General features: G+C 68.4%; 59 protein-coding genes and 1 pseudogene (2 of these 60 running past the window's edge). 33 read left to right on the top strand and 27 right to left on the bottom strand.

Translation table 11 applies throughout. The annotated features are described in order from the left end of the window. Window positions 1-73, top strand: the 3' portion of a protein-coding gene (locus JAN5088_RS04485) for a cryptochrome/photolyase family protein (RefSeq protein WP_055681602.1). Its footprint begins 1,463 nt before the window's first position; 73 of the gene's 1,536 nt are visible here — the last part of the coding sequence; its start codon lies off the left edge, out of view; it ends in the stop codon at window positions 71-73. Window positions 74-185: 112 nt separating this feature from the next. Continuing rightward, complete coding sequence (locus JAN5088_RS04490; protein WP_055681603.1) at window positions 186-785, top strand: hypothetical protein; 600 nt, start codon at window positions 186-188, stop codon at window positions 783-785. 291 nt (window positions 786-1,076) lie between these two features. On the opposite strand, the pseudogene JAN5088_RS04495 reads toward JAN5088_RS04490, so the two are convergent. Then, window positions 1,077-2,507: pseudogene (locus JAN5088_RS04495) on the bottom strand (MORN repeat-containing protein); the annotation flags it as partial. A gap of 156 nt (window positions 2,508-2,663) precedes the next feature. On the opposite strand from JAN5088_RS04495, the gene JAN5088_RS04500 reads away from it, so the two are divergent. From JAN5088_RS04500 to JAN5088_RS04520, 5 genes are read left to right on the top strand one after another with little or no spacing between them, the layout of a single operon-like run. Continuing rightward, on the top strand, window positions 2,664-4,328 hold the full coding sequence (locus JAN5088_RS04500) for an NAD+ synthase (RefSeq protein WP_055681604.1): 1,665 nt from the start codon (window positions 2,664-2,666) through the stop codon (window positions 4,326-4,328). A gap of 16 nt (window positions 4,329-4,344) precedes the next feature. Then, window positions 4,345-5,391, top strand: coding sequence for a glycosyltransferase family 4 protein (locus JAN5088_RS04505; RefSeq protein WP_055681605.1), 1,047 nt, complete (start codon window positions 4,345-4,347; stop codon window positions 5,389-5,391). 57 nt (window positions 5,392-5,448) lie between these two features. Further along, window positions 5,449-5,862 (top strand): VOC family protein, encoded by a 414-nt coding sequence (locus JAN5088_RS04510; RefSeq protein ID WP_055681606.1) that lies wholly within the window; start codon window positions 5,449-5,451, stop codon window positions 5,860-5,862. Then, on the top strand, window positions 5,859-6,797 hold the full coding sequence (locus JAN5088_RS04515) for a 2-hydroxyacid dehydrogenase (protein ID WP_055681607.1): 939 nt from the start codon (window positions 5,859-5,861) through the stop codon (window positions 6,795-6,797). Before JAN5088_RS04510 ends, JAN5088_RS04515 begins: the two co-directional genes overlap by 4 nt. After that, window positions 6,794-7,891 carry a pyridoxal phosphate-dependent aminotransferase gene (locus JAN5088_RS04520; protein WP_055681608.1) on the top strand — a complete coding sequence of 366 codons (1,098 nt, stop codon included), beginning with the start codon at window positions 6,794-6,796 and terminating at the stop codon, window positions 7,889-7,891. The genes JAN5088_RS04515 and JAN5088_RS04520 overlap by 4 nt, the downstream gene beginning before the upstream one ends. A 7-nt stretch (window positions 7,892-7,898) precedes the next feature. Here JAN5088_RS04520 and JAN5088_RS18850 read toward each other — a convergent pair whose 3' ends face one another. Then, window positions 7,899-8,048, bottom strand: a complete 150-nt coding sequence (locus JAN5088_RS18850; protein WP_158448467.1) for a hypothetical protein — start codon at window positions 8,046-8,048, stop codon at window positions 7,899-7,901. 136 nt (window positions 8,049-8,184) lie between these two features. Next, window positions 8,185-9,417: a pyridoxal-phosphate-dependent aminotransferase family protein gene (locus JAN5088_RS04525; protein WP_055681609.1), complete on the bottom strand. Its 1,233-nt coding sequence runs from the start codon at window positions 9,415-9,417 to the stop codon at window positions 8,185-8,187. A gap of 115 nt (window positions 9,418-9,532) precedes the next feature. Between JAN5088_RS04525 and ygfZ the strand changes: the two genes are divergently transcribed. The 7 genes from ygfZ (at window position 9,533) to JAN5088_RS04560 (ending at window position 16,054) form a co-directional block, all read left to right on the top strand. Further along, window positions 9,533-10,243, top strand: a complete 711-nt coding sequence (gene ygfZ / locus JAN5088_RS04530; RefSeq protein WP_055681610.1) for a CAF17-like 4Fe-4S cluster assembly/insertion protein YgfZ — start codon at window positions 9,533-9,535, stop codon at window positions 10,241-10,243. Between the two features lie 98 nt (window positions 10,244-10,341). Next, complete coding sequence (locus JAN5088_RS04535; RefSeq protein ID WP_074962583.1) at window positions 10,342-11,178, top strand: M48 family metalloprotease; 837 nt, start codon at window positions 10,342-10,344, stop codon at window positions 11,176-11,178. 101 nt (window positions 11,179-11,279) lie between these two features. Continuing rightward, window positions 11,280-13,097, top strand: a complete 1,818-nt coding sequence (locus tag JAN5088_RS04540) for a M3 family oligoendopeptidase (protein WP_055681611.1) — start codon at window positions 11,280-11,282, stop codon at window positions 13,095-13,097. A gap of 52 nt (window positions 13,098-13,149) precedes the next feature. After that, on the top strand, window positions 13,150-13,827 hold the full coding sequence (gene pth / locus JAN5088_RS04545) for an aminoacyl-tRNA hydrolase (protein ID WP_055681612.1): 678 nt from the start codon (window positions 13,150-13,152) through the stop codon (window positions 13,825-13,827). A gap of 20 nt (window positions 13,828-13,847) precedes the next feature. Next, window positions 13,848-14,999: a serine hydrolase domain-containing protein gene (locus JAN5088_RS04550; protein WP_055681613.1), complete on the top strand. Its 1,152-nt coding sequence runs from the start codon at window positions 13,848-13,850 to the stop codon at window positions 14,997-14,999. Between the two features lie 54 nt (window positions 15,000-15,053). Then, a complete protein-coding gene (locus JAN5088_RS04555) occupies window positions 15,054-15,440 on the top strand; it encodes a DUF2237 family protein (RefSeq protein ID WP_233489715.1) in 387 nt (128 codons plus the stop codon). Continuing rightward, a complete protein-coding gene (locus JAN5088_RS04560) occupies window positions 15,440-16,054 on the top strand; it encodes a GNAT family N-acetyltransferase (RefSeq protein WP_055681614.1) in 615 nt (204 codons plus the stop codon). Before JAN5088_RS04555 ends, JAN5088_RS04560 begins: the two co-directional genes overlap by 1 nt. Here the strand turns inward: JAN5088_RS04560 and trpB are convergent. The 7 genes from trpB to aroA all read right to left on the bottom strand — a co-directional run bounded on the left by trpB (window position 16,051) and on the right by aroA (window position 22,830). Then, window positions 16,051-17,283 carry a tryptophan synthase subunit beta gene (gene trpB, locus JAN5088_RS04565; RefSeq protein ID WP_055681615.1) on the bottom strand — a complete coding sequence of 411 codons (1,233 nt, stop codon included), beginning with the start codon at window positions 17,281-17,283 and terminating at the stop codon, window positions 16,051-16,053. The two genes, JAN5088_RS04560 and trpB, sit on opposite strands and share 4 nt — an antisense overlap. A 66-nt stretch (window positions 17,284-17,349) precedes the next feature. Further along, the gene (locus tag JAN5088_RS04570) at window positions 17,350-18,012 is read right to left on the bottom strand and encodes a phosphoribosylanthranilate isomerase (protein ID WP_233489716.1); all 663 of its coding nucleotides are present in this window, start codon (window positions 18,010-18,012) and stop codon (window positions 17,350-17,352) included. Between the two features lie 24 nt (window positions 18,013-18,036). After that, a complete protein-coding gene (locus tag JAN5088_RS04575) occupies window positions 18,037-18,381 on the bottom strand; it encodes a LapA family protein (protein WP_055681617.1) in 345 nt (114 codons plus the stop codon). 52 nt (window positions 18,382-18,433) lie between these two features. Continuing rightward, window positions 18,434-18,718 carry an integration host factor subunit beta gene (gene ihfB, locus JAN5088_RS04580; RefSeq protein WP_055681618.1) on the bottom strand — a complete coding sequence of 95 codons (285 nt, stop codon included), beginning with the start codon at window positions 18,716-18,718 and terminating at the stop codon, window positions 18,434-18,436. Window positions 18,719-19,007: 289 nt separating this feature from the next. Then, window positions 19,008-20,717: a 30S ribosomal protein S1 gene (gene rpsA, locus JAN5088_RS04585; protein WP_267885363.1), complete on the bottom strand. Its 1,710-nt coding sequence runs from the start codon at window positions 20,715-20,717 to the stop codon at window positions 19,008-19,010. 149 nt (window positions 20,718-20,866) lie between these two features. Next, window positions 20,867-21,487, bottom strand: coding sequence for a (d)CMP kinase (locus tag JAN5088_RS04590; protein WP_055681620.1), 621 nt, complete (start codon window positions 21,485-21,487; stop codon window positions 20,867-20,869). Next, a complete protein-coding gene (gene aroA / locus JAN5088_RS04595; protein WP_055681621.1) occupies window positions 21,484-22,830 on the bottom strand; it encodes a 3-phosphoshikimate 1-carboxyvinyltransferase in 1,347 nt (448 codons plus the stop codon). The genes JAN5088_RS04590 and aroA overlap by 4 nt, the downstream gene beginning before the upstream one ends. A 135-nt stretch (window positions 22,831-22,965) precedes the next feature. Here aroA and JAN5088_RS04600 point away from each other — a divergent pair, with 135 nt between their 5' ends. Continuing rightward, a complete protein-coding gene (locus tag JAN5088_RS04600; RefSeq protein ID WP_055681691.1) occupies window positions 22,966-24,009 on the top strand; it encodes an MBL fold metallo-hydrolase in 1,044 nt (347 codons plus the stop codon). On the opposite strand, the gene trmB is transcribed toward JAN5088_RS04600, so the two are convergent. The 4 genes from trmB to JAN5088_RS04620 are packed head-to-tail and all read right to left on the bottom strand — an operon-like array spanning window position 24,006 to window position 26,497. Further along, the gene (gene trmB / locus JAN5088_RS04605) at window positions 24,006-24,701 is read right to left on the bottom strand and encodes a tRNA (guanine(46)-N(7))-methyltransferase TrmB (protein ID WP_233489717.1); all 696 of its coding nucleotides are present in this window, start codon (window positions 24,699-24,701) and stop codon (window positions 24,006-24,008) included. The two genes, JAN5088_RS04600 and trmB, sit on opposite strands and share 4 nt — an antisense overlap. Before the next feature lie 38 nt (window positions 24,702-24,739). Continuing rightward, the gene (locus tag JAN5088_RS04610; RefSeq protein ID WP_055681623.1) at window positions 24,740-25,807 is read right to left on the bottom strand and encodes a 5-(carboxyamino)imidazole ribonucleotide synthase; all 1,068 of its coding nucleotides are present in this window, start codon (window positions 25,805-25,807) and stop codon (window positions 24,740-24,742) included. Beyond that, window positions 25,804-26,289, bottom strand: a complete 486-nt coding sequence (purE, locus tag JAN5088_RS04615; protein WP_055681624.1) for a 5-(carboxyamino)imidazole ribonucleotide mutase — start codon at window positions 26,287-26,289, stop codon at window positions 25,804-25,806. The genes JAN5088_RS04610 and purE overlap by 4 nt, the downstream gene beginning before the upstream one ends. 7 nt (window positions 26,290-26,296) lie before the next feature. After that, window positions 26,297-26,497, bottom strand: coding sequence for a YdcH family protein (locus tag JAN5088_RS04620; RefSeq protein ID WP_055681625.1), 201 nt, complete (start codon window positions 26,495-26,497; stop codon window positions 26,297-26,299). 185 nt (window positions 26,498-26,682) lie between these two features. On the opposite strand from JAN5088_RS04620, the gene JAN5088_RS04625 reads away from it, so the two are divergent. Both JAN5088_RS04625 and JAN5088_RS04630 read left to right on the top strand, forming a co-directional pair. Beyond that, on the top strand, window positions 26,683-27,132 hold the full coding sequence (locus JAN5088_RS04625; protein WP_055681626.1) for an Hsp20 family protein: 450 nt from the start codon (window positions 26,683-26,685) through the stop codon (window positions 27,130-27,132). 34 nt (window positions 27,133-27,166) lie between these two features. Continuing rightward, window positions 27,167-27,397, top strand: a complete 231-nt coding sequence (locus tag JAN5088_RS04630; RefSeq protein ID WP_055681627.1) for a DUF1150 family protein — start codon at window positions 27,167-27,169, stop codon at window positions 27,395-27,397. A 73-nt stretch (window positions 27,398-27,470) separates the two neighbouring features. Here JAN5088_RS04630 and JAN5088_RS04635 read toward each other — a convergent pair whose 3' ends face one another. The 4 genes from JAN5088_RS04635 to trxB form a co-directional block, all read right to left on the bottom strand. Next, window positions 27,471-27,845, bottom strand: coding sequence for a response regulator (locus JAN5088_RS04635; RefSeq protein WP_055681628.1), 375 nt, complete (start codon window positions 27,843-27,845; stop codon window positions 27,471-27,473). A 226-nt stretch (window positions 27,846-28,071) separates the two neighbouring features. Continuing rightward, the gene (locus JAN5088_RS04640) at window positions 28,072-29,790 is read right to left on the bottom strand and encodes a bifunctional sulfate adenylyltransferase/adenylylsulfate kinase (protein ID WP_055681629.1); all 1,719 of its coding nucleotides are present in this window, start codon (window positions 29,788-29,790) and stop codon (window positions 28,072-28,074) included. A 120-nt stretch (window positions 29,791-29,910) separates the two neighbouring features. Then, window positions 29,911-30,207 carry a hypothetical protein gene (locus JAN5088_RS18550; RefSeq protein WP_055681630.1) on the bottom strand — a complete coding sequence of 99 codons (297 nt, stop codon included), beginning with the start codon at window positions 30,205-30,207 and terminating at the stop codon, window positions 29,911-29,913. Continuing rightward, window positions 30,204-31,217 carry a thioredoxin-disulfide reductase gene (gene trxB, locus JAN5088_RS04650; protein ID WP_055681631.1) on the bottom strand — a complete coding sequence of 338 codons (1,014 nt, stop codon included), beginning with the start codon at window positions 31,215-31,217 and terminating at the stop codon, window positions 30,204-30,206. Before trxB ends, JAN5088_RS18550 begins: the two co-directional genes overlap by 4 nt. A 172-nt stretch (window positions 31,218-31,389) precedes the next feature. Here trxB and JAN5088_RS04655 point away from each other — a divergent pair, with 172 nt between their 5' ends. Then, on the top strand, window positions 31,390-31,890 hold the full coding sequence (locus JAN5088_RS04655; protein WP_055681632.1) for an Lrp/AsnC family transcriptional regulator: 501 nt from the start codon (window positions 31,390-31,392) through the stop codon (window positions 31,888-31,890). 3 nt (window positions 31,891-31,893) lie between these two features. Here JAN5088_RS04655 and JAN5088_RS04660 read toward each other — a convergent pair whose 3' ends face one another. From JAN5088_RS04660 to JAN5088_RS04670, 3 genes are all read right to left on the bottom strand, one after another. Next, window positions 31,894-32,274 carry a rhodanese-like domain-containing protein gene (locus tag JAN5088_RS04660; protein WP_055681633.1) on the bottom strand — a complete coding sequence of 127 codons (381 nt, stop codon included), beginning with the start codon at window positions 32,272-32,274 and terminating at the stop codon, window positions 31,894-31,896. Next, window positions 32,271-33,188 (bottom strand): MBL fold metallo-hydrolase, encoded by a 918-nt coding sequence (locus JAN5088_RS04665; protein ID WP_055681634.1) that lies wholly within the window; start codon window positions 33,186-33,188, stop codon window positions 32,271-32,273. Before JAN5088_RS04665 ends, JAN5088_RS04660 begins: the two co-directional genes overlap by 4 nt. Before the next feature lie 80 nt (window positions 33,189-33,268). Beyond that, a complete protein-coding gene (locus tag JAN5088_RS04670; protein WP_055681635.1) occupies window positions 33,269-34,189 on the bottom strand; it encodes a manganese-dependent inorganic pyrophosphatase in 921 nt (306 codons plus the stop codon). 71 nt (window positions 34,190-34,260) lie between these two features. On the opposite strand from JAN5088_RS04670, the gene JAN5088_RS04675 reads away from it, so the two are divergent. Together JAN5088_RS04675 and JAN5088_RS04680 are read left to right on the top strand one after the other, a co-directional pair. Beyond that, on the top strand, window positions 34,261-34,905 hold the full coding sequence (locus JAN5088_RS04675; protein ID WP_055681636.1) for a DUF2161 domain-containing phosphodiesterase: 645 nt from the start codon (window positions 34,261-34,263) through the stop codon (window positions 34,903-34,905). Between the two features lie 4 nt (window positions 34,906-34,909). Then, entirely contained in the window at window positions 34,910-35,755 is an 846-nt protein-coding gene (locus JAN5088_RS04680; protein WP_055681637.1) for a DMT family transporter, read from the top strand. Here the strand turns inward: JAN5088_RS04680 and JAN5088_RS04685 are convergent. Beyond that, the gene (locus JAN5088_RS04685) at window positions 35,725-36,171 is read right to left on the bottom strand and encodes an NUDIX domain-containing protein (protein WP_055681638.1); all 447 of its coding nucleotides are present in this window, start codon (window positions 36,169-36,171) and stop codon (window positions 35,725-35,727) included. The two genes, JAN5088_RS04680 and JAN5088_RS04685, sit on opposite strands and share 31 nt — an antisense overlap. 45 nt (window positions 36,172-36,216) lie before the next feature. Between JAN5088_RS04685 and JAN5088_RS04690 the strand changes: the two genes are divergently transcribed. Next, entirely contained in the window at window positions 36,217-36,963 is a 747-nt protein-coding gene (locus JAN5088_RS04690) for an alpha/beta hydrolase (RefSeq protein WP_074962579.1), read from the top strand. A gap of 131 nt (window positions 36,964-37,094) precedes the next feature. Then, window positions 37,095-38,081: a hypothetical protein gene (locus tag JAN5088_RS18555; protein ID WP_144431848.1), complete on the top strand. Its 987-nt coding sequence runs from the start codon at window positions 37,095-37,097 to the stop codon at window positions 38,079-38,081. Between the two features lie 207 nt (window positions 38,082-38,288). Here the strand turns inward: JAN5088_RS18555 and JAN5088_RS04695 are convergent, their stop codons facing one another. Continuing rightward, the gene (locus JAN5088_RS04695; protein WP_055681640.1) at window positions 38,289-40,388 is read right to left on the bottom strand and encodes a tetratricopeptide repeat-containing sulfotransferase family protein; all 2,100 of its coding nucleotides are present in this window, start codon (window positions 40,386-40,388) and stop codon (window positions 38,289-38,291) included. Between the two features lie 143 nt (window positions 40,389-40,531). Between JAN5088_RS04695 and JAN5088_RS04700 the strand changes: the two genes are divergently transcribed. From JAN5088_RS04700 to JAN5088_RS04725, 6 genes are all read left to right on the top strand, one after another. Beyond that, window positions 40,532-41,293: a Hint domain-containing protein gene (locus JAN5088_RS04700; protein WP_055681641.1), complete on the top strand. Its 762-nt coding sequence runs from the start codon at window positions 40,532-40,534 to the stop codon at window positions 41,291-41,293. A 65-nt stretch (window positions 41,294-41,358) separates the two neighbouring features. Beyond that, entirely contained in the window at window positions 41,359-42,231 is an 873-nt protein-coding gene (locus JAN5088_RS04705) for a TIGR01459 family HAD-type hydrolase (protein WP_055681642.1), read from the top strand. A 105-nt stretch (window positions 42,232-42,336) separates the two neighbouring features. Further along, complete coding sequence (locus tag JAN5088_RS04710; RefSeq protein ID WP_055681643.1) at window positions 42,337-42,780, top strand: MaoC family dehydratase; 444 nt, start codon at window positions 42,337-42,339, stop codon at window positions 42,778-42,780. Window positions 42,781-42,879: 99 nt separating this feature from the next. Next, window positions 42,880-43,800: a bifunctional riboflavin kinase/FAD synthetase gene (locus JAN5088_RS04715; RefSeq protein ID WP_055681644.1), complete on the top strand. Its 921-nt coding sequence runs from the start codon at window positions 42,880-42,882 to the stop codon at window positions 43,798-43,800. After that, on the top strand, window positions 43,790-44,272 hold the full coding sequence (locus JAN5088_RS04720; protein WP_055681645.1) for a YcgN family cysteine cluster protein: 483 nt from the start codon (window positions 43,790-43,792) through the stop codon (window positions 44,270-44,272). Before JAN5088_RS04715 ends, JAN5088_RS04720 begins: the two co-directional genes overlap by 11 nt. Beyond that, window positions 44,269-45,291, top strand: coding sequence for a threonine aldolase family protein (locus JAN5088_RS04725; protein ID WP_306455450.1), 1,023 nt, complete (start codon window positions 44,269-44,271; stop codon window positions 45,289-45,291). The genes JAN5088_RS04720 and JAN5088_RS04725 overlap by 4 nt, the downstream gene beginning before the upstream one ends. 254 nt (window positions 45,292-45,545) lie before the next feature. Here the strand turns inward: JAN5088_RS04725 and JAN5088_RS04730 are convergent, their stop codons facing one another. After that, entirely contained in the window at window positions 45,546-45,815 is a 270-nt protein-coding gene (locus tag JAN5088_RS04730; RefSeq protein ID WP_055681646.1) for an accessory factor UbiK family protein, read from the bottom strand. Window positions 45,816-45,910: 95 nt separating this feature from the next. Here JAN5088_RS04730 and lgt point away from each other — a divergent pair, with 95 nt between their 5' ends. From lgt to JAN5088_RS18855, 4 genes are all read left to right on the top strand, one after another. After that, window positions 45,911-46,813: a prolipoprotein diacylglyceryl transferase gene (gene lgt / locus JAN5088_RS04735; RefSeq protein WP_055681647.1), complete on the top strand. Its 903-nt coding sequence runs from the start codon at window positions 45,911-45,913 to the stop codon at window positions 46,811-46,813. Beyond that, window positions 46,786-47,862 carry a class I SAM-dependent methyltransferase gene (locus tag JAN5088_RS04740; protein ID WP_055681648.1) on the top strand — a complete coding sequence of 359 codons (1,077 nt, stop codon included), beginning with the start codon at window positions 46,786-46,788 and terminating at the stop codon, window positions 47,860-47,862. The genes lgt and JAN5088_RS04740 overlap by 28 nt, the downstream gene beginning before the upstream one ends. Then, on the top strand, window positions 47,859-48,602 hold the full coding sequence (gene pgeF / locus JAN5088_RS04745) for a peptidoglycan editing factor PgeF (RefSeq protein WP_055681649.1): 744 nt from the start codon (window positions 47,859-47,861) through the stop codon (window positions 48,600-48,602). The genes JAN5088_RS04740 and pgeF overlap by 4 nt, the downstream gene beginning before the upstream one ends. Window positions 48,603-48,693: 91 nt before the next feature. Then, window positions 48,694-48,834 carry a hypothetical protein gene (locus JAN5088_RS18855; protein WP_158448468.1) on the top strand — a complete coding sequence of 47 codons (141 nt, stop codon included), beginning with the start codon at window positions 48,694-48,696 and terminating at the stop codon, window positions 48,832-48,834. A gap of 113 nt (window positions 48,835-48,947) precedes the next feature. Here JAN5088_RS18855 and JAN5088_RS04750 read toward each other — a convergent pair whose 3' ends face one another. The 3 genes from JAN5088_RS04750 to sseA all read right to left on the bottom strand — a co-directional run bounded on the left by JAN5088_RS04750 (window position 48,948) and on the right by sseA (window position 52,679). Beyond that, entirely contained in the window at window positions 48,948-50,579 is a 1,632-nt protein-coding gene (locus JAN5088_RS04750; protein WP_055681693.1) for a thiamine pyrophosphate-binding protein, read from the bottom strand. A 66-nt stretch (window positions 50,580-50,645) separates the two neighbouring features. Next, window positions 50,646-51,830 carry an amino acid aminotransferase gene (locus tag JAN5088_RS04755; RefSeq protein ID WP_055681650.1) on the bottom strand — a complete coding sequence of 395 codons (1,185 nt, stop codon included), beginning with the start codon at window positions 51,828-51,830 and terminating at the stop codon, window positions 50,646-50,648. Between the two features lie 3 nt (window positions 51,831-51,833). Further along, a complete protein-coding gene (gene sseA / locus JAN5088_RS04760) occupies window positions 51,834-52,679 on the bottom strand; it encodes a 3-mercaptopyruvate sulfurtransferase (RefSeq protein WP_055681651.1) in 846 nt (281 codons plus the stop codon). Window positions 52,680-52,836: 157 nt separating this feature from the next. Between sseA and JAN5088_RS04765 the strand changes: the two genes are divergently transcribed. Then, a protein-coding gene (locus JAN5088_RS04765) for a 50S ribosomal protein L25/general stress protein Ctc (protein WP_055681652.1) crosses the window boundary here: on the top strand, window positions 52,837-53,325 show its 5' portion. The gene runs 177 nt beyond the window's last position; only the first 489 of its 666 coding nucleotides appear in the window; the start codon lies at window positions 52,837-52,839; its stop codon lies beyond the right edge, outside the window.

Consider the following 53,325-nt stretch of genomic DNA (forward strand, 5'->3'; position numbering starts at 1 on the left):
CGATCACCGCAAGGCGGTGCTGGACGGGGCCGCCGGGGTGTTGGCACGTCTGGACGCAGGCGAACGCGTCTAGGCAGGACGGATGCGGCCGCGACAAGACCGCCGATTTTCCTCCGCCCGGCCTCATTTCCGCCGTCAGGTACCGACAGTCTGTCAACAGACCCGACGTACCGAGGACATTGATCATGCAATTCGACCGCCTGATGGTTTGGCTCGCACGAGCCGGCGTCGTCGCCCCGCGCGAGGCGTGGCTGGCGCAGGCCGAGAGCCCGGCCGCGCCCGAACTGCGGGGATCGGGAAGCTGGGCGAGTGACTGGACGGTGACGCGGGGAGCCCTCGAACGGGCCCGGTCCCTCGCCCGGCCCGGCCACAAGCGGAAGACGGATCCGACGCCCTGCGACGCGATCCCCGAAGGCAGCATCCGGGTCAGGCCGCTGATGTCCGCGCGTGACCTGAAGCTTCACAACTGGATCGCCGACCGGCTCGAGGCGGAGGCGCCGATATGCTCGCTTCACGCCGGTGTCGCGCTGCCAGCGTTCCTCACCGCCACAACGTCGCATGAGGACAGCGACCCCCTGAGGGGGCTGGTGGCGGACCTGTTGATCGTGGACGAACACGGCCGGCCCGTCGCGGCCCTCTTGCGCGACAACACGGCCGAGCCCGCCCGTCACCTGATGCTGCTGGACGCGCTGCTCGATGCGGATGTGCCGATCATCGACATCCCCGCCCGTCCCGGCCTCGCGGCCCTCTGGGACGAGATCGCGCGCGTCCTGCCGACGGGCTGACGCCCGCGACGGGACGGGTCAGTTCCCGTCGGCGGACGTGTCGTCGTCGCCGTCACGGGTCGGCAGGACGGGAAGCCGCTGGATGCCGTCGGTCGCCTCCGGTGCGGCATCCGACCCGCCGGCATCCTCGGCGGCCGGCGCGGGATCGTCGGCAGCGGGTCCGGGTTCCGCCTCCTCAGCCGGGGTGGAAAGTGTCTCCTCCGCGACGGCAGGCGCATCGTCGTCCGGCCCAGGCGTGGCGTCCCCGACAGCGGATGCGGCCTCGCCCCCCTCCGTCGGCGCCGTGTCCGCAGGCGCCGCGTCCGAAGTCGGCGCAGCCTCATCGACCATCGCCTCGCCCGTCTCCGCCTCGGCAAGAGCGCCCGCCGCCCAGCGACCGCTTTCGACCTGCCCTGTGGCATAACGCATCGTCCCCGGCCCTTCGCGCCGGCCGGCGAGGAACGAACCCTCGTAGACGTCGCCGTTGGCATAGGTGGCAGTCCCCTCGCCGTCGATCTCGCCGTTCCGCCAGCTGCCGGTGTAGGTGAACCCGTCGGCCATGGTGATGGTCCCTGCGCCCTGGCGCTGGCCGCGGACGAAGCCGCCCTCGTAGACGGTGCCGTCGGCATAGGTCGCACGGCCCTGCCCGTGGCGCAGGCCTTCGGCCCATTCACCCTCGTAGCGGTAGCCGTCGGTGAAGGTCATGACGCCGGTGCCGTGGTTCTGGGCGTTCAGGAACTGGCCCTCATAGACCAGCCCGTTGGGATATACCGCGCGCCCCTCGCCGTCGATCACACCGTCCTTCCAGGTTCCTTCGTAGGTGCCGCCGTCCACATAGGTGATCTTCCCCTCGCCATCGGCGACGTCGTTGCGGAATTCGCCCACATAGACCGATCCGTCGGGATAGGTGATCTCGCCCGTGCCCTCGATCCGGCCCTCGACCCAGCCGCCGGTGTAGCGGTAGCCGTCGCTGCCCGTGAAGGTGCCCTGCCCGTGGCGCCGGTCGGCCTTGAACTCGCCCTCGTAGACGTCGCCGTTGGCATAGGTGACCTTGCCCTGCCCTTCGCGCTTGCCATCGACCAGGGTGCCCACGTAGACGTCGCCGTTCCCTTGCGTCAGGGTGCCGGTGCCGTTGATCTGCCCGTCCGCCCAGGATCCGTCGTAGACCAACCCGTCGGGCGTCCGCAGGATACCCTTGCCTGACCGGACGTTGCCGGCCATCGCGCCATCGTAGGTGGATCCGTCGGGATAGGTGATCTTGCCCTGCCCCTGCTTGACCCCCTCCGACCAGCCGCCGTCGTAGCGGTATCCGTTGGGCGCCTCCATCACGCCCTGCCCGTCGTGGACGGCATTGACGAAGCTGCCGGTGTAGCGGGTGCCATTGGCGTATTCCGCGACGCCCTGCCCCTCGATCCTGCCGTCGACCCAGCCGCCGGTGTAGGTGGCGTTGTCGGCGAAGATGATGGTTCCGGTGCCGTTGGGCTCCCCCCGCGCGAATTCGCCCTCATAGACCGATCCGTCGGGAAAGACGGCACGGCCCTCGCCCCGGATCTCTCCGTTCACCCATTCGCCGGTGTAGGTATAGCCGGACGGCAGCGTGTAGGTGCCTGTGCCGTGCTGTTTGCCGTCGAGAAACGTGCCCTCGTAGACGCCGCCGCCGTCGTATTGTTTCGTGACGACGTCCTGCGCCTGCGCGCCGCTCGCCATCATGGCGATCACTGCCGCCCCGATCAGCCTGTTCATCCGTTCGTCCCCTGCACGTGCCGTCCCTGGTGGCGCAAGCTATGGAAACGGGCAGGAACAGGCAACGGGTGATGCGCGCCCTTGCGCCCGATCGGCGCTTCCCCCCGGATGCCCGTCGCGCTAGGTCAGCCGGGACCCGAGGAACCGGAGCGGCCGATGTCCGATACCTTCCGCCTGACGCTGGCGCAGCTCAACCCCGTGATGGGCGATCTGGACGGCAACGCGGCGCAAGCGCGCGCCGCCTGGGCCGCCGCGCGGGATGCGGGGTCCGACATGGTTGCCCTGCCCGAGATGTTCCTGACCGGATACCAGCCGCAAGACCTGATCCGCAGGCCCGCCTTCGTCGCCCATGCGCAGCGCGTGCTGGAGGCGCTGATCGCCGATTGCACCGACGGCCCGGCCTTGGGTATCGGCACCGTCCACTGGCCGGAGGGCGAGGAAAAGCCCTTCAACACCTATGTTGTGGCTTCGGGCGGCGCCGTGGTGGCCGAAGTGCACAAGCATCACCTGCCCAACTACCGCGTCTTCGACGAGAAACGCTTCTTCGCGGCCGGCGACGTCTCGGGCCCCTATGCCGTGGGTCCGGTGCGGCTGGGCACGCCCATCTGCGAGGACGCCTGGCTCGACGACGTGGCCGAGACGCTGGCCGAGACCGGCGCCGAGATCCTGCTGGTGCCGAACGGCAGCCCCTTTTTCCGGGGAAAGCAGGATGTGCGCTATGGCCATATGGTCGCGCGCACGGTCGAGACCGGGCTGCCGCTGGTGTACCTCAACATGACCGGGGGGCAGGACGATCAGGTGTTCGACGGAGCCAGCTTCGTGCTCAACCCCGGCGGCATCCTGACCCACCACCTTCCTGCCTTCGAGGATGCGATCGTCCATGTCGATTTCGACCGCACCGACGATGGCTGGCGCGCGCGCCCCGGCGACCGTGCGCTGCAACCCGAGGGCCCGGGCGCCGATTACCGCGCGATGGTCGTGGGGCTGCGCGACTACATCACGAAGGCCGGGTTCACCAAGGCGCTGCTCGGCCTGTCGGGCGGGGTGGATTCGGCCATCGTCGCGGCCATCGCGGCCGACGCCCTCGGCCCCGACAACCTGCGCTGCGTCATGCTGCCGTCGGAATATACCTCCGACCACTCGCTCGACGACGCGCGCGGCGTAGCGGAGCGGCTGGGATGCAGGCTCGACACCCTGCCCATCGACGGCCCGCGCGCCGCCGTGACCGAGACGCTGGCGCCTCTGTTCGACGGCACCGCACCCGATCTGACCGAAGAAAACATCCAGTCCCGCCTGCGCGGCCTGCTGCTGATGGCGCTGTCCAACAAGTTCGGTGAGATGCTGCTGACCACCGGCAACAAGTCCGAGGTCGCCGTGGGCTATTCCACCATCTACGGCGACATGGCGGGCGGCTACAATCCGGTCAAGGACCTCTACAAGACCGACCTGTTCGCGGTCTGTCGCTGGCGCAACGCGAACCACGTCCCCTGGTTCAAGGGCCCGGCGGGCGAGGTGATGCCCCCACGCGTGATCGACAAGCCCCCTTCGGCCGAGTTGCGCGCCGACCAGAAGGACGAAGACAGCCTGCCGCCTTATCCGGTGCTCGACGACATCCTGAAACGTCTGATCGACGGCGAGGAATCCGTGGCGCAGGTCGTCGCGGCGGGCCACGACCGCGACACCGTCAAGCACGTCGAGCGGCTGATCTACCTTAGTGAATACAAGCGGTTCCAGTCTGCCCCCGGCATCCGTCTGTCGGAGCACGCCTTCTGGCTCGACCGCCGCTATCCCATCGTCAACCGCTGGCGCGATCCGTCCTGATCCGGGGAGCAGCAAGATGGCGACGATCCTTTTCGTGGTGCCGCGGTTTCACACGAACCTCTTTTTCGCCACACGCGCGCTGCTGGAAGCCGATCATCGCGTCGAGGTCGCCGTCGCCGACGTGGCCGACGGGGAAGACCATACCTACGTCCGCCCCCTGTGCGTCGGACCGGAACCCGACGCAGGCTCACTGCGGGCCCTCGTCGACCGCGTCCGGCCGGACCTCGTCATCGTCCGCGGAAGCCCGGCGCTCATCCGACATGCCAGCGTTGCCGCGCGGCGGCACGGGCGGGAGGTCGCTGTCTTCAGGTACGATCAACGGCCCGCGACGCGCATGACATCGCTCGGGCGTCGCCTGCGGAACGCGCTCGGCGGCATTCCCGCACGACGCATCACGCCCGTCCCCGGCCTGCAAGCCGAAGCACCGCGCGATCCGATGGCCGTCTGCATTCCCTTTCCGGTCGCCGCTCTGCCGCACGATCCGCTCGCGCGCCCCAGTGATGGCCCCGTTCGCGTCCTCTGCGTCGGCAAGCTGGCGCAGCGGCGGAAGAACCAGCACCTTCTGATCGCCGCACTTCGAAGCCTTGCCTCTGCATCCCGCCGCTTCGAGCTGACGCTCGTCGGTTCGTCCACACGACAGGCGAGCGGCGCGGCCGAGAGCTTCTACGACGCGCATTTGGCTGCGGTCCGCGCGAAACCCTGGATCGAGTTGCTGAGCGACCGGCCGTTCGCGGAAATGACTGCACTCTACGCCGCGCATGATATCTGCGTGCTGCCGTCGGTGGGCGAGCCGTTGGGAAGCTCTCCTATAGAAGGAATTGCCTACGGAACCATCCCGGTGGTATCCGTCGAGGCGGGATCGGCTGGGTTCGTGGATCACGGACGGACGGGACTGCGGGTGGATATGTCGATGGACGGCGCCCTGACCGAGGCTCTGGCCTCGCTTCTGGACGATCCGGCCCTTCGCAAGCGACTGTCGGACGGCACGCGGCGGCTCGCGGAGGATGAACTCTCGCCCGCGCGCTCTGTCGCGCGCACCGAGGCCCTGTTGCCGACCCCTTGACCTAGGCGGCCCGAAGGCTCGACGTGTGAAAAGCGATTCAGAAGGAAGCCCTGCCTCATGACCATCTTCCACCTCGCCTTCAATGTGGGCGATCTCGACGGAGCGCGGCTGTTCTACGGCGACCTGCTGGGTTGCACCGAGGGGCGGTCGACCAAGACCTGGGTCGATTTCGACTTCTTCGGCCACCAGATCAGCTTGCACCTGGGTGAGCCCTTCGCTCACCGACCCACGGGCAAGGTGGGCGACCACATGGTGCCGATGCCCCATTTCGGTGTCCTGCTGCAGCTCGATGAATGGCGCGCGCTGGCCGACAAGCTGGTGGCGGCCAGGCAGGACTTCGTGATCGAGCCCACGTTGCGGTTCAAAGGGCAGCCGGGCGAACAGGCGACGATGTTCCTGCTCGATCCCTTCGGCAACCCCATCGAGATCAAGGGGATGCGCGACCCTGCCGGGCAGGCCTTCGCCACATGACCCGCGTGCTGTTCGCGGCGAAGCCGAAGACCTGGGCCGAGTACCGTGCGCCCCTGACGGCCGCGCTGGCCGAGACGGGCGTGACGGCCGAGATCGTGACGCTGGACGATGCGACCGATCCCGCGACCGTCGACTGGATCGTCTATGCTCCCAACTCCGCTTTGCAAGATTTCGTGCCCTACACGGCGCTCAAGGGATGCCTCTGCCTTTGGGCGGGGATCGAGGATGTGGAGGGCAACCGCACCCTGACCGCGCCGCTGACGCGGATGGTGGACACGAACCTGACGCGCGGCATGGTCGAATGGGTGACGGGCCACGTCCTGCGCCATCACCTCGGCATGGACGCCCACGTCGTGAACCCCGACCGTCGCTGGGACGGCACGCCGCCGCCGGTGGCGACCGACCGCCCCGTCGCCGTGCTGGGGCTGGGCGTTCTGGGCGCAGCCTGTGCGCGGAACCTGGCCGAACTGGGGTTTCCTGTCACCGGCTGGTCGCGCCGCCCGAAGGAAATCCCCGGCGTCCGGTCCGTCACGGGGGACGACGGATTGCGCGATGCGCTGTCGGGCGCGCGGATCGTCGTCCTGCTGACGCCGCATACGCGGTCCACGGAAAATCTGATGAACGCGCGCACGCTGGGCTGGATGCAGCGGGGCGCAGTGCTGCTGAACCCCGGACGCGGCGCTTTGATCGACGATGAGGCGCTGCTGGCGGCGCTGGACGGGCATCTGGGCCATGCGACCCTCGACACCTTCCGGGTCGAGCCGCTGCCGCAGGATCACCCGTTCTGGTCGCATCCCCGCGTCACCGTCACGCCGCATATCGCCTCGGCCACCCGGCCAGCCTCGGCCGCGCGGGTCATCGCGGACAACATCCGGCGCGGGGAGGCGGGGATGCCGATGCGCCACGTCGTCGACCGGACGGAGGCCTTGACATGAAGTTGACCCCCCTCGCCCGATCCCTCCCCGCCTCGGTCCCCTTCGTCGGGCCGGAGGCGCAGGAACGCAGCCGCGGCGCGCCCTTCGCGGCGCGGCTGGGCGCCAACGAGTCGGCCTTCGGGCCCTCTCCCCGTGTGATCGCGGCGATCGAGGCTGCGGCCCACGACGTCTGGATGTACGGCGACCCCGAGGCGCACGACCTGCGTGCGGCCATCGCGGCACACCACGGGGTCGAGCCGACGAACGTGGTGGTGGGCGAAGGCATCGACGGCCTGCTGGGGTATCTCGTGCGGCTGCTGGTCGGCCCGGCCGATCCGGTCGTGACCTCCGACGGCGCCTATCCGACGTTCAACTATCACGTCGCCGGTTTCGGCGGGGCGCTGCACAAGGTGCCCTATGCCGCCGATCACGAAGACCCGGAGGCGCTGGCCGCGAAGGCACGTGAGGTGCGCGCCCGCCTCGTCTACCTGGCGAACCCTGACAATCCGATGGGAAGCTGGCACACCGCCGATACCATCCAAGCGATGATCGGCGCCCTGCCGCCCGACTGCGTCCTGTGCCTCGACGAAGCCTATGCCGACCTCGCCCCGCCCGAAGCGATCCCGCCCGTCGACGTCACCGACGCGCGCGTGATCCGCATGCGGACGTTTTCCAAGGCACACGGGCTGGCCGGGTTGCGCGTCGGCTATGCGTTGGGTCATTCCGACCTGATCCGGGCCTTCGACAAGGTGCGGAACCACTTCGGCCTCGGCCGTCTGGCCCAAGCCGCGGCGCTGGCCGCGCTGGCCGACACGGACTGGCTGGCCGAGGTGCGTGCCCGCGTGGTCCAGTCGCGGGACGCCATCGGCGCCATCGCGCGCGACAACGGACTGCTGCCCCTGCCGTCGGCGACGAATTTCGTCGCCATCGACTGCGGCGGCGACGGCGATCACGCGCGCCGGGTGCTGGCCGCGCTGGCCGCACGGGGCATCTTCGTGCGGATGCCGGGGGTCGCCCCGCTCGACCGTTGCATTCGGGTGTCCTGCGGCCCGGCAGCCGACATGGACGCCCTGCGCGCGGCCTTTCCGGGGGCACTGGCCGATGCGGCGACCTGATCGGGGGTCAGTCGGGCGCCATCTCGGCCCGCGCGACATGTGCGTCACCACCGGCTAGGGTGTCCACGGCGCGCAGCGCGGTAGCCAGGACCGGCACCCACAACAGGCACAGGGCAACGGCGGCAAGGATCGTCTTCGTCGAACTGGGTAACGTCACTGAATGTCCCTCTCGCTCGGGGAATCCGCCCATCTTGTGCCGATGGGGTCAGGTGCCGCGCGTCGAAGGTGCACGGCACATCCGCGGCGGCAGGGATGCCGTCGAAAAGTGTCGATACTCTGACGAAAATCCGTCTTTACGTATCCGGGATGCAAATTGACGTTACGCCAGACATCACGGCCGTCGCCGCCTCCAGCGCGCCGCCGCCGTGGGGGATGGAGAGCGCTTTCAGCCCTGCGTCGATGGCCGAGAGCGTGCCCATCAGGCTGTGACCGGACAGATGACCCATATGCCCGATCCGCAGGAAATCGTCCCATTCGGGCGTTCCGGCAGGCGCCATCCCGAGACCGATGCCCAGCGTCACGCCCATCTGCGTCTCGGTCCAGTCGCGCAGGCGCGTGCCCGCACCCGGCAGGCGCACGGCGGTCACGGCATGGCTGCGGTGCTCGGGCGCGCGGACGTTCAACTCGACCCCCCTGCCGTCGGTCCCGTGATCCTCCCACCGCGCGAAGGCTGCGTGCAACGCGCGGGCCAGCCGGGCATGGCGGGCCCAGACGGCTTCCAACCCTTCCTCATGGACGATCATGTCCAGCGCTTCGCGCAGGCCGTAGAGGTGATGCGTCGGCGCCGTCCCGTCGAACAGATGCGAGAAGACCTCCGGGTCGGTGCGGGGCACCCAGTCCCAATAGGCGGTGACGCAATCGGCCCGCTCCCGCGCGCGGGTGGCCTTGTCGTTGTAGAATACGAAGGCGACGCCCGGTGGCGTCATCAGCCCCTTCTGGCAACCTGTGATCGCCGTATCCACGCCCCATTCGTCCATCTCGAACACGTCGCAGCCCATGGACGCGATGCAATCCGCCTGGAGCAGCGCCGGATGGCCGGCCGCATCCATCTCGGCCCGGATGGCGCGCAGGTCCGACCGCACCGACGACGACGTATCCACATGCACGCAGAGAACCGACCGGATCTCATGGTCGGTATCGTCGCGCAGGCGCTGGCCGATGGCGGCAGGGTCCATCGCCACGCGGTTGCCGAAGTCGAGGTACTCCACTTGCAGTCCCAGCCCCCGCGCCACCGCGCCCCACCCGTCTGCAAAGCTGCCCGTCCGCGGGATCAGCACCAGATCGCCCCGCGCATGGGTGTTGGCCAGAACCGCCTCCCACGCCGCATGGCCATTGCCGATATAGATGGTGGCGTGATGCTCCGTCCGCGCGACCTTCTTGAGATCGGGGATCAGCGACCGCGTCATGTCGACCAGAGCGCCCACATAGATGTTCGGCGCAGGCCGGTGCATGGCGCGCAGCACGCGGTCGGGCACGATGGACGGGCCGGGAATGGCGAGCGTGCGGGGGCCGTGGGCAAGGGACATGGACGCTCCTGCATGGGGGAATACGCGGTATCGCTACGCCGGGCGCTTCAGACGGTCAATCGGGAGCGGACAGACGGGGTTGGGTCGACGGCCGAACGGGCCTATGTCTCGGGGCATGACACGCACCGTCCTTCGCATCTCCGGCGACGACCGGACCCGCTTTCTCCACGGCCTGCTGACGCGGGACGTGCCCGAGACGGGGCTGGGCTATGCCGCGCTGCTGTCGCCGCAGGGCAAGTATCTGGCCGATTTCCTCACCTTCTCGGATACCGACGCGCATTATCTGGACGTAGCCAAGGATTTCGCGCCCTCGCTGGCGCAGCGGCTTTCGATGTACCGCCTGCGGTCGAAGGTCTCGATCGAAGACAGCGGCATGGCCGTCGCGCGGGGGCTGGAGGATGCGCCCGACGGCGCGCTGGCCGATCCGCGGCCCGGAATGGGCTGGCGTCACTACGGCGGCGCGGAGAGCGGCGACGTCGATTGGGATGCCGAGCGGGTCGAGAACCTGGTCCCCGAATCCGGGATCGAGCTCATCCCCAACGAATCCTACATTCTGGAAATGGGGTTCGAGCGTCTGAACGGCGTCGATTTCCGCAAGGGATGTTTCGTCGGGCAGGAGATCGTGGCCCGGATGAAGCACAAGACCGAGCTTCGCAAGGGGCTGGGCCGCGTCCGGGGCGCCGTGTCACCCGGTGCCGCGATCACCTCCGGCGGCCGCCCCGTGGGCACCGTCCACACCGTCAGCGGCGACCGGGCGCTGGCCTATCTGCGTTTCGACAGGACGGCGGAGATGGAAACGGCGGACGGCCCCGTTGCACTGGCGTGACAGACTTTAACTCGCTGGAAACCCTGATATCCGAAGGGCTTTGACCCGGGCGTTCCCGATATGATCTTCCTTCGCGCGACAACAACGAAGGGAAGACAATGCCTGCCAGATTCGCGCTTCGCGCCTGCGCCCTTGCCGCGACGCTGATGCTCGCCGCATGCGGCACCACGTATCAGCTCGCCGATATCGACCCCGATACCTCCGGCCGCGCTTCGGCCATGTTCCAGGCCGCCGCATCGCAGGGCGTACGAAAGCCCGCCTCCGACGCCGCCGCCCGCGCCCGTTTCGCCCGTGTCGTGGCCCGCATCCGCCCCGTGGCCGAAGGTCTGTGCCGCCAGGAATTGGCCGGCCGGCGCAACGTCACCTGCGGGGTCGATGTCGGCGTCGACACGAAGATGAAGGTCCGCAACGCTTATTTCACCTATGCCGACCCGGCAAAACAGCGTCCGATGGTCATGGTCACGGTTCCCCTTCTGCGCGACGTGGCCAATGAGGACGAACTGGCCTTCGTCCTCGGCCACGAATACGGCCACCTGATCGGCCAGCACATCCAGAAGGGTGAGCAGCAGGCCGTCGCCGGCGCGCTGATCATGGGCGCGATCGCAGCCGCCGCGACCGCCGACAACCCCTATGCGAACCACGACCAGATCATCTCCGACAGCATGAATATCGGTGGTGCCCTGGGCGGACGCGCCTTCTCGCAGACCTACGAGCTGGAAAGCGACACGCTGGGAACCCTGATCACGCGGCAGGCGGGGTACGATCCGGTCAAGGGCGCGCGTTATTTCGCCCGGCCGGCGGAAGCGAAGTCCGTGAACGGAGAACTGTCGTTCTGGGGCACCCACCCGCCCGACGAGGTTCGGCTGGCCACCGTCATGGCGACCGTGGCCCAGATCGAGACGCAGGGCGGCATCGGCCGCAAGGCGGCCCCCTGAACGAAGGACGGGCGGCCGCATTCCCCTGCGGCCGCCCGCCCCGATTGCCCTTGGCCACCCGGGGACATAGCTATGGGCCAACCGATCGAAACGAGGCCCGCATGACCCACCCCCTTCACGACGCCAACGCGACCCCCGCCGGGGGAAAGCCGCTGGGCGACCTGCCCGAATGGAACCTCGACGACCTCTACACGTCAGAGACCGCGCCGGAGCTCCTGTCCGACCTCGCATGGCTCGAAAAGGAATGTGCGGCCTATGCGACCGACTACGAAGGCAAGCTGGCCGGGCTGACCGGCGACGAGATGCTGCGTGCGATCCAGCGCAACGAGAAGATCGACGAGATCGCGGGCCGCATCATGTCCTACGCGGGGCTGCGATATTACCAGATCACGACGGACGGCGGGCGCGCCAAGTTCATGTCCGACATGCAGGACCGCATCACCGTGATGACCGCGCCGCTCGTGTTCTTCGGGTTGGAGTTCAACCGCATCGACGACGCCGAGCTGCAGGCGATGTACGAGGCCAACGCCGATCTCGCCCGCTATCGTCCGGCACTCGACCGGCTGCGCGCGATGAAGCCATACCAGCTCTCGGATGAACTGGAACGGTTCCTGCACGACACCTCCGTTGTCGGCGCGGCCGCATGGAACAAGCTGTTCGACGAGACCATCGCGGGGCTGACCTTCGACGTCGATGGCGAGCCGCTGGGGATCGAGGCGACGCTGAACCTGCTGACCGACAGCGACCGCGCCCGGCGCGAGGCCGGCGCCCGTGCCCTGGCCGACGTCTTCGGTCGCAACGTCCGCACCTTCGCCCGCGTTCACAACACCCTGACCAAGGAAAAGGAAATCGTGGACCGCTGGCGCGACCTGCCCTCGCCGCAGGCCGCGCGGCACCTGGCCAACGACGTCGAGCCCGAGGTGGTGCAGGCGCTTCGCGATGCCGTCGTCGCCGCCTATCCGCGCCTGTCGCATCGCTACTACGCGCTCAAGGCGAAATGGCTCGGTCTCGACCGCCTGCAAGTGTGGGACCGTAACGCACCCCTTCCGATGGAGGAGGATCGCATCATCGGCTGGGACGAGGCCCGCAAGACCGTCATGGATGCCTACGCCGGTTTCTCGCCCGAGATGGCCAGACTGGCGGAGCCCTTCTTCGACCGCGGCTGGATCGACGCCCCGGTGAAGCCCGGCAAGGCGCCCGGCGCCTTCGCGCATCCGACTGTCACGACCGTGCATCCCTATGTGATGCTGAACTATCTGGGCAAGCCGCGCGACGTGATGACGCTCGCGCATGAATTGGGCCACGGCGTCCATCAGGTACTGGCCGCCGGTCAGGGCGAGATGCTGTCGGCCACGCCGCTCACACTGGCCGAAACGGCGTCGGTCTTCGGCGAGATGCTGACCTTCCGCGCCATGCTCGACGCCGCCCCAACCAAGGCCGCGAAGAAGGTCATGCTCGCCAAGAAGGTCGAGGACATGATCAACACCGTGGTCCGCCAGATCGCCTTCTACGACTTCGAATCCAAGCTGCACGCGGCCCGCCGCGACGGGGAGCTGACGCCCGACGACATCGACGCGCTGTGGATGTCGGTGCAGGCCGAAAGCCTGGGGCCGGTCTTCGACTACATGGACGGTTACCAGCACTTCTGGGCCTACATCCCGCACTTCGTCCATTCGCCCTTCTACGTCTATGCCTACGCCTTCGGGGACGGTCTGGTGAACGCGCTCTACGCCGCTTACGAGGATGCGCCCGACGGGTTTCAGGACAAGTATTTCGACATGCTCCGCGCGGGCGGGTCAAAGCACCACAGGGAACTTCTGGCGCCCTTCGGACTGGACGCCTCGGATCCGGCTTTCTGGGACAAAGGCCTGTCGATGATCGAAGGCTTCATCGACGAATTGGAAGCGATGGAGGACTGACGCGCTGCCGGACCCATGTGGTCCGCCCGCCAATGATCGAGGGGAAGACGAGATGCAGCTTTGGGTCGGACTGGGCAATCCCGGTGCCAAATATGCGGGCAACCGGCACAACGTGGGTTTCATGGCACTCGACCGTATCGCCGACGACCAGGGCGCGGCGTGGCGTTCGAAGTTCCAAAGTCAGGTGGCCGAGGTCCGCTTCGGCTCCGACCGCGTGCTGCTCCTGAAACCGGGGACGTTCATGAACCTCTCGGGCCAATCGGTTGGCGAGGCGATGCGCTTCCACAAGCTGACCCCCGGGAACGTCACCGTTTTTCACGACGAACTCGACCTCGCCCCTGGTCGCCTCAAGCTGAAGCAGGGCGGCGGCCATGCGGGCCACAATGGCCTTCGGTCGATCCACCAGCACATCGGCGACAGCTATGCGCGCGTGCGGCTCGGCATCGGCCATCCGGGGCACAAGGACCGGGTGTCCGGATATGTCCTGTCCGACTTCGCCAAGGCGGAAGGCGAGATGCTCGACGACCTGCTGCGCGGGATCCTTGACGGCGCGCCGAAACTCGCCGCCGGGGACGGCGCGGGCTTTTCCAATGCGGTGGCGCTTCGCACGACGCCGCAGCGAAAATCCGATACCGCATCGCCGACCGGCCCGCCGCCTGCGCCGAAACCCGCCGATCCCGCACCGGAAAAGCTGTCGCCGCTACAGCGGCTGGCGCAACGTTTTCGCTGACCGGCCGGAGGGCACCCGGGATGGGAAAATGGCTCAGGCGGTCGGCAACTGCAACACTGACGGCGGCGGCATTGCTCGGCGGCGTCGCGCTCTGGAAGGGCGAGGAGATCGGTCGCCTGATGGCCGTCAACTCCCTGTTCGATCCGGACCGCATCGTCCAGAACTTCACCCACATGGACCGGGCGTTCCTCCACGTCCCGCTCTCGGCCGGCCCCGGCACCCCCCTGCCGGCGGCCGACCCCGTCCCCCTCCCTCGCGGCGCGGACGACTGGATCGCAGAACGGCGGATCACGGGTCTCGTCATCCTCAAGGACGGGCGGATCACTCATCAGAGCTATCACCTCGGCACCTCCGCGGGCGACCTTCGGATCAGCTGGTCCGTGGCCAAGTCCTTCCTGTCGCTGCTCACCGGCATATTGATCGATGAGGGCCTGCTCGACCTTTCCGATCCCGTGACGCGTCACGTTCCCGCCCTTGCCGGCACGGCCTACGACGGGGCCACGGTCGAGGATGTGCTGCAGATGGAATCCGGCGTAGCCTTCGACGAGGATTATTTCGATCGGAACAGCGACATCAACCGCATGGGCCGTGTGCTGGCCCTGGGGGGCGCGCTGGACGATTTCACCATAGGGCTGGCAGACCGCAACCGCGAACCGGGCGGGCCGATGCAGTACGTGTCGATGGATACGCATGTGCTCGGCATGGTGCTGCGCGGGGCCACCGGGCGGTCGGTGCCCGACCTTATGGCCGACCGCTTGGCCGGGCCGATAGGGCTCGGCCCGGCGTACTACCTCACCGATGGCGAGGGCGCGGCCTTCGTGCTGGGCGGGCTCAACATGGCAACGCAGGACTACGCGCGGCTGGGGCTTCTGGTCGCGCAGGACGGACGCATCGGCGACCGACAGATCGTGCCCGCGGCCTGGATCGACGCCGCGACGGCGCCGACCGCGAACACGGCGCCCGGATCGCTCGGCTATGGCTACCAGTGGTGGGTCCCCGCGGATGCCCGCACGGGAGAGGTCATGGCCCAGGGCATCTATGGCCAGTGGATCTATATCGACCGGCCGCGCGACGTGGTCGTCGCCGTCAATGCCGTCGACAGCCGGTTCCGCGACCCCGGCGTGACCGATGCGACCATTGCCATGTTCCGCGCCATCGCCGACGCGCAGTGACGGGGTTGGCGCGGACCGCGCCCTGCCCTAACCTTCACCGAGGAGGAGGTGCCCATGCCCGACCCGCATCCCGGCATGTTGCCGCCCCTGAACGTCCTCGGCGGCGAACTTCAGGCCTGTTCGACCGATCCGATTACCGGGTTCTTCCGCGACGGTTGTTGCAACACGGGCGCCATGGACGGCGGCCTGCACACCGTCTGCGCGGTGATGACGGCCGAATTCCTTGCCAACTCCAAATATCTGGGAAACGACCTCTCGACGCCCCGGCCCGAATTCGGCTTCCCCGGCCTCAAACCCGGCGACCGCTGGTGCCTTTGCGCAGCACGCTTCCTGCAGGCGCATGAGGAAGGCGTCGCGCCCCGCGTGCAGCTGGCGTCGACGCATCAGCGCACGCTCGACGTGGTGCCGATGGACGTCCTGCGGACCTACGCGCTCGACTGATGACGGTGACGGCATCCGATCTGACCGATGGCTTCCACACGGTGCCCCCCGGCAAAGTGGCGGCCGTCGTCACCCATCTGGAAATGACCGCACCGCCGCCTGCGCTGGATGCGCCGCTGCCCGACGGCCTTACCCTGCGTCACGAGCCCGCGCCCGATCCCGATTGGTACCGCGATCTGTTCCTGCGGGTCGGCGCGCTGGACTGGCTCTGGTTTTCGCGGCTGCGGATGGCACGGGACGACCTGGGCGGGATCCTGTCGGATGAGGACGTCGAAGTTTACGCCCTGATCCACGACGGCCGGGCGGAGGGGCTGCTGGAGCTCGACTTCCGCATCGGCGACAGTTGCGAGCTGGCCTTCCTGGGCCTGACGGCGGCGATGCAGGGCCGCGGTGCGGGGCGGGCCATGATCGGCACGGCCGTGGCCCGCGCCTTCGCCCGCCCCATCGCGCGTCTGCACGTCCATACCTGCACCTTCGACAGCCCCGTCGCCCTGCCCTTCTACATACGCGCGGGCTTCGTCCCCGTCCGGCGCGAGGTCGAGATCACCGACGACCCGCGCCTGACCGGCACTCTACCCGAGGGCGCCGCCCCGCACGTCCCGCTCATCCGCTAGAGCACGTCGCCCATGTCCCAGCCGAGCGCGCGCGCCACGGTGAAGATGTCCTTGTCGCCGCGCCCGCACATGTTCATGCAGATGATGTGGTCGCCCGGCAGATCCGGCGCGATCTTCATGACGTGGGCCAGCGCATGGCTCGGCTCCAGCGCGGGAATGATCCCCTCCATCTCGCAGCACAACTGGAACGCCTCCAGCGCCTCGCGGTCGGTGATAGACACGTATTCTGCGCGACCGATGTCGTGCAGCCAGGCGTGCTCGGGCCCGATGCCGGGATAATCCAGCCCTGCGCTGATCGAGAAGCCTTCGAGGATCTGCCCGTCGTCGTCCTGAAGCAGATAGGTCCGGTTGCCGTGCAGCACCCCGGGCCGTCCGCCCGTCAACGACGCGCAATGCTCCATCCGGTCGTTCACGCCCTTGCCGCCGGCCTCCACCCCGATGATGGCGACGTCCTTGTCGTCGAGAAAGGGATAGAACAGCCCCATCGCGTTCGACCCGCCCCCGATCGCCGCGATGATCGTGTCGGGCAGACGCCCCTCGGCTTCCTGCATCTGCCGCTTCGCTTCCTGACCAATGATCGCCTGGAAATCCCGCACCATCGCAGGATAGGGATGCGGCCCCGCGACCGTGCCGATGCAGTAGAACGTGTCATCTACGTTCGTCACCCAGTCGCGCAGCGCGTCGTTCATCGCGTCCTTCAACGTGCCGCGACCGGATGTGACCGGCACGACCTCCGCCCCCAACAGCTTCATGCGGAAGACGTTGGGCGACTGACGTTCGACGTCGTGCGCCCCCATGTAGACCACGCATTTCAATCCGAACTTCGCGCAGACGGTTGCAGTCGCCACACCGTGCTGGCCCGCGCCCGTCTCGGCGATGATCCGCGTCTTGCCCATGCGCCGCGCCAGGATGATCTGGCCCAGGACGTTGTTGATCTTGTGCGCGCCCGTGTGGTTCAACTCGTCGCGCTTGAGGTAGACCTTGGCCCCGCCGAGGTGTTCCGTAAGGCGTTCGGCGAAATAGAGCGGGCTGGGGCGGCCGACGTAATGCGTCCAGAGGTCGTGCATCTCGGTCCAGAAGCTGTCGTCGGTCTTCGCGTGCTCGTATTGACGCTCCAGCTCCAGGATCAACGGCATCAGCGTTTCCGAAACGAAACGGCCGCCGAAGTCGCCGAAGCGGCCGTTCTCGTCCGGGCCGGTCATGAAGCTGTTCAGAAGATCGTCGGGCATATGCGCACCTCCCCATTCGTCACGGGTGTAGGCGCAGGGCGGCGGAGCTGCAACGGCCCCCGCCGTTCAGACGGTCGCGGCGTCGACGAAGGCGGCGATCCGCGCCGCGTCCTTCATCCCCGGCGCGCTTTCGACACCAGACGACACGTCGACCTGCGCCGCTCCGGTCAGGCGGATCGCCTCGGCCACGTTGTCGGGCGTCAGCCCCCCCGCCAGCATCCAGGGGCAGGTCCAGTCGCGCCCGGCGATCAGGCGCCAGTCGAAGCCCACGCCGTTTCCGCCCGGCAGGTCGGCGCCCTCGGGCGGCTTGGCATCGACGAGGATCTGGTCGGCGACACCCGCGTAGGCGTCGATCCTGGCCAGGTCGTCCGCCGTCCGCAGCCCCACGGCCTTCATCACCGGCAGCCCGGTCCGGGCCCGCACCTCCGCCACGCGGACCGGCGGTTCGCTTCCGTGCAACTGGATCATGTCCAGCGGAACCTCCCCTCCGATCCGATCCAGCATCGCGTCGTCCGGGTTCACCAGCAGCGCCACCTTGGCCAGGCCTACGGGTGCCGCCAGCGCCAGCGCGCGAGCCTGGTCCACGTCGACGTTCCGCGGCGACTTTGGGAAGAACACGAGACCCATGTAGGCGGCCCCCGCCGCGGCCACCGCCGTCACGTCATCTGGTGTCCGCAGGCCGCAGATCTTGACGCGCACCCCCATCCGGGGCCGAGTCACACGCAGCATGGTCGCGACCCCCGCACAGGCGCGTCAGGGCGCATTGTCCAGAAGCGCCAGAACCTCGTCCCGGTCGGACGCGGTCCGCGTGCGCGCCAGTTCCTGCTCAAGCTGTTCCTTCTGTGCCCTTTGCGACCGGGCTTCGGCGCGGTGCTTGTGCTCGCGCAGCCACTCCCAGACGAACCCGATCAGCAGGCCGACCGCCATGGCCAGAAGCATCACGATGAACAGCGGCAGCGTGACCGCGGCGTCGAGACCGACGTAGCCGCCGAAATCCTCCGGCAGCAGGCGCAGCGTCACCAGCGACCGGTTGGCCAGCGCCAGCACCACGAGGATCAGGGCCAGAAGCCCGAGAAGGAGATAACGCAGGAAATTCATGCAACTGACCTAGCCTCGCCGCGCGCGCGTGTCCAGCGCCACGGAAGGCCACTCAGGCCTTGCCGTTCATCCGGTCGCGCAAGAGCTTCCCCGCCTTGAAGAACGGCACATGCTTTTCCTCGACCTCCACCGCCTCGCCGGTGCGCGGGTTGCGACCCGTGCGCGCGTCACGCTGCTTGACCGAAAATGCGCCGAAGCCGCGCAGTTCGACGCGGTTTCCCGACGCCAGCGACTCGATGATCTCCTCGAAGATCGTGTTCACGATCTTCTCGACATCCCGTTGGTAAAGGTGCGGATTCTCGTCCGCGACTTTCTGGATCAACTCAGAGCGTATCATCAAACTCCCCCTTCGGCCGTGGCCGAACCCGTCTTGTCGTCGCGCAGGTATGGGGTGGGTATACTCAATATCGCCCTGCGGCAAAACGCCAATTTGCCGTCGGCTGCCGCGTTCGACGGGAACATTCCGATCAAATCGCCCACAATGTCGCCCCGGCCACAACTGGCGTCCCGCGGGCGGCCGATGGCCTTGTCGACGCAACAGCATGATTCGTGCGGGCAATGCGAAAACGGCCCCGCCCCATGCAGGGGGCGGGGCCGCAATGGCTACGGCTTTGGGGGCCGCAGGTTCAGTCCCGGTCGCCCTTGAGCGCGGCACCCAGGATGTCGCCCAGCGACGCCCCCGAGTCGGAGGAGCCGAACTGTTCCACGGCATCCTTTTCCTCGGCGATCTCGCGCGCCTTGATCGACAGGCCAAGGCGGCGGTTCTTGCTGTCGACGTTGGTCACGCGGACGTCGACCTTGTCACCCACGCCGAAGCGCTCGGGGCGCTGGTCGGCCCGGTCGCGTGCCAGGTCGGAGCGGCGGATGAAGGACTTCATGCCTTCGTATTCCACCTCGATCCCGCCGTCCTCGATCTTGGTGACCTCGACGGTGATGATCGACCCGCGCTTCACGCCGCCGATGGCCTCCGCATAGGGGTCGCCCCCGGCCGCCTTGATCGAGAGCGAGATGCGCTCCTTCTCGGTGTCGACCTCGGAGACGACAGCCTTGACGATGTCGCCCTTGCGATAGTCGCCGATGACGTCCTCGCCCCGGCCTTCCCAGGTCAGGTCCGACAGATGGACCATGCCGTCGATGTCGCCTTCGAGGCCGATGAACAGACCGAACTCGGTGATGTTCTTGACCTCGCCCTCGACCGGCGTGCCTTCGGGATGGGTCTCCGCGAAGACTTCCCACGGGTTCCGCATCGTCTGCTTGAGACCCAGGCTGACACGGCGCTTGGCGGTGTCGATCTCCAGCACCATGACCTCGACCTCTTGCGAGGTGGAGACGATCTTGCCCGGATGGACGTTCTTCTTGGTCCAGGACATCTCGGAGACGTGGACAAGGCCCTCGACCCCCGCCTCAAGCTCCACGAATGCACCGTAATCGGTGATGTTCGTGACGCGGCCGGTGTGCGTCGAATCCAGCGGGTACTTCGCGATCACGGTGTCCCAGGGATCGTCCTGAAGCTGCTTCATGCCCAGGCTGATACGATGGGTTTCCTTGTTGATCTTGATGACCTGCACCTTGACGGTCTCGCCGATCGACAGGATCTCCCGCGGGTCGTTGACGCGGCGCCAGGCCATGTCGGTGACGTGCAGCAGGCCATCCACACCGCCCAAGTCGACGAAGGCGCCGTACTCGGTGATGTTCTTGACGACGCCGTCGACGGTCTGGCCCTCGGCCAGGTTGCCGATGACCTCCGCACGCTGCTCGGCGCGGCTCTCCTCCAGGATGGCGCGGCGCGAGACGACGATGTTGCCCCGGCGACGGTCCATCTTGAGGATCTGGAACGGCTGCTTCAGGCCCATCAGCGGACCCGCGTCGCGCACGGGGCGCACATCGACCTGGCTGCCCGGCAGGAACGCCACGGCGCCGCCCAGATCGACGGTGAACCCGCCCTTGACGCGGCCGAAGATGGCGCCCTCGACGCGCTCTTCCTTCCCGTAGGCTTCTTCCAGACGGTCCCACGCGGCTTCGCGGCGGGCCATCTCGTGGCTGATGACGGCTTCGCCGCGGGCGTTCTCGACGTTCCGCAGGAAGACTTCGACCTCATCGCCGACTTCGATTTCGGGCGCTTCGCCGGGCTGGGCGAATTCCTTGAGATCGACGCGGCCTTCCATCTTGTAGCCGACGTCGATGATGGCCTGTCCCGCCTCGATGGCGAGAACCTTGCCCTTGACCACGCTGCCTTCTTGCGGCGTGTCGATTTCGAGGCTTTCGTTCAAGAGGGCCTCGAACTCCTCCATGGATGCATTCTGAGCCATATGGCTGTGTCTATTCCTTTGTTCGATGTTTCCGGCCGCGCGGTTGTCTCCGCCGGTCTTGGGGATTGGTCGGGTGAAAGTCCGGGCGGACGCGGGGCTGGCCGCATGGTGCCTGGACGGTCGGTGACGCGCGGGGGGTTAGGCGAAATTCGGGCGCAGCGCAAGGGGCGCGCACGTCATCGGCGGGCCAGCTTCTCGGCCACACGGGCGGTGGCGGCTTCGACCGCATCCTCGATCGAAAGGCACGACGTGTCGATGATCGTGGCGTCCGCAGCCGCGATCAGCGGGGACTCCGCGCGTCCAATGTCGCGCGCGTCCCGTGCCTCCACGTCGGCCAGCACCGCCGCCCGCGTCAGCGCGGGATCGCCAGGCGACAGCTCCAGGAACCGGCGGTCCGCCCGCACCTCGGCCGATGCGGTGACGAACAGCTTCACCTCCGCGTCCGGCACGATGACGGTGCCGATGTCGCGTCCGTCCAGCACCGCGCCCCCGTCCATGCGGGCGAACCAGCGCTGGAACTCCGCCAGCGCCGCGCGCACTTCGGGGATGACGGCCACCTCGCTTGCCGCCTGCGCCACCGCTTGCGTCCGCAGGCCCTCCACCGTCAGGTCCTCCGGCGTCAGGTCGCGCGCGGCGGCCACCGGTTCGGCCCCCGCCAGGACCCGGGCCCCGACCGCGCGGTAGAGAAGCCCCGTATCCAGATGCCGGAACCCGAACCGCGCCGCCACGGCGCGGCCGACGGTCCCCTTGCCCGCCGCCGCCGGTCCGTCGATGGCCACGGTGAACGGGCCGGTCACGATCCGCGCTCCTCGAACGCTGCCCCCAGCCGCTCCATCAACGCGCGGAAGATCGGGAACGAGGTGGCGATCGGCCCCGCGTCGTCCACCGTCACGGCCTCCCGCGCGGCCATCCCGGCGACGAGGAAGCTCATCGCGATCCGGTGGTCCAGATGCACCGCCACCATGGCCCCGCCCGGCACCCCGCCGGGCCCGCGCCCGTCCACCTCCCACCAGTCGGGCCCGTCGCGCACGGCGACGCCGCAGCCGCGCAGGCCCTGTACCATGGCGTCGATCCGGTCGCATTCCTTGACGCGCAACTCGGCCACGCCCCGCATGACCGTGGTGCCCGCCGCATTGGCCGCGACGACCGAAAGGATGGGGTATTCATCGATCATGCTCGCCGCGCGGTCGGGCGGCACCTCGATGCCGTGCATGTCGGGCGAGAACCGCGCGCGCAGATCAGCCGCAGGCTCGCCCCCCTCCTCGCGCGGGTTCTCATAGGTCAGGTCCGCGCCCATCTCGCGCAGCGTCTCGAACAGCCCGGCGCGCGTGGGGTTCAGGCCGATGTTCGGCACCAGCACGTCCGACCCCGGAACGATCAGCGCGGCGCAGACGGGAAAGGCGGCGGAACTCGGATCGCGGGGTACGGCGATGGTCTGGGGCGACAGCTCGGGCCGCCCGACCAGCGTGATCTCGTGACCCTCCGCCGTGCGGCGCACGTCGATCTCGGCGCCGAAGCCGCGCAGCATCCGCTCGCTGTGGTCGCGCGTCGCCTCCCGCTCGATCACCACGGTCTCGCCCGGCGCGTTCAGCCCGGCCAGCAGGACTGCCGACTTGACCTGCGCGCTGGCCACCGGCGTGGCATAACGGACCGGCACCGGGTCGCCCGCCCCCACCACCGTCATGGGCAGCCGCCCGCCCGACCGCCCGTAGGCGGCCGCGCCGAACAGCGACAGCGGCTCCGTCACCCGCGCCATGGGCCGCTTCCGCAGCGAGGCGTCGCCGGTATAAGTCACCGAGAACCCATGCGTCGCCGCCGCGCCCATCAGCAGCCGCACCCCCGTCCCCGAGTTCCCGCAGTCGATGACGTCCTCGGGCTCCATCAATCCGCCGACGCCCACGCCACGCACCACCCATTCCTCGCCCGCCTTCTCGACCGAGGCGCCGAACGCCCGCATCGCCGCCCCCGTGTCCAGCACGTCCTGCCCCTCCAGCAAGCCCGTGATCCGCGTCTCGCCCACCGCCATCGCGCCCAGGATCAGACTGCGGTGGCTGATGGACTTGTCGCCGGGCACATGCGCCGCGCCCGTCAGGGGGCCGCTCGCCGTGGCGGTCAGGGGGTGGCCGGATGCATGGCTCATGAAGATCCTCCCATGGGTCGGCACGGGGGATAACGGCCCCGCCCGGGCACGTCCATCGCCGTCTTCGCATGTCGAATATCACCGCCGGAGGCTTCTACGCTTTCCACCCATGCCCCGCCCCCTATGTTGCGCGCCATGAAACGCCGCACCCTGATCGGCCTCGGCGCCGCGTTGGCCGCCTCCGGCTGGTCCGTCCGGCGGGCCACGGCGGGCAATCGCTACTACAACGGGCCGATCACCGACCATTTCGACGGAACCCGCTTCTTCAATCCCGGCGGGACGCTGCCCCGCGGGTTCGGCGACCTGCTGCGTTGGCAGTGGCAGCGTGACCGCGCGCCATGGCCCGACCATGTCGCCGTCACCGCCGCCATCCCCGATGCCCGGACGGCGGACCTGCGGGTGACGATGGTGGGCCACGCCACGGTCCTGATCCAGGCGGGCGGCATCAACATCCTGCTCGACCCCGTCTGGTCCCATCGCGCCAGCCCTGTGAGCTTTGCCGGACCCGCTCGCGTGACCGCACCGGGCATCGCCTGGGATGCCCTGCCGCCCATCGACGTGGTGCTGCTGTCGCACAACCACTACGACCACATGTGCATCGATACCCTGCGCCGCCTGCACGGCCGCCGCGCCATGCCGGTGCTGACGCCCCTGGGTAACGACACCATCCTCCGCGATGCCATCGACGGCATCGATGCCCGGGCGGGCGATTGGGGCGACGTACTGGAAGGGGGTGGCGTGACCGCCCGTCTTCTTCGCGCCCATCACTGGAGCGCGCGAGGAACCCGCGACCGCAGCCATGCGCTCTGGTGTTCCTTTGCGGTGGATACGCCCGCGGGTCGCCTGTTCGTCAGCGGCGACACCGGCTACGACCGGGGCCGCCCCTATGCGGCGGCGGCCGAACACGGGCCCTACCGCCTTGCCATCCTGCCCATCGGCGCCTATGCGCCGCGCTGGTTCATGAAGGGTCAGCATCAGGACCCCGCCGAGGCCGTGACCGGGTTCCGGGCCTTGGGCGCAAGCTGGGCCATGGCGCATCACTGGGGCACCTTCCGACTGACCGACGAGGCGCGCGACGACCCGCCCGCGGGCCTTGCCGCCGCGCTGGCCGACCAGGGCATCGACCCCGCGCGTTTCCGCGTCATCCTGCCGGGCACAGCCTGGGACGTGCCGGCCTAGTCCCGGCGGAAGGTCAGATAATGGGGCCTCCGCCCCTCGCGCACGGCCTTGGCCTCATAGCGCGTCCGCGTCCAGTCGGCCCAGGGGGCGCGCCAGTCCTCCGGCCCCTCGGCCAGCCAGGTGAACCCATGGCGCGGCACCTCCTCCAGCGTCTGGCGGACGTAGTCGGGAATGTCCGTCGCCACGCGAAACTCCGCCCCCGGGCGCAGGACGCGGGCCAGCGGCTCAAGGTGTTCAGCCGTCACGAAACGGCGCCGGTGGTGGCGCGCCTTGGGCCATGGGTCGGGATAGAGGAGGAACGCGCGGGACATGGAGCCGTCGGGCAGCACATCGAACAGGTCCCGCACATCGCCCGGATGGATGCGGACGTTGTCGACCTCCGCCTGTCGCAGCTTGCCCAGCAGCATCGCCACGCCATTGATGTAGGGCTCCGCCCCGATGATCCCCATCTCCGGGTTCCGGGCAGCCTGGTGCAGCATGTGCTCGCCGCCGCCGAACCCGATCTCCAGCCAGACGTCCCGTCCCCCGAACAGCGCGCCGAGGTCCAGCGGACGCCGTTCCGGATTCGCCTCCCATCCCACGTCGCCGGGCGACAGCGCAGCCAGATCGGCGTCGAGATAGCCCTTGTGCGATTCCTTCAGGTGCTTGCCCTTCAGGCGGCCATAGAAGTTTCGGTGCGGGCGTTCGGTCATCGGGTCATCGTCATTTCTGAAAGAACGGGCGGCCGGGGTCATCCGCGGCGAATGCGGTTCACATGGCCCATCTTGCGGCCCGGCCGGACCTCGGCCTTGCCGTAGAGATGTACCTGCGTGGCCGGCGCGGCCAGCAGGTCGGGCAGGCGATTCATGTCGTCGCCGATCAGGTTCTCCATCACCACGTCCGCATACCGGCCCCCGTCGCCCAGCGGCAGGCCGGCGACGGCGCGGATGTGCTGCTCGAACTGGTCCACGGCACAACCGGCCTGCGTCCAGTGGCCCGAGTTGTGAACGCGGGGCGCGATCTCGTTCACGATCAGGCCGTCCGACGTCACGAACAGCTCCACCCCCAGAACGCCAACGTAGTCGAGCGCATTGAGGATGCGCCCCGCCAGCAGTGCCGCATCGGTGCGCTGCGCCGTGCTCAGGGTCGCGGGAACGGTGGTGGTCCGCAGGATGCCGCCCCGGTGGACGTTCTCGCCGGGGTCGTAGCAGACGACCTGCCCGTCGAGGCCCCGCGCGGCGATCACGCTCACCTCGCGCGCGAAGTCCACAAATCCTTCGAGGATGGCGTCCTGCCCCTCCATCGCCGCCCAGGCCGCTTCTGCGTCGGCGGCATCGTCGATGCGGACCTGCCCCTTGCCGTCATAGCCCAGCCGCCGGGTCTTGAGGATCCCGGGCATGCCGATCACATCCAGCGCCGCGCGCAGCGAGGCCAGGTCATCCACCGCCCGGAACGGCGCGCATCGCAGCCCCAGCCCTTCCAGAAAGGTCTTCTCGTCCAGCCGGTCCTGGCTGACGGCCAGCGCCCTTACCCCGGGCCGGATCGGCCGCGCCTGCTCCAGCAGGTCCAGCGCGGCGGCCGGCACGTTCTCGAACTCATAGGTGATGACGTCGACCGACCGGGCGAAGGCGTCGAGCGCCGCCGTGTCGTCGTAGCCTGCCGTCGTGCAGGCCTGCGCCACCTGCGCGGCGGGGGCGGCGCCCGGCTCGTAGATATGGGTGACGTATCCCAGACGGCTTGCGGCGACCGACAACATCCGGCCCAGCTGCCCGCCGCCCAGGATACCGATGACCGCCCCCTGCGGCAGGGGCGCGGTCATTCCGGAACCTCGGGGATGCCGGCCGACAGGTCGGCACGCCAGCGGTCCAGCCGCGCGGCCAGCCCGTCGTCCGACAGCGCGAGGATGCCCGCCGCCATCAGCCCCGCGTTCACGGCACCCGCCGCCCCGATGGCCATGGTCGCCACGGGAAATCCGCGCGGCATCTGCACGATGGAATAGAGCGAATCGACTCCGGACAGCGCCTCTGTCCGCACCGGCACGCCGATCACCGGCAGCCGCGTCTTGGACGCCATCATGCCGGGCAGATGCGCGGCCCCTCCCGCCCCCGCGATGATGACCTTCAGCCCCCGCTCCACCGCGCCGCGGCCATAGTCCCACAGGCGATCCGGCGTGCGGTGCGCCGACACGATCCGCGCCTCATGCGCGACGCCCAGCGTGTCCAGGATGTCGGCCGCGCCCTTCATCGTGGGCCAGTCCGAGGTCGAGCCCATGATGATGCCGACGGGGGGTGTCCGGGTCATGGCGGCCTCAGGCGATGATGTCGGGGGTCAGCTCATCCTCGATCCGCGCGATGCGGTCCTTCAGATGCAGCTTCTGGCGCTTCAGGCGGCGGATCACCAGCAGGTCGGGGTTCGTCCGCTCCTCCAGCGCGCGGATGGCCACGTCAAGATCGCGGTGATCCTGGCGCAGCACTTCCAGCCGCATCCTCAGCACGTCCTCGTGGTTCATCTCTCCGGGGGTCTCGTTCACGGCATCGGCCTTCGCGCAGGGGTGGCCGCCTGTTACACCGGGCGGGGCTGCGTTCCAACCGTCTTGCACGCGCCCGCCCGCATCCCCACATTGTTGGCAGACCCGGCGCCGCAGGATTGGGCCGGGGCAGACGATCGGATCGCTTCGCGAAAGGACCCGAAGACATGACCAAGCCGACCTTCGGCACCCATCCGTTCCTTCTGGGCTTCGATGAACTCGAACGCCTGGTGGAACGAACCGTCCGTACGGGAAACGACGGGTATCCGCCCTACAACATCGAACAGACCGGAGAGACCGGCTTCCGCATCACGCTGGCCGTCGCAGGCTTTGCCAAGGAAGACCTGTCAATCACGCTCGAGGATCGCCAACTGGTGATCCGCGGCCGGTCCGCCGACGACACCGCCCGCGTCTATCTGCACCGCGGGATCGCCGCGCGGCAGTTCCAGCGGGCCTTCGTGCTGGCCGATGGGGTGGATGTCGCGGGCGCGGGCCTGGAAAACGGACTTCTTCACGTCGATCTGAACCGTTCCGCCCCCGAAAACGTTGTCAGGACGATAAGGATCGAATCGGGTCGCCCCGACAGGTCCCCGTCCCGCCAGACGACCGAAGCCTGATTTGACGGCGCGTTCACAAGGGAAAGGAAAGACCATGTCCCATCATACCGACATCGAAGCCCTGGGCGGATCGTTGGTCTACGTGCGCCGCATCGCGCTCGACGACCTTCCCGAAGCGTTGCAGGACGAGGCGCGTGAAGGCGGGCTGGACGAATTGTTCGCTCTCCACCGTGCCGACGGCGAGCAGGTGGCCCTCGTGGGCGACCGTGCGCTGGCCTTCAACCTTGCGCGGGAAAACGACATGACGCCGGTAAGCGTTCACTGACAGAACCGTCGTCGGATGCCCGAACGAATAGGACCTCCCGATTTGTGTCGGGAGGTCCTTTCGTCTTACCGCCTCAGTGTACGCGGGCCCGCGCCCGGTCCAACGCCTCGCGCAGCGCCTCGACGATCTGCGCGCTCCGGGTAGGTTTCAGCAAGATGGTGACGTCCGCGCCGTAGCGCCCCGCCAGAAGCTCCCTGTCCGGCCGGCCGGTATGAAAAACGAAGGGCTTGCCCTCCGCCATCAGCCTGTCGGCTACGGGAAATACCTTCGTTCCGCACAGGTCCACATCCAGCAGCGCCACATCGACCGCACAGCAAGCCGGCAACGCGGTCGGTACGGTGGCGAACGGTCCCTCGACCTGCGCGCCCTCGTCCTCCAGCGTCATGGCGAGGTCCAGCGCGATCAGCGCCTCGTCCTCGACCAGCAGTATGGTGCAATCGTTCAGCATCGGCTTTCCGGCGTTCGGTGCAGCGGGCCCAATGCCCGCCATCCATCGCTTGGAGGAACAACCTGCCCGCGGTCCGCCTGTTCCGGAATAAACGACGAACAACGTTTCAAATTTCCGACACCGCCGCGAAGCGTTGCGTCCGTGCAACCCAATAAGGCGATTCCGTGGCCGTCAACGGCTGGACCGACCACCGGCGGAAACGTTCCCCCGGCGGTCGGTCGTCGTCTCAACCCTTGATCAGGCCCATCGATTCGAGCTTGAGGAGCACCTGCTGCGCACAGTTGTCGACCTCATAGCCTTCGGTATCGACCACGAGTTCCGCCTGCGTCGGCTCCTCATAGGGGTCGGAGATCCCGGTGAATTCGGGGATCTTTCCGGCCCGCGCCAGCGCATAGAGGCCCTTGCGGTCGCGCCGCTCGCATTCCTCCAGCGAGGTGGCGACATGCACCTCGACGAAGGCGCCATAGGCCTCGATCATCTCGCGCGCGGCCCGGCGTGTCGCGGTATAGGGCGCGATGGGCGCGCAGATGGCGATACCGCCGTTCTTGGTGATCTCGGAGGCGACATAGCCGATGCGGCGGATGTTGATGTCCCGATGCTCCTTCGAGAACGTCAGTTCCGACGACAGGTGCTTGCGGACCACGTCCCCGTCCAGCAGCGTCACGGGACGCCCGCCCATCTCCATCAGCTTGACCATGATGGCGTTGGCGATGGTGGATTTGCCCGACCCAGACAAGCCGGTGAAGAACACGGTGAACCCCTGCTGCGACCGCGGCGGAGAGGTGCGGCGCAATTCCTTGACCACCTCGGGAAAGCTGAACCACTCGGGGATCTCCAGCCCCTCGCGCAGGCGGCGGCGAAGTTCGGTGCCCGAGATGTTCAGGATGGTGACGTTGTCGCGGTCCTCGATCTCGTCATTGGGCTCGTATTGCGCGCGCTCCTGCACATAGACCATGTGCTTGAAGTCGACCATCTCGATGCCGATCTCGTCCTGATGCTCGCGGAACAGGTCCTGCGCGTCATAGGGGCCATAGAAATCCTCGCCGGCGGAGTTCTTGCCCGGCCCGGCGTGGTCGCGGCCGACGATCATGTGGGTGCAGCCGTGGTTGCGGCGGATCAGCCCGTGCCACATCGCCTCGCGCGGGCCGGCCATGCGCATCGCCAGGTTCAGCAGCGACATGGTCGTGGTGGCCTGCGGATACTTGTCGAGCACCGCCTCGTAGCAGCGCACGCGCGTGAAATGGTCCACGTCGCCGGGCTTCGTCATGCCGACGACCGGGTGAATCAGCAGGTTCGCCTGCGCCTCGCGCGCGGCGCGGAAGGTCAGTTCCTGATGCGCCCGGTGCAACGGGTTGCGGGTCTGGAACGCCACGATGCGCCGCCAGCCCAGCTTGCGGAAATAGGCGCGCAACTCGTTGGGCGTGTCCCGGCGGCCGCGGAAATCGTAGTGGACGGGCGGCTGCAATCCCGTGATGCGCCCGCCGACATAGACCGGCCCCGCCACGTTGTGCAGGTAATTCACCGCCGGATGCGCCAGGTCGTCGGCACCGAACACCTTTTCGGCCTCGTGCGACTTGTCGGGCGTCCAGATGTCCGTGACCGACAGCGTGGCCAGGATCACGCCTTCCTGGTCGCGCAGGGCGATGTCCTTGCCCGGCTCGATCTTCTCGGCGAACTTTTCCGACACGTCGAGCGTGATGGGCATGGGCCAGAGCGTGCCGTCGGCCAGCCGCATGTCGTTGACGACGCCATCGTAGTCGTCCTTGCCCAGGAACCCCGTCAGCGGATTGAAGCCGCCATTCATCAGAAGCTCCAGATCGCAGATCTGGCGCGGGGTCATGTCCCAGCTGACCATCTCCCCGGCCTCGCGCTTCAGCTTCTGGGCGCTCTCGTGGTTGACGTAGAGTTCCGGGATGGGGGCAAGGTTCGACGATTCAATGGTCATGGCACAAACTTTCTGGAGCGCACGAGGCAAACGGATGGGGGCCTCTAGCCGCAACGGCGCGCGGAGTTCAAGCCGCGCGCCGCGCAGAGCCGACATGCGGGCGGCGGCGGGCCTCGATTTTCAGGCGGCGCCTTCCAGATAGGGCGCGAAACAGGCGGCCTGATCGGGGTCGGGCCTTCCCTGCCCCGTGACGATGGCCAGCGCCGCGCGGGCGCGCGCGTCGGCCGGATCGCGGGCCAGCGCGGCCTGCACGGGGCGCGCGTCGCCCGTGCGGATCGCATCGACGAGCGGACCGTCGCGCGCCGGGTCCGCGTCGGGGCAGACGCCCCCCGCCGCCACGGCCCGCGCGGGCGCCGTGGCCCCCGACCCGCCGCAGGCCGCGAGCCCCAGCAACGCCAGAACCGCCAGGGCCTTCATTCCGCCGGCTCCCCGACGGGGGCGCCGTATCCCAGGGGCAAGGTCTGGTCCTGCTCGATGGCGCTGTCCTGCCCGTGTTCCGCCAGGAACCGCTCCGCCTCCAGCGCGGCCATGCATCCCATGCCTGCCGAAGTCACCGCCTGGCGATAGATATGATCCGTCAGGTCGCCCGCGGCAAAGACGCCAGGGATGCTCGTGGCCGTGCTGTCGGGCTGCGTGACGACATAGCCGCCGTGATGCAGGTCCAGCCAGTCCTTCACCAGACCCGACGCGGGCGCATGGCCGATCGCCACGAAGACCCCGTCCACCGCGATCTCGCGCGTCTCGCCGGTGCCGGTGTGCTTCAGGCGCACCCCCTCGACCCCGCGCGGTGTGTCGGACCCGAGGATCTCGTCGACCGCATGGTCCCAGACGATTTCGACCTTCGGATTGCGGAACAGGCGGTCCTGCAGGATCTTCTCGGCGCGCAGGGTGTCGCGGCGATGCACGAGCGTCACCTTGCTGGCGAACTTGGTCAGGAACAGCGCCTCCTCGACCGCCGTGTTGCCGCCGCCGATCACCGCCACTTCCTTGCCGCGATAGAAGAACCCGTCGCAAGTCGCGCAGGCCGAAACTCCGAAGCCCTTGAAATGCTCCTCCGACGGCAGGCCCAGCCACCGCGCCTGCGCCCCCGTCGCCAAGATCAGCGCGTCGCAGGTATAGGTTGTGCCATTGTCGCCGACCGCCGTGAACGGCCGCTTCGACAGGTCGAGCGAGGCGATGTGGTCCGACACGATCTCGCCGCCCACCGACTTGGCATGCGCCTCCATCCGCTCCATCAGGTCCGGTCCCATGACCATCGCATCGCCCGGCCAGTTCTCCACCTCGGTGGTGATGGTCAACTGTCCGCCCGGCTGGATGCCCTGCACCACAAGCGGCTCCAGCATGGCGCGGCTGGCATAGACGGCGGCGGTGTATCCAGCGGGGCCGGACCCGATGATGAGAACCTTGGAATGGCGCGTATCTGTCATGTCACGATCCTTTCGACTTGCCCCCGATCTAGGCTCTCGCGGGCGACTGGGGAACCCCCGGCCCGGATAGCGAACCGCCACAAAATAATCTTGCGCTATCGTGAAACATTGTTGCGCGCGCAGCCCCGTCATGTGACATGAACGCAAAGCCCGCAACGATCAGGACCGTGACATGCCCGCCGCCAAGCTCGACCCCATCGACCGCCAGATCCTGTCGGAGCTTCAGGCCGACGGGCGCATGACGAACGTGGAACTGGCCCGGCGGGTCGGCATCTCCGCCCCGCCCTGTCTGCGCCGTGTCCGCGCGCTGGAGGAGGCGGGTCTGATCCAGGGCTATCACGCCGATGTCGACGCCCGCGCCCTCGGGTTCGAGGTGCAGGTCTTCGCCATGGTCTCCCTCGCTCGACAGGCGGAAACCGACCTTTCCGCGTTCGAGGCCCGCTGCCGCGACTGGCCGCTCGTGCGCGAATGTCACATGCTGAACGGGGAGATCGACTTCATCCTGAAGTGCGTGGCCCCCGATCTCTCGACCTTCCAGTCGTTCCTGACGGGTGAGTTGACTGCCGCCGACAACGTCGCCAGCGTCAAGACCTCGCTGGTGATCCGGGGCGCAAAGGATGTGCCCGGCGTCCCCTTCGACGTGCTGGAGGAACGCCTGGCGCGCGTGCCCTGACGCCTATTCCTTCCGCATCGCCTTCGGCGCGCCCGTCCCCATGTCGGTGCCGGTGTACTCCAGCCCCGCTTCCTTCCAGGCGGCCAACCCGCCTTCCATGTGCGCGATCTCGTCGAAGCCCGCCTTGAGGCACTGCTCCGCCACCTTCCCCGACCGCACCGCCGACCCGCAATGCAGCACGATCCGCTTGTCAGCCTGCCCCGGCAGATAGGCGGGGTCGAAGGATTGCATGGGCGACAGCAACGCGGCGGGAATGCGCTCGAAGCTGAACTCCTGCGGCGTCCGCACGTCGATCAGGACGATCTCGCGCCTGTCTATCGCATCCGACACCTCCTGCGGGGTCATGGTGACGATGGTGCCGTCTTCGGTCTGGTCGCGATTCATTCCGGAACCTCCTGTGCAAAGCGGTTGAGGGGGATCTTCAGGTATCGGTTGCCGTCCGCCTCCGTCTCGGGCAGGCGCCCGGCGCGCAGGTTCATCTGCAAGACGTGCAGCATCCGGTCCGGCAGGGGCAGCGTCCGGTCGCGTGCCTCGCGCCGTTCGACGTAATCCTCGCGCGACGTTCCCCCACCGATGTGCTTGTTCTCCGTTCGCTGCTCGGCCACGGTCGCTTCCCAGGCAGGCTCCGGCCGGTCGTCTGTGCCGTAGTCGTGGCCTACGAACAGACGCGTGTCGTCGGGCAGCGTCAGGATTTCCTGCAAGCTGTCATAGAGCTTCGCCGCCGACCCGCCGGGAAAATCCGCGCGCGAGGTTCCCGCGTCGGGCTGCATGAAGGTATCGTGCACGAAGGCCGCGTCATGCCCCACAACATAGGTGATCGACCCCAGCGTGTGCCCCGGCGACAGCATCACCCGCACGGGCAATTCGCCGATGTGAAAAGTGTCGCCATCCGCAAACAGCCGGTCGAAATCGCGCTCCGGATCGAAGGCGTCGGGCATGTGATAGAGGTCGCGCCACAACTCCGCGATCCCGGCCACCTTGGCGCCGATAGCATTGGGCGCGCCCGTCTTGCCGCGCAGATAGTCCGAGGCCATCAGGTGATCGGCGTGGGGGTGCGTGTCGAGCACCCATTCCACCGTCAGCCCCCGGTCGCGCACATGCGACAGGATGCGGTCGGCCTGCGCGGTGTCGGTCTGCGCGGCCTTGGGGTCGAAACCCATGACCACGTCGATCAACGCGGCCTTCTTCGTGGCCGGGTCCGAGACGACATACTGGATGCTGCCGGTATCCTCTTCGTAGAAGCCCGTCACCTCGGCCGATCCCGGCCCCTTCGATGCGCTCGTCGATGTCGCGGTCATGTCCCCTCCTCCCGTTCTGACGTTTCGGGTTCGAAGGGAAAACGACCCGGCCCGGCCTTTGTTCCGGGCCGAACGGGCCATCACATCGTGAGGACGGGAATGATCTGCTTCTTGCGGCTCATCACGCCCGGCAGGACCACGGTATCACCCGTGACGGTGACGCCGAAGCTCGCCTCGGCCACTGCCTGCGTCAGAGTGTCTGGGACCAGCAACGTCGCTTCCTCGGCCAGAATGTCGACGACGAACAGCAGAACGCGCTCCACCCCGTCCTCCTCGGCCACCTTGGGCATCGCGGCGACCAACGCGTCCTTGCGCTGCAGGATCGCGGCGGGCGACGTCGTCTCCAGCACCGACACGCGAAGCTTCGTCCCCTCCATGTCGAACTCCTTGGAGTCCATCCGCAGCAGCGCCTCCTCCGACCAGGCCGACACGTCCGACTTGGCCGCGAACATCTCCGCGGCGAACTCGGGGATATCGACGCCCAGGTCCGACGCCAGCCGCTCGGCCAGCGCGCGGTCGTGATCGGTGGTGGTGGGCGAGCGGAACTCCAGCGTGTCCGACAGGATGCAGGTGAGCATCGCGCCCCGGATGCCTTCCGGCGCCGACGACAGCGACTGGCCCATCAGGTCGGCCATGATCGTGGCGGTGCAGGCCAGCGGACGGATGGTGATGTCGATCGGCCCCAGCGTCTCCAGCCCGCCCACCAGCCGGTGATGGTCGATGATCTGGCACAGGTCCGCCTCGGCGATGCCATCGGGCAGTTCGGCGGGGTTGTTGGTGTCGACGACGACGCAGCGCTGCCCTTCCTCCAGATCCGCGATGATCCGCGGCTTGGGCAGGTTCCACCGCTCCAGCATCCAGGTCGCTTCGGTGTTCGGCTCGCCCAGCAGGGCGGGCTCGGCCTCGGTGCCCACGACTTCGTTCATGTACCAGGCCCAGGCGATGGCGCTGCCGGTGGAATCGGTATCGGGGGACTTGTGTCCGAAGACGAGGGTGGTCATGGCAGGGGTCCGTGCGTTGAAATCAGGTCGGCGCGGCCTTAACGCGCGCCGACCGGCTTGTCACGGGTGCCATGCAAGAGACCGACCTCTATCCGCCGATCAAGACCTTCCTCGAAGGTCAGGGCTACGCTGTGAAGGGAGAGATCGGCCCCGCCGACGTCGTGGCCCTGCGCGACGACGACCCCCCGGTGATCGTCGAACTCAAGACCGCCTTCAGCCTCGCCCTCCTCCATCAGGGCATCGATCGGCAGGCGGTGACGCCACATGTCTACCTCGCCGTGCCCGACGCGGGCGGCGCGCGCGGGTGGAAGGCGCTGCGCGCGAACCTGAAACTCGCCCGCCGGCTGGGCCTCGGAGTGCTGACAGTGCGGCTGTCGGACGGTCTCGTGACCGTCCACTGCGACCCCGGCCCCTTCCGTCCGCGCCTGACCACGAAGCCCCGCGAACGCCTGCTCCGCGAATTCGCCGCCCGCCGGGGCGACCCGTCGCCGGGCGGTGCCACGGGCGCGGGTCTCGTCACCGCCTACCGTCAGGACGCCATGGTCCTCGCCCGCCACCTCGCCGTCCAAGGCCCCTGCCGCGGCCGCGACGTGCGCGACGCCACCGGCATCCCCAATGCCACCCGGATCATGCGCGACAACCACTACGGCTGGTTCGCCCGCACCGCCCCCGGCACCTACGCGCTCAGCGCGGAGGGCCGCGACGCCTGCGGCTGACCCGATGCCACTCGTCCTCCTCACCGCCACGGCGCTCGTATTCCTCGCGGCGAACTCGATCCTCACGCGGGCGGGGGTGCTGGACGGGACGGACCCGCTGGTCTTCGCCGTGATCCGCGTGGCGGCGGGGGCCGCGGTGCTCACGGCGCTCGCGGCCCGACGGGGCATCACGCTGACCGGCACCCGCCGCTGGGGCGCGGCGGCGGCGCTCTCGGTCTACCTGCTGGGCTTCTCGCTCGCCTACCGCAGCCTCGACGCGGGGCTCGGCGCGCTGATCCTGTTCGCTACGGTGCAGCTCGGCCTCTTTGCCCTCTCGCTCCTGCGCGGGGAACCGACGGGACCGCTCCGCCTCGCCGGCATGGCGCTGGCCCTTGGCGGTCTCGTCTGGCTCCTGCTGCCGGGCGGCGGGGTGGCAGCCCGCCCGCTCGACGTGGCGCTCATGGTCGCGGCGGGGCTCGGCTGGGCCGCCTATTCCCTCGCCGGCCGGTCCGAGCCGCGTCCCCTCGCAGGCTCCGCCGGCAACTTCCTCATCGCGACGCTGGCCTTCGCGCTGGCCGCGCCCTTCTGGTGGGGCGCGCCGGTCACGGCCTTCGGCGCGCTGATGGCGGCGGCGTCGGGCGCTATCGCCTCGGGGCTGGGCTATGCCCTGCTGTTCCGGGTGCTGCCGCGCATGGGAATCGCCACGGCGGGCGTGGCGCAACTCGCGGTGCCGGTGATCGCCACCCTCCTCGGTGCGGCGCTGCTGGCCGAGGTTCCGCCGCCCCGCGCCCTGGCCTCCGGCGCGCTCGTCCTCGCCGGGATCGCGCTCGCGACCTTTCGCTACTCGACCATCCGCTCCAGCGGGTCATAGACCGCGCCGCCCGCTTCCCAGGCGACCGAGGGCAGGGTCAGGGGCCGCAGGTGCAGCCCCTCCACCTCCGCCCGCGTGACCCAACGGCGGCGGGTCACGATCCCTTCCGGGTCGCGCCAGGCATCGTCCAGCGCCCCGGCGACAAGGCGGCAGCGAAAGAACACCTCGACCTGATGCATGCCCCGCTCCGGGCTATGCCATTCGTTGATCAGGCATGGCTCGCCGACCGAAATCTCCAGCCCCGTCTCCTCGCGCACCTCGCGGATGAGGGTCTGGGGCAGGCCGACATGCGGCTCCGCTCCGCCTCCCGGCGCACACCACAGGTCGCTCGTGGGGCCAGGCCAGGCGTTGACCAAAAGCAGCCGGTCGTCGTGGATCAGAACGGCGCGCGCCGCGATGCGGATGGGTCGGCTCATCCCCCGTCCCTAGCGCGCGTCGCCGCCGCGCACTAGATGCCGGGGATGCTCCGCCTCGCCCTCCTCCTCATGCTTGCCGCCCTGCCCGCCCGGGCGGGCGCCGTGCCCGACTGCGTCGTCCTCCTCCACGGCCTCGCGCGCAGCGACGCCTCCCTTCTGGTGATGGAGGAAGCCCTCCGCGCCAGCGACTACCGCGTCGTCAACAGCGATTACGATTCCAGCTCCGGCACGGTCCGCGAACTGGCCGACGCGGCCTTGCCCCGCGCCATCGCCCGCTGCGGGCTGTCGCCACGGATCCACTTCGTCACCCATTCCATGGGCGCGATCCTGCTGCGCGACTGGATGCCCCGCAACGACCTGCCCCGTCTTGGCCGCACCGTGATGATGGCCCCGCCGAACCACGGGTCCGAGATCGTGGACGTTCTGGGCGAGGTCGCGGCCTTCGAATGGATCAATGGCCCCGCGGGGTTGGAGATGGCCACCGACGGTCTGCCCGCGCAGCTGGGCCCCGTCTGGCCCGGCGTGGGCGTCATCGCCGGCACCCGCAGCCTCAGCCCCGTCTTCTCGACCATCCTGCCCGGCCCCGACGACGGCAAGGTCTCCGTCGCCTCGACGCGGGTGGAGGGCATGGACGACCACATCGCCCTGCCCGTGACCCACACCTTCATGATGAACCAGCCCCTCGTCATCGGCCAGGTGTTGGCCTTCCTGCGCACCGGCACCTTCGATCCGGACCTGACGCTGACGGACGTGGTGGAGGAGTTTCTGGGCGAGGAGACGGACGGGGGGTGAGGGAGGGGTGGCTTTCCGGGACCAAGTTGCCTTTTAAGGAAGTTTTTGTCAGTATTACCATCTGAAAGCGATCTAATAATTCGTCGAAGTCCTCAGAAACTTCACAGATGCTTGCAATGAACGGCTAAAGAGTGTTAAATTTAAAAATGCTTGAAGGAAAGCGCCATCTTTTAAAGATGGCACTTGAGATGGCGCTTTTCGAAGCGAGAACAGAAGAGGAAGTTTGGGTCAGCGTTAGTGCGCCAGCAAACTCTAGATTGCCAATTGCGGCGGCCTGTTCTTTCCACCAGAAGAACATTGATTTTGAGTTTGAGCGAGGAAGTAATGGGCTTCTTTGTAGTGTCGTAGCTTCTTGTAAAACAGACGCTGAATTAGTTCCGAAGCTTTTTTCGCGCGCAGCTAACGGTTGTGATTGGACTATCATAGAACCGCCTGATGATAGATGCACTGAGTTGATGGATGCTTTGTGTCGCATAGAAGGTTATCTTGCCCCTTTTGGATTGATTGGGCTTGACTTCCGGAGACTGGAATGGTCGTGGTTTATCCGGAACGGGGCGAGTAAGCGAAAACTAATTTTCTCTTTCAAGCTAAACTTCGAGCCAAACCAGATCAGGCAATCTACGTTGTCCGTCTCGGACCTGACGTCGCTCACGAGCGAGGCGTTAAAAGGCACTGGGAAAGCGCTCCTTACTCTTAGCATATTCAGAATGGGAGAAGATTTATTTCAAAATTGTAAATACCAAGAAGCCCTGCGCCACTTTCTATTATCCTTGGAGCATGAGTTCGCTGAGGGGAAATTTAGAGCTGCCGATGTTGAGAAAATCTATTATAAGTCAGATAGTTTAGTTGCGGCTATAAAGGGCGCTGAAAGACATGCTCGCTATTTCGTGCATGGTGGAGATATTAGTGAAGAGACGGTCCTCGATTTGCTGACTTCTCGAACGCCTGCTAACGTAATTCATTGGCTTGTAAACTTGCGTGGATATCTCTTTCATCAATCGGCTAAGCGGGCAGAAAATTGGCATCCCTCTTTGCAAATATCTCACAAGGAAGAAGCCATTCTAGTTCGCTCGATACTGGTAACCGTGATTAGGGACATAGTCCGCGGCGCTACCTAAATTACTATCGAAACACATAGTTTATCGAACGGCTAACCGCTGTTGCTATAGGTTGGAGCGTGAGGTCCGTCAGCCTTCACCAGATCTTTGTTCCGACCCAGCCCCGCCAGCCTGCCTTGAAGAAACCTCCAGCCTTCAAGAGTCATCAAACTACTACTCCGGCGAATTCGGCGCACCGAGATGCGACAAGACTTCTCCTACCAACCCCTACCCCTCCACCAACCCCCTCGCCTCCAATCCCGCAATCAACTCCGCGATCTCCTCCCTCGCCGCCTGCCACCCTCCCCGCGACGACCGGTAGAGCGGCTGGCGGACCTGCGCGAAGCTCAAGGTCTCGACCCGGCCGGCGCGTTCGTGGAACGACAGGACGCGCGCGTCCCAGTCCAGCCCGCAGGCCGCCAGCAGCGCGCGCGCCTGCTCCTCGGGCGCGTCCAGCAGCGCCTCATAGGCGATCTCGTGGAACGCCCCGGGTGTCTCCTGCCGCCAAAAGGCGATGGCGTCATGGAACAGCCCGATCCGGTCGGCGATCCCTTCCTGCGAAGCGGCATAGCGGTGGGTGCCGTCGTGGAAATGATTGCGCCAGATCGACAGGCCGGTATCGCGCGGGTCGCGGGTGACGACCACGACGCGCGCGCGGGGCAGGATCGCGCGGATCAGCCCGATCTCCAGGAACGACTGGATCGACTTGTCCGTCAGCCGAAGCGTACACTCTCCCGCTTTCCTCCGCGCCGCCGCGTCATAGGCCTCGCCGGCCCGCCTCAGCGCGGCCTCATCCGGCACCGCGCCTCCGGCTAGCAGGTCGCGCAAGGGCCTGGCCGTATGGCGCAGCACGGCAAGCTCTCCGCCCGCCGCGACCTCGGGGTGCGACGACAGGATGGCCTCCACCAACGTGGTTCCCGACCGGGGCAAGCCGGTGACGAAGATCGGCGCGGCCGTGGCCCCGCTTGTCTCCGTCGCCGCCCGCAGCAGGGGCCAGTCGCGAGTGGCGATCCGCTCCCACTGGGCGCGAATGGGGCGGGGGTCGTGGGGATAGCTTCGCAGCATCGAGGCATTCGCCTTCGCCAGATGCGCGGCAGCCGCGTCGGGATCGTCGCGCTGCAATGCCCGGCCAAGGGCATAGTCGATCATCCGCCGGTCGAACGCCGGCAGGTCGCCCGCAAGCGCTGCCTGCATCGCGCCCACCGCCGGATCGTCCGCCGCCAGCCGCACCCCGTAGGCGAGCGCCCGGTATGCGGTACCGTTCCGGGGATCGGCGGCGATGGCCGCGCGCAGGTCGGCCTCCGCACCCGCCGCGTCGCCGGTTGACTGCCGCAACTGCCCCCGCGCGGTCAGCGTGGCACTGTCGTCGGGGGTGCGCGCCAGATGCGCGTCGTGGACGGCCAGCGCCTCCTCCGCCCGGCCCGCATCGGCCAGCGCCTTCGCCAGCATGGCCGCTGCCGCCGGTGCGTCGGGCTTGCGCGCGCGGGCATGGGCAAGCGCCTCCTCGGCTCGCCCCGCCTGCATCGCCGCCTCCGCCGCAAGCGCCAGCGCCGCGTCGTCGGTCGGGCGCCGGGCCAGCACCTCGGCCGCGATGGCGGCCGCCCGGTCGGCCAGCCCCGCCTGCAACGACAGCCGCCCGTGGATCAGTTGTGCGGCGGGCAGCAAAGGCGCCATCCGCGCCGCCTGCCGTGCCTCGACCAGCGCGGGCAGGACGTCGCCCTGCGCCTGCAACGCCCGCACCAGCCCCAGCCGCAGATCGACTGCATAGGGTTCCAGCCGCAGGCCCTGCCGGAATGCCTCCGCCGCCGGGCCCGTCCGCCCCGCCGCCAGCCGTGCCTGCGCCAGCAACCCCCAGACGGCGGCGCCCGGCCGCGCGCGCAGCAACGGGACCGCCCGCGCCTCGACCGCGCGCAAATTGCCGCCTTGCGACAGGGCGGCCAAGTCGGCCCGCGTGGCCGCCCCCGCCCCCGTCGCCCGTGCGCCCTTGCCCGACGCGGCCGCCTGCACCATCGTCGCCAGCGCCTGCGCCACGCCGGCCCTGCGCGCCTCCCGCACCACCTGCCCGCCCTGGCCGCGCGCGCCTTCGAACAGGGCGCGCTCCAGCCAGACCACGGGCTCCTTCGGCGCCAGTGTGGCGCAGCGGCCGAAAGCCTCGCGGGCGGCGTCATCCTCGCCCAGCGCGGCACGGGCGCGGGCCAGCAGAAGCCATGCCTCCACCATGCCTGGCCGCGCCTCCAGCAGCGGACCCAGCAAATCGCGCGCCTCCTTCGAGCGCTCGGCCTCCAGTGCGCGGCGGGCCTGGCTGAGGGGGGTGTCGGAGCTGTTCATGCCCAGCCCCTATCATGCACGGATCGGCATCGGAACGGCCCCCGGAAACCGATTGTTTCGCCCTTTGCCGTGGACCGGACGCGCCCCCGCGCGGTAAAACCGCGGTCAGCGGTGGGGGCCGCTGCTGCCGGAATGAAACTGCCATGACTGCCTATCAGCGGCTTCCGTCCGCATCCTACAGCCCGGTTCCCGGCCTGTCTTCTGCATCCGTTCATGACGATGCACGCGCGCTGGCGCATTACGACCTGGCCTGGATCGACGACCGGGGCGCCGCCACATGGGACCGGCGCGCCCTTCCCGACACGCCCGAGATGGAGGCCGCCGTCTCCAGCTTCGCGCGGGGGGCCATGCTGCGGGGCCTGCACGGCCCCGTCGCGGTCGAGGATCTGATCCCCGGCGATCGTGTGATGACGCGCGGAGGCGGTACCGCGCAGATCGACTGGATCGGGTCGCGCAGCTACCTCTCGGCGGGCGAACGGCCGATGTTCTACCGCGTGGCGGCCCGCGCCTTCGGTGCCTCCGGTCCCGAACAGGACGTGCTGCTGGGCAGTCACGCCCAAATCCTGATCGACAGCCCGCGCTGCCGTCCGCTGGTCGGCGGAACGCTGGCCTTCGCGCCCCTTTCCGCGTTCGAGGATGGCCACGCCGTCACCGCCATCGTCCCGCACGGAGAGGTCACGATATACGGCATCGCCTGCGCCGGGCAGGAGGCCGTGCTGGCCGGGGGGCTGGCGGTCGAAAGCTATCATCCCGCCCGCGCCACCAACCGCTGCCTGAACCGCACGATGCTGGCCGACATGGGGCGGCTGTTTCCGCATACGGCCACCGGCACGGGCTTCGGCGCGCCGCGCATCCCCTACCTTACCCCGACCGAGGCGCAGATGCTCGCCGTCTCGGGCGTCTGACTGGACCGGGTCGCCCTGTGCTGTAGAAGCGGGGCGACCCTGACCGAGACGGAAAGCCGCCACCCATGCAGATCATCGATTCCCTGTCCGAAATATCGGACCGCTACCGCGCGTTGTTCGTGGACCTCTGGGGCTGCGCCCACGACGGCGTCCGCGCCATTCCCGGCGCGGTCGAGGCACTGCGCGCTTTCCGCGCGACGGGCGGGCGGGTGATCTTCGTGACCAACTCCCCTCGACCCCGCGCCGGCGTGGCGCGACAGCTCGTGGGTTTCGGCGTGCCGGAGGACTGCTACGACGACATCGCGACCTCGGGCGATTCGGCGCGGGTCGCGATGTTCGACGGCGCCGTGGGCCGCCGCGTCTGGCATTTGGGCCCCGCCCACGATGCGGGCTTTTTCGAGGTTCCGGCCATCCTGTCCGACCCCCTGAACATCGAACGCGTCCCGCTGGACCAAGCGGAGGGGATCGTCTGCACCGGCCCCTTCGACCCACAGGCCGATCCGTCCGACCTGCGCCCGCAGTTGCTGGCGGCCAAGACCCGGGGGTTGAAGCTGCTCTGCGCCAACCCCGACATCGTAGTGGACCGGGGCGAGGTTCGCGAATGGTGCGCTGGCGCGATCGCGCGGCTTTATACCGAGATGGGAGGCGAGAGCCTCTATTTCGGCAAACCCCATCCGCCGATCTACGACCTGGCCCGCCGGCGCCTGCATGCAATCGAGGAGATCCCCGACGATGCCATCCTGGCCATGGGCGACGGCCCTGCGACCGATGCCGCCGGCGCGATGGGCGAGGATCTGGACCTGCTGTTCATCTCGGGCGGCCTCGGTGCTTTCGAAACCGGAACGGTCGTGGGCGGCAACCCCGATCCGGACCGGCTGGCGCGCTATCTGTTGGAAACGGGGGTAGAGCCGACATATGTGATCGGCACGCTTCGGTAGGATTGTTTCTACACTCTCACTCATAGAGTATTAAAATTGCCGATACGCTTGCTGCGTTGCGGCATTCATGCTATGTGCCTCCTGTCCAATCCCGGGAGGGCGACCATGCTCGACAACGCGCCACGCGGCACGATCTGCATCGAGGATATCGAGATCGGCATGACCCGCAGCCTGCGGAAGACCGTCACCGATCGCGATATCGAGCTGTTCGCCGAGGTCTCGACCGACCGGAACCCCGTCCACCTGAATGAGGCCCATGCGCGGGAGACGATCTTCGCAGGCCGCGTTGCGCACGGGATGCTCACCGCCGGCCTGATCTCGGCCGTCATCGGCGAGCAGCTTCCAGGCCACGGCACGGTCTACCTGGGCCAAACCCTGCGTTTTCTCGCGCCCGTCCGCCCCGGCGATACGGTGCAGGCGGTCGTCCGCGTCACCGGCATCGACCTGTCGAAGCGGCGCGTCACGATGGATACTCATTGCGCCGTGGGCGACACCGTCGTCCTGAAGGGCGAGGCTCAGGTTCTGGCGCCGTCGCGGAAGTTCGACTGACGCGCCGGTTGCGGGGTTCCGAAGCCTCCGACAGGGATATTCGGAAAGCAAAGACGGGGGCGCTTGCGCCTTTCCTTCCGCCGGGCTAGCCGCGTGCCCATGCGGATTTTCACCGATCATCGCGACATTCCGGCCGATGCGCGCGGCGCCTCGGCGGCGGTCGGGAACTTCGACGGGGTGCACCGGGGGCATCAGCATGTGCTGGACCTCGCGCGCGGCGAGGCACCCCTCGCCGTCGTCACCTTCGAGCCGCATCCCCGACAGGTCTTCGCGCCCGACGCCCCGCCTTTCCGCCTGATGTCGGCCACAGCGCGGGCGAACCGTCTGGCGCGGCTGGGCGTGGACCTTCTGTTCGAACTGCCTTTCCCTGCCATCCGGCCGCTGTCGGCCGAGGCGTTCATGGCAGACGTGCTCTCAGCCGGACTGGGGCTGCGGCATGTCGTGGTCGGCACGGATTTCCGTTTCGGCAAGGGGCGCGCGGGGGACGTCGCGACCCTGCGCGACGGTGGCGCGCGGCTGGGGTTCGGGGTGACGGTGGCCGACCTTCTGGGCGGGGGCAAGGTTCCGGTGTCCTCCACCGCCATTCGTGAGGCGCTGGCCGAAGGCCGTCCGCGCGACGCCGCCGCCATGCTGGGCCATTGGCACCGGATCGAGGGCCCCGTCCTGCACGGCGAGAAGCGCGGCCGGGACTTTGGCTATCCAACGGCGAACCTGTCGGTCGAGGGGCTGCACCTGCCGCGCATGGGCGTCTATGCCGTGCTGGTCGACGTGCTCGAAGGGCCGCATGCGGGGGCTTATCGCGGTGTCGCCTCGCTCGGCGTGCGGCCGATGTTCGGCGAGAACACTCCGAACCTGGAGACTTTCCTGTTCGACTTCTCCGGCGACCTCTACGATACGCCGATCTCGGTCGCGCTGGTGGAGTTCCTGCGCCCGGAGATGCGGTTCGACGGCCTGCCTGCCCTGATCGCGCAGATGGACGACGACAGCGCGCGGGCACGGGCGGTTCTGGATGACCTCTGACCCCATTGACCGGACGGGGCTGCGCCCGGAGTTCTGGACCCGGCCCCTTGCTGACCTGACGCCGGCGGAATGGGAGGCGCTGTGCGACGGCTGCGGCAAGTGCTGCCTCAACAAGCTGGAGGACGAGGACACCGGAGAGGTGGCGCTGACGCGGATCGCCTGCCGCCTGTTCGACGATTCCACCTGCCGCTGTTCAAGCTACGAGACGCGGCTGAAATATGTGCCCGAATGCGTGGTGCTGACGCCCGAGACGCTGCCGAAGGTAGTCTATTTCTTCCCCGAGACCTGCGCCTATCGCCGCCTGCACGAAAGGCGGGCGTTGCCATCGTGGCATCCGCTGCTGACCGGCGATCCGATGTCGCCGCATCTGGCGGGCGCATCCCTGATGGACGAGACGCTATCGGAACTGCAGGTCCACGAGGACGACTGGGAAGACCACATCATCGACGAGCCGCTGGGGGACGAAAGATGAATCTGAACTTCGCATCCGACAACACGGGTCCCGTGGCGCAGCCCATCATGGACGCCATCGTCGCGGCCAACACGGGCGCGGCGATGCCTTACGGGGACGACGACTGGATGCCCGGCGTGCGCGACGCGCTGCGCGACCTGTTCGACTGGCCCGAGGCGGAGGTTCTGCTGGTGGCCACGGGGACGGGGGCCAACGTGCTGGCGCTGGCGGGGATGGTGGCGCCTTGGGAGACGATCTTCGCCCATCGCAACAGCCATATCGAGCGCAGCGAATGCGGCGCGCCGGAGTTCTATACCGGCGGCGCCAAGCTGACGCTGATCGACGGCGAGGGCAGCCGGATCGCCCCGGATGCGTTGCGCGCGGCCATGGCCGTCGTGGGCACCAAGGACATCCACGGAGTGCAGCGCGGGGCGCTGAGCCTGACCAATGTGACCGAATCGGGGACGCTCTATTCGCTGGACGACCTCGATGCGCTGACCGGCATCGCGCGGGACGCGGGCATGGGCACGCATCTGGACGGCGCGCGGTTCGCCAATGCCTGCGCCGCGCTGGGCTGTTCGGCGGCGCAGCTTGCGCGCGGGTTCGACATGGTGAGTTTCGGCGGCACCAAGAACGGCTGCATGGGGGTCGAGGCCATCGTGATGCGCGACGGCGCGAAGCATTGGGAGATGCAGTTGCGTCGCAAGCGGGGCGCCCAGCTCTGGTCCAAGCATCGCTACCTATCCGTGCAGATGGCGGCCTATCTGAAGGACGGGCTGTGGCTGGAGAATGCGCGCACGGCCAACGCGGCGGGCCAGCGGCTGGCGGCCGGATTGCGCCGGATCGGAGCCGAGATGGCGCATGAACCGCAGGCCAACATGATCTTCTGCCGGATGCCGCGCGCCATGCATGACCGGGCACTGGGGCAGGCGCGGTATGGGTTGATGGATGAGGGTGAGCGGCCGCTTTGCCGGATGGTCTGCGATTTCACCAAGACCGAGGCCGAGGTGGACCGCCTGCTGGAGCTTCTGGCGGGTTAGCGACCATGCGGTCCGCCGGACGCCCCGGATGGGGCGCCCGGTCGGGGTCGGTTTCTCGGCAGATCCGGGATCGGTACCGGGTTCGTGGTGTGAACCGACGGTCGGGGGCGGATGCCCCCTATGCCCAAACCCCTGCGGTTGACCACAGGCAATGTCCGGAGGGCCGGGCGGCCCGTCATTCCGATTCGGGGCCGGAAGGCCCCCGCGCGCAGGTCAGGTTCTGAGCCCAAGCGGTTAACGAAGCGTGAAGGCGCTCAGGCCTTATTCGCCGCGCCCTTGTCCGACGCGCTGCCTTCGAGCGCGGCGAGACGGGCGGAAAGCGCCTCGTTCTCCTCCCGCGCTTTCTGGGCCATTGCGCGTACGGCGTCGAACTCTTCGCGAGTGACGAAGTCGCGGTCGGCCATCCAGCGGTCGAGCATCGACTTCATCGCGGTCTCGGCCTCGGTCCGCGCGCCCTGGGCCACGCCCATCGCGTTGGTCATCAACTGGCCGATATCGTCCATGAAACGGTTGCGGGTCTGCATCTTCGGGCCTCCGGGCTGTTCACTCGCAATATGGGGCGGGGATGCGCCGACCTCAAGGATTGACCCCCCCGGCGGGCGCGGGCATGTGCTGACGCATGATATTCGCCATCCCGTTCCCCGACGTCTCGCCCGACATCTTCCGCCTGTCCATCGGCGGGTTCGACATCGCGCCGAAGTGGTATGCGGCCGCCTATATCGTGGGCATCCTCGGCGGCTGGCTGATGGCGCGCTGGGCCGTCGCGCGGCCGGGCCTGTGGCCGAACGACACCGCGCCCATGACGCGCACGCAGGTCGAGGACATCATGACCTGGGTGGTCCTGGCCATCGTGGGCGGCGGCAGGCTGGGCTATTGCCTGTTCTACCAGCCGGCGTACTACCTTGCACATCCTCTCGAGATCCTTGCGGTCTGGCAGGGGGGGATGTCGTTCCACGGCGGCATGATCGCGACCGGGGTCGCGGTGATCGTCTATGCGATGCGCCACGCCATACCGATCCGGTCGATCCTGGACCTCGCCGCGCTCTGCACGCCGCTGGGGCTGGGGCTGGGGCGGGTCGCCAATTTCATCAACGCGGAGCTCTGGGGTCGGCCGTCGACCGCGCCCTGGGCGGTGATCTTTCCCGGCGACGCGGCGCAGGCCTGCACGAACCTGGGCGAATTCTGCGCGCGCCACCCGAGCCAGCTGTATGAAGCGGCGCTGGAGGGGGTGGTGCTGCTGATCGTGCTCTGGGCCGTCGCCTTTGCCGGCGGGCTGAAGGCGCGGGGGCTGATCTGCGGGTTGTTTCTCGCGGGTTACGGCGCGGCGCGCATTTTCGTCGAACATTTCCGGCAGGCCGACGCGCAGTACATCACGCCCGACAACCCGCTGGGCCACGTGATCGGCTGGGGCGACTTCGGCCTGTCGATGGGGCAGGTCCTGTCGGTGCCGATGGTGGCGGTGGGGCTGGGGGCGGCCTGGCTGTCGGTCAGCGCATGGCGGCGGGCGACCGCGCGGGCGTGACGCTGCGCGATCATCTGCTGGCGCGCATCCGGGCGCAGGGCCCGCTGACCGTCGCGGATTTCATGGCCGATTGCCTGTTGCACCCGACGCTGGGCTATTACTCGACGCGCGATCCCTTCGGGCCGGGGGGCGATTTCGTCACCGCGCCCGAGATCAGCCAGATGTTCGGCGAAATGCTGGGCCTGTGTCTGGCGCAGGCGTGGCTCGATCAAGGGCGGCCGGCGCCCTTTGCGATGGCCGAGGCGGGGCCGGGGCGCGGGACGCTGATGGCGGACATGCTGCGTGCCGGGCGGGCGGTGCCGGGGTTTGTCGAGGCGGCGCAGGTGCATCTGGTCGAGGCGTCCGAGGTGCTGCGCGGGGAGCAGGCGCGGACGTTGAGCGGTGTCGGGGCGGTCTGGCACGACCATCTGTCGGACCTGCCGGATCTGCCCACGTTCTTCGTGGCCAACGAGTTTCTGGACGCCCTGCCCATCCGCCAGCATGTGCGCGATGGCAAGGGCTGGCGGGAGCGGCTGGTGGCGCAGGAAGATGGCGCGCTGGCCTTCGCGCTGGGCCCCGTGGTGACGGTGCCGGAACTGGACCATCACGAAGTGCCCGACGGCACGATGGTCGAACGCTGCCCCGCCCTTCCCGGTGCGGTGGGCGCTGTGGCGGAGCGGGTGGCGCAAGGCGGCGTGGCGATCTTCGTCGACTACGGGCACTGGCGCAGCCGGGGCGACACGTTGCAGGCCCTGCGTGCCCACGCGCCCGAAGACCCGCTGGCCCACCCCGGACAGGCCGACCTGACCGCGCATGTGGATTTCGAGGCGGTGGCCGGCGCCGCCACCCCGGCTCGGGTCAGCGCAATGACACCGCAGGGCCTGCTGCTGGAGCGGCTGGGCATCACCGCCCGCGCGCAGGCGCTGGCGCGGAGCATGACGGCGCCCGCGCTGGAGGCGCATGTGGCGGCGCATCGGCGCTTGACCCACCCGGCCGAGATGGGCGACCTTTTCAAGGCCATCGCGTTGGTCCCGACCGGCGTACCCCTGCCACCGGGATTCGATCCATGACACTGGAAGCCCTCCGATCCGATATCCTGGGACAGGTGGTCCACGGGTTCTTCACGCGACGCGGCGGCGCGTCGTCGGGCATCTTCGAGGGGCTGAACTGCGGCATCGGGTCCAGCGACCAGACCGAGGCGGTCGAGATGAACCGCGCCCGCGTGGCCGACGTCATGGGCGGACCGCTGCACGGGGTGAACCAGGTCCATTCGGCGGATGTCGTCGTGATCGACAGCCCCCTGTCGGCACCGCGGGCGGCCGATGCGCTGGTCACGGCGACGCCGGGCCAGGTGCTGAGCGTGCTGACGGCGGACTGCCAGCCGGTGCTCTTCCATGCCCCCGGCGCCGGTGTGGTGGGTGCGGCGCATGCGGGATGGAAGGGCGCGCTGGCCGGTGTGCTGGAGGCGACGGTGGATGCCATGGTGGCGCTCGGCGCGGAACGCGGCGATATCCGTGCGGCCATCGGACCGACGATCAGCCAGCGCGCCTATGAGGTGGGTCCGGAGCTTCTGGACACCTTCATGGCGGAAGACCTGGATGCATCGCGCTTCTTCGCCAACGGCCAGAACGACCGATACCTGTTCGACCTTCCGGGGTACGGATTGCACCGGCTGCGGTCGGCGGGAGTCGAGGCGGGATGGATCGGGCATTGCACCTATGGCGATCCGGCACGTTTCTATTCCTACCGGCGCAGCACCCATGCGGGTCAGGCCGATTACGGCCGGTTGATCGCGGCGATCCGACTTTAGCCACATTCACGCCTCCGAATGACCGCGGCACGGTCCAACGGGCGCCAAGTGTCGACGCGACCCTGATCCCGTCAGATCAAGGAGCGTCAGAATGGCCAGTCAGACCTGGATGGATCGCACCATCGAAGCCACTCGCGTCAGCGAGATCGTCCTGCCATGGACGCGGCGCCCCGCGCCCGTCGCTGCCCCGGACCAGACCCCACAGTCCGCTGCGATCCGCGCGCGGGGCTGACCCCACAGGCCGGCGGGCGTGCACCCTCCGCCCCCGGCCCTGCCGGACGCGGCCGTTCTGCCAATCGGGCCGCGTCCGGTCCCTGAGGCGGTCGTCGTGCGATACCGGCGGCGTCAGCCCGCCATGTCCGACAGCGACGCGCCGGTCGACAGCATGTCGGGGTCGAGGCGGAGTTCGATCACGGCCAGCGTACCAGAGGCCAGCGCAGCGTCGAGCGCGGGTGCGAAGTCGGCCTGTTCCGTAACCGTCCAGCCCTGACCGCCGTAGGCACGCGCCATGGCGGCAAAATCCGGATTGGCCAGATCGGTGCCCGACACGCGGCCCGGATAGTGCCGTTCCTGGTGCATTCGGATGGTGCCGTAGCGGCCGTTGTTGGCGACGATCACCACGGGCGTGGCACCGTGCTGCATGGCGGTGGACATCTCGTTGCAAGTCATCTGGAAACAGCCGTCGCCGGCAAGGCAAACCACTGGCGTGCCGGGACGCTGGAGCGAGGCGGCGATGGCGGCCGGAAAGCCGTAGCCCATGCTGCCCGAGGTCGGTGCAAGTTGCGTGCCGAACCGGCGCCAGCGGAAATAGCGGTGCAGGAAGCCTGCGTAGTTGCCTGCGCCGTTCGTCACCACCGCGTCGTCGGGCAGCACCCGGTCGAGATGGGCGATCACCTGCTCCAGCTTGACGGCGCCGGGCGTTTCCCGGGGGTTGATCCAGCCCTCGTACTCCGCCCGCGCCTCCGCCTGGATGTCGTGCCAGCCGGGCAGGTCGTCGTCGCGCGCGGCGAGGGCGGCGATGACGTCCGGTGCCCGCGCCTCGATCGGCAGATCGGCGGTCCAGACACGGTTCAGCTCCGACGGGTCGGGATGGACGTGGATCAACGCGGGGCGGTCGTGGACGGGGTCGAGCACTTCGTAGCCGCCGGTGGCGATGTCGCCCAGACGGGTGCCCAGCGCGAGGACCAGGTCGGCGGCCTTGAGCCGCGCCATCAGCTTCGGATTCGGGCCGACGTTCAGGTCGCCCGCATAGGCGGGGGAGCGGTTGTCGATGTAGTCCTGCCGCCGGAAGGCGACGGCGACCGGCAGGCCGTGGCGTTCGGTCCAGGCGGCGAGATCCTTCGCCGCGTCGTCGGACCAGCCGGGGCCGCCCACCACGACCAACGGGGACCGCGCCTGCCGCAGCCGGTCGATCAGCGGCCCGAGGTCCGGCACGGCCGGACTCGGCACGGTGACGGCGGGACGGTCGGGGACGTCGGCCGTGGCCGAGAGCATGTCTTCGGGCAGCGCCAGCACCACCGGACCGGGGCGCCCCGACTGCGCGACGGAAAAGGCGCGCGCGATGTATTCGGGCAGACGGTCGGTCGCGTCCACCTCGGCCACCCATTTCACCAGCGGGCCGAAGAAGGCGCGGTAGTCCACCTCCTGAAAGGCCTCCCGGTCGCGGTGGGCGCGGGCGATCTGGCCCACGAAGCAGATGAGGGGCGTGGAGTCCTGCATCGCCACATGCAGGCCCGCGCTGGCGTTTGTGGCGCCGGGACCGCGGGTGACGAAGACGACGCCGGGCGTGCCGGTCAGCTTGGCCGTCGCCTCGGCCATCATCGCGGCGCCGCCTTCCTGACGGCAGACGATGTTGGCGATGCCGCTGTCGTGGAGGCCGTCGAGCGCGGCGAGGAAGCTTTCCCCCGGCACCGAGAACACCCGCCGCACTCCCTGGATGCGCAACTGATCCGCCAGTATCCTGCCACCGTGTCGCATGAGCGTGCCCTCCCCTGTCACGGCAGAGGTGAAGCGCATCAGGGCGGCCATGTCCAGCCGGGCGCGTCAGACCCCGGCGGCGCGGATGGCGGCGGCAAGGCGCGGCACGGCGTCGGGCGACAGGCCCGCGATGTTCATGCGGCTGTCGCCCACCATGTAGACACCGTGATCTCGGCGCATCGCGGCCACCTGCTCGGGCGTCGCCCCCAGCAGCGAGAACATTCCCCGGTGCGCGCCGAGGAACCCGAAGCGGTCGGAGCCGGTCAGGTCGCGTAGCGCCGTGGCCAGGCCGGCCCGCAGGGCGCGGATGTTGGCGCGCATCGCATCGAGTTCCTCCAGCCAGTCGGCGCGGAGCGTGTCATCGGTCAGGATCGTCGTCACCACCCGGGCGCCATGGTCGGGTGGAAAGCTGTAGTTCAGGCGGTTGAGCGCGGCGAGCGCACCCTGCGTCGCGGGCAGGCGGTCGGCGGAAGGAGCGAGAGCCAGCAGAAGCCCGGTCCGTTCACGGTAGATGCCGAAGTTCTTGGAGCAGGAGACGGCGATCAGCGCCTCGGGCACGCGGGCGATCAGGGTGCGCAGGCCGGCGGCATCGGCCTCGACCCCATCGCCGAAGCCGAGGTAGGCCAGATCGACGAAGGGCAGCGCGCCGCGTGTGGTCAGATGATCGGCGACGGTTTGCCATTGCAGCGGCGTCAGGTCGGCGCCGGTGGGGTTGTGGCAGCAGCCGTGGAGCAGCACGACATCGCCCGGCCCCACCTGCGCCAGATCGTCCATCATGGCGTCGAAGTCGACCCCGCCGGTGGCAGCGTCGAAATACCGGTAGGCGCGGAGAGACAGACCCACATGACGCGCGATGGCGGGATGGTTGGGCCAGGTCGGCGTAGAGAGCCAGAGGCGCGCGTCGGGGGCGGCCATGCGGAGAAGCTCCAGCCCCTGCCGGATCGCGCCAGTGCCACCGGGGGTCGCGACGGCGGCCAGCCGCGCGCGCGGCGCGGCATCGCCGAGCACCAGCGCCGAGAGGGCCTCGGCGAAGGCCGGATCGCCCGACAGATTGGTATAGGTCTTGGTGGTCTGCGTCTCGACCAGGCGACGCTCGGCCGCCTTGACGGCGCGCATCACGGGCGTGTTGCCCGCCGCGTCGCGGTAGACGCCCACGCCCAGGTCGATGCGCTCGGGCCGGGGGTCGGCGGCGTAGGCGACCATCAGGTCGAGGATGGCGTCCGGGGCCTGGGGTTTCAGGTTCTGGAACATGGGTCAGCCCCTTTCGATGCGAAGGTCCGGGTACATGCCCCATTCAGCCCAGCTGCCGTCGTAGAGCGCGTGATCGGCGTGGCCCAACCGGGCAAGGCCGAGGTTCAGGATCGCCGCCGTCACCCCGCTGCCGCAGGTGGTGATGACGCGCTTCTTGAGGTCCACCCCCGCCGCGATGAAGGCGCGGGCGAGGTCGGCGCCATCCTTCATGGTGCCGTCGGAATTGAACAGCGTGCGGTAGGGCACGTTCTTCGACCCGGGAATGTGGCCCGCGCGCAGGCCGGGGCGGGGTTCGGCCTCATCGCCGCGGAAGCGGGGCGCGTTGCGGGCGTCGACGATCTGGGCATGGCCCAGCTTGGCCGCCTGCGCCACCTGCGTCACGTCGTGCATCAGATGGGGGCGATGGGTCACGGTCATGTGCCGGTCGCGCACGCCGGGCAAATCGGAGGTGACGGGGCGCCCCTCCTCCCGCCATTTGGGCAGGCCACCATCGAGCACGGCGGATGTCTGCCCGAACAGGCGCATCAGCCACCAGACCCGCGCGGCCGAGAAGATGCCCGCGCCGTCGTAGATGACGATGGTATGCCCGTCGCCAACCCCCATCCGCCGCATCCGCGACAGGAACTTTTCGGGCGGCGGCGCCATGTGCGGCAGGGCGGAGCGGGCATCGCTGACATCGTCGAGGTCGAGAAAGCGCGCACCGGGAATATGCGCCTCGGCGTATTCCTCGCGCGGGTCTCGGTTCATGTCGGGCAGATACCACGACGCGTCGATGATCCGCAGGTCGGGCGAGGTCAGCCGGGCAGCCAGCCAGCGGGTCGAAACCAGGGTCGCGGGATCGTCTGTCATGGCGGGCCTCCTTGCCCGGCGGGCATACGCGCGCACGGCGGCGCCTGCAATCGAAACGGGGTTGCCTCGGGGCGCGGGCCGCTTTAGAGGGCGGCTTTCCGAACGCCCGGCGGACACCCTTGGAGGCCGCCGCAAACCGAACAGATGGAGAATTATCATGGCTAATGAGATTCCGGATCTCGTGGCACATGCCCGGACGGGGACAGGCAAGGGGGCCGCTCGTCAATCACGCCGCAACGGCATGGTCCCGGGTGTCGTCTATGGCGGCGGGGCCGATCCTGTCGCGATCGAGCTGCCCTTCAACGAACTGCTCGCCAAGCTGCATGCCGGGCGCTTCCGCGCGACGCTGTGGAACCTGAAGGTCGAGGGGCACGACGACGTCCGCGTCATCGCCCGCGATGTGCAGCGCGACAAGGTCAAGGACCTGCCCACCCACGTCGACCTGATGCGCCTGCGCCGGACGTCCAAGGTGAACCTGTTCATCCCCGTCGTCTATGAAGGCGTCGAAGGCAGCCCCGGCGACAAGAAGGGCGGCGTCCTGACGATCGTTCGCCCGGAGGTCGAGCTGCGCGTGACGGCCGGCGATATCCCCGAGTCGATCACGGTCGACTGCTCGAAGATGGAGATCGGCGACACCGTCACCATC

The sequence above is a fragment of the Jannaschia rubra genome (assembly GCF_001403735.1).
Classification (GTDB): domain Bacteria; phylum Pseudomonadota; class Alphaproteobacteria; order Rhodobacterales; family Rhodobacteraceae; genus Jannaschia; species Jannaschia rubra.

Bases quoted from the DNA above. Each gene is read 5' to 3' on its own strand.
- JAN5088_RS04635 (WP_055681628.1), bottom strand. From the start codon at position 27,845: ATGCTGAACGATTGCACCATACTGCTGGTCGAGGACGAGGCGCTGATC.
- purE (WP_055681624.1), bottom strand. From the start codon at position 26,289: ATGACCCGGACACCCCCCGTCGGCATCATCATGGGCTCGACCTCGGAC.
- sseA (WP_055681651.1), bottom strand. From the start codon at position 52,679: ATGACAGACGATCCCGCGACCCTGGTTTCGACCCGCTGGCTGGCTGCC.
- JAN5088_RS04515 (WP_055681607.1), top strand. From the start codon at position 5,859: ATGACCCGCGTGCTGTTCGCGGCGAAGCCGAAGACCTGGGCCGAGTAC.
- JAN5088_RS04710 (WP_055681643.1), top strand. From the start codon at position 42,337: ATGCTCGACAACGCGCCACGCGGCACGATCTGCATCGAGGATATCGAG.
- lgt (WP_055681647.1), top strand. From the start codon at position 45,911: ATGATATTCGCCATCCCGTTCCCCGACGTCTCGCCCGACATCTTCCGC.
- JAN5088_RS04690 (WP_074962579.1), top strand. From the start codon at position 36,217: ATGCTCCGCCTCGCCCTCCTCCTCATGCTTGCCGCCCTGCCCGCCCGG.
- JAN5088_RS04695 (WP_055681640.1), bottom strand. From the start codon at position 40,388: ATGAACAGCTCCGACACCCCCCTCAGCCAGGCCCGCCGCGCACTGGAG.
- JAN5088_RS18855 (WP_158448468.1), top strand. From the start codon at position 48,694: ATGGCCAGTCAGACCTGGATGGATCGCACCATCGAAGCCACTCGCGTC.
- JAN5088_RS04725 (WP_306455450.1), top strand. From the start codon at position 44,269: ATGAATCTGAACTTCGCATCCGACAACACGGGTCCCGTGGCGCAGCCC.
- JAN5088_RS04555 (WP_233489715.1), top strand. From the start codon at position 15,054: ATGCCCGACCCGCATCCCGGCATGTTGCCGCCCCTGAACGTCCTCGGC.
- JAN5088_RS04720 (WP_055681645.1), top strand. From the start codon at position 43,790: ATGACCTCTGACCCCATTGACCGGACGGGGCTGCGCCCGGAGTTCTGG.
- JAN5088_RS04505 (WP_055681605.1), top strand. From the start codon at position 4,345: ATGGCGACGATCCTTTTCGTGGTGCCGCGGTTTCACACGAACCTCTTT.
- trmB (WP_233489717.1), bottom strand. From the start codon at position 24,701: ATGACCGAACGCCCGCACCGAAACTTCTATGGCCGCCTGAAGGGCAAG.
- JAN5088_RS04500 (WP_055681604.1), top strand. From the start codon at position 2,664: ATGTCCGATACCTTCCGCCTGACGCTGGCGCAGCTCAACCCCGTGATG.
- JAN5088_RS04715 (WP_055681644.1), top strand. From the start codon at position 42,880: ATGCGGATTTTCACCGATCATCGCGACATTCCGGCCGATGCGCGCGGC.
- trpB (WP_055681615.1), bottom strand. From the start codon at position 17,283: ATGCCCGACGATCTTCTGAACAGCTTCATGACCGGCCCGGACGAGAAC.
- ygfZ (WP_055681610.1), top strand. From the start codon at position 9,533: ATGACACGCACCGTCCTTCGCATCTCCGGCGACGACCGGACCCGCTTT.
- JAN5088_RS18550 (WP_055681630.1), bottom strand. From the start codon at position 30,207: ATGAAGGCCCTGGCGGTTCTGGCGTTGCTGGGGCTCGCGGCCTGCGGC.
- JAN5088_RS04665 (WP_055681634.1), bottom strand. From the start codon at position 33,188: ATGACCGCGACATCGACGAGCGCATCGAAGGGGCCGGGATCGGCCGAG.
- JAN5088_RS04705 (WP_055681642.1), top strand. From the start codon at position 41,359: ATGCAGATCATCGATTCCCTGTCCGAAATATCGGACCGCTACCGCGCG.
- JAN5088_RS04620 (WP_055681625.1), bottom strand. From the start codon at position 26,497: ATGAACCACGAGGACGTGCTGAGGATGCGGCTGGAAGTGCTGCGCCAG.
- JAN5088_RS04680 (WP_055681637.1), top strand. From the start codon at position 34,910: ATGCCACTCGTCCTCCTCACCGCCACGGCGCTCGTATTCCTCGCGGCG.
- JAN5088_RS04570 (WP_233489716.1), bottom strand. From the start codon at position 18,012: ATGCTGCGTGTGACTCGGCCCCGGATGGGGGTGCGCGTCAAGATCTGC.
- JAN5088_RS04575 (WP_055681617.1), bottom strand. From the start codon at position 18,381: ATGAATTTCCTGCGTTATCTCCTTCTCGGGCTTCTGGCCCTGATCCTC.
- JAN5088_RS04755 (WP_055681650.1), bottom strand. From the start codon at position 51,830: ATGTTCCAGAACCTGAAACCCCAGGCCCCGGACGCCATCCTCGACCTG.
- JAN5088_RS04670 (WP_055681635.1), bottom strand. From the start codon at position 34,189: ATGACCACCCTCGTCTTCGGACACAAGTCCCCCGATACCGATTCCACC.
- JAN5088_RS04525 (WP_055681609.1), bottom strand. From the start codon at position 9,417: ATGTCCCTTGCCCACGGCCCCCGCACGCTCGCCATTCCCGGCCCGTCC.
- JAN5088_RS04730 (WP_055681646.1), bottom strand. From the start codon at position 45,815: ATGCAGACCCGCAACCGTTTCATGGACGATATCGGCCAGTTGATGACC.
- JAN5088_RS04640 (WP_055681629.1), bottom strand. From the start codon at position 29,790: ATGACCATTGAATCGTCGAACCTTGCCCCCATCCCGGAACTCTACGTC.
- JAN5088_RS04675 (WP_055681636.1), top strand. From the start codon at position 34,261: ATGCAAGAGACCGACCTCTATCCGCCGATCAAGACCTTCCTCGAAGGT.
- JAN5088_RS04655 (WP_055681632.1), top strand. From the start codon at position 31,390: ATGCCCGCCGCCAAGCTCGACCCCATCGACCGCCAGATCCTGTCGGAG.
- pgeF (WP_055681649.1), top strand. From the start codon at position 47,859: ATGACACTGGAAGCCCTCCGATCCGATATCCTGGGACAGGTGGTCCAC.
- JAN5088_RS04520 (WP_055681608.1), top strand. From the start codon at position 6,794: ATGAAGTTGACCCCCCTCGCCCGATCCCTCCCCGCCTCGGTCCCCTTC.
- JAN5088_RS04630 (WP_055681627.1), top strand. From the start codon at position 27,167: ATGTCCCATCATACCGACATCGAAGCCCTGGGCGGATCGTTGGTCTAC.
- JAN5088_RS04540 (WP_055681611.1), top strand. From the start codon at position 11,280: ATGACCCACCCCCTTCACGACGCCAACGCGACCCCCGCCGGGGGAAAG.
- JAN5088_RS04625 (WP_055681626.1), top strand. From the start codon at position 26,683: ATGACCAAGCCGACCTTCGGCACCCATCCGTTCCTTCTGGGCTTCGAT.
- JAN5088_RS04600 (WP_055681691.1), top strand. From the start codon at position 22,966: ATGAAACGCCGCACCCTGATCGGCCTCGGCGCCGCGTTGGCCGCCTCC.
- JAN5088_RS04490 (WP_055681603.1), top strand. From the start codon at position 186: ATGCAATTCGACCGCCTGATGGTTTGGCTCGCACGAGCCGGCGTCGTC.
- JAN5088_RS04685 (WP_055681638.1), bottom strand. From the start codon at position 36,171: ATGAGCCGACCCATCCGCATCGCGGCGCGCGCCGTTCTGATCCACGAC.
- JAN5088_RS04660 (WP_055681633.1), bottom strand. From the start codon at position 32,274: ATGAATCGCGACCAGACCGAAGACGGCACCATCGTCACCATGACCCCG.
- JAN5088_RS04535 (WP_074962583.1), top strand. From the start codon at position 10,342: ATGCCTGCCAGATTCGCGCTTCGCGCCTGCGCCCTTGCCGCGACGCTG.
- ihfB (WP_055681618.1), bottom strand. From the start codon at position 18,718: ATGATACGCTCTGAGTTGATCCAGAAAGTCGCGGACGAGAATCCGCAC.
- trxB (WP_055681631.1), bottom strand. From the start codon at position 31,217: ATGACAGATACGCGCCATTCCAAGGTTCTCATCATCGGGTCCGGCCCC.
- JAN5088_RS04750 (WP_055681693.1), bottom strand. From the start codon at position 50,579: ATGCGACACGGTGGCAGGATACTGGCGGATCAGTTGCGCATCCAGGGA.
- pth (WP_055681612.1), top strand. From the start codon at position 13,150: ATGCAGCTTTGGGTCGGACTGGGCAATCCCGGTGCCAAATATGCGGGC.
- JAN5088_RS04560 (WP_055681614.1), top strand. From the start codon at position 15,440: ATGACGGTGACGGCATCCGATCTGACCGATGGCTTCCACACGGTGCCC.
- JAN5088_RS04550 (WP_055681613.1), top strand. From the start codon at position 13,848: ATGGGAAAATGGCTCAGGCGGTCGGCAACTGCAACACTGACGGCGGCG.
- JAN5088_RS04700 (WP_055681641.1), top strand. From the start codon at position 40,532: ATGACTGCCTATCAGCGGCTTCCGTCCGCATCCTACAGCCCGGTTCCC.
- JAN5088_RS04510 (WP_055681606.1), top strand. From the start codon at position 5,449: ATGACCATCTTCCACCTCGCCTTCAATGTGGGCGATCTCGACGGAGCG.
- JAN5088_RS04740 (WP_055681648.1), top strand. From the start codon at position 46,786: ATGGCGGCGGGCGACCGCGCGGGCGTGACGCTGCGCGATCATCTGCTG.
- JAN5088_RS04610 (WP_055681623.1), bottom strand. From the start codon at position 25,807: ATGACCGCGCCCCTGCCGCAGGGGGCGGTCATCGGTATCCTGGGCGGC.
- aroA (WP_055681621.1), bottom strand. From the start codon at position 22,830: ATGAGCCATGCATCCGGCCACCCCCTGACCGCCACGGCGAGCGGCCCC.